The following is a 56,945-nucleotide window of genomic DNA, read 5'->3' as shown; positions in this document are numbered from 1 at the left end:
CCGAGGAACTGCTGCTGCTCGCACTGGACCCGCAGCGGGGCAAGCCGTACTGCCGCAACCGCTTCCTGGAGTACGGGATGGCGGGCGCGGTCCTCGCGGAGCTGGAGTTCCAGGGCCGGATCACCGAGCAGCTCGGCCGGATACGGGTGATCAACCCGCTGACTCCCCAGGACCCGCTTCTCGCACAGGTCCTGGGGAGTCTGCCGGCCCCGGACAACGGCGGGTTCGCGGGCGGCGTCAGCGCGAAGCGATGGATCCGGCGGACCGGTCGGCACATCGAGGAGCTGTGCCTGGACCACCTGGTCGACCGCGCGGTCCTGCGCAGGGAGACCCACCGCTTCCTCGGACTGCTGCCGTACCACCGCCACCCGGCGGCGGCCCCGGACCTGCCGGCCACGGTCCGGGAGCGCTTCACGGCCGCCCGGACGGCCGGCTTCCCGGACCGGCGCAGCCGCACCCTGGCCGCGCTGGTCTCGGCGATCGGTCTGTCGAGCGCAGTGGCGCAGGGCGGCTGGAGGGCCCGTTCGGCGATGCGCGACCTCGTAAGCCAGGAGTGGACCGCGCACGCGGTGCACCGGAACGTCCGTCAGGACAAGGCGAACCGGAGCGGCGGGAGCGCAGGCGGCAGCGGAGGAAGCAGCGACGACGGCGACTGACCAGGGGCGGGGGCTGACCGCGGTGTGAGGCGGTCAGCCCCAGGCGGGGCCCGATCCGGTTTCCGGCGTGCAAGCCCTGGACAGCCGCGAGGCTGTCCGCCACCGCCCGGCCCCGGGCTCACTCGTACTCGGGCGGCTCCTCGTCCCAGCCGAACTCCGGGTCCGCATCCGGGACCGCGGGTGCGACCGGGCGCGGGGCCGCCGGCTGACGGGTGGCCTCCACCGGAGCCGCGTCCGGCTCCCCGTCGCCCGGCTCGGGCGCCGCGGCCTCCCCGAGCGACGCGAGCACCTCCAACACCCCCTCGCCGTACGTCGCCAGCTTCTTCTCGCCGAGGCCGCTGATCGTGCCCAGTTCGGTCAGGGAGCCGGGGCGCACGGACGCGATCTCCCGCAGCGTCGCGTCGTGGAAGATGACGTACGCCGGGACGCCCTGCTCCTTCGCCTGGGCGCCGCGCCAGGCGCGCAGCGCCTCGAAGACCGGTACGGCCTCCGGGGCCAGCTCGGCGACGGCCGCCGCCTTCGGGCTCCGTTCGCCCTTCGAGGAGCGCGACGCGGGCTTCGGCGCCTCCTTGCGCAGCCGTACCTCCCGCTCCCGGCCGAGCACCGCAGCGCTCTGCTCGGTGAGCACCAGCGTGCCGTACTCGCCCTCGACCTCCAGCAGGCCCTGGGCCAGCAACTGCCGCACCACGCCCCGCCATTCCGCCTCGGACAGCTCCTCGCCGATCCCGAACACCGACAGCTGGTCGTGATCGAACTGGATGACCTTCGCGGTCTTGCGGCCCAGCACGATGTCGATGATCTGGCCGGCGCCGAACTTCTGGCCGCGCTCCCGCTTCAGCCGGACCACGGTGGACAGCAGCTTCTGCGCGGCCACCGTGCCGTCCCAGGTCTCGGGCGGGGTGAGGCACGTGTCGCAGTTGCCGCAGGCCGCCTTCTGCGGCTCCTGGCCGAAGTAGGTCAGCAGCCGGGTGCGGCGGCAGTCGGCGGTCTCGCACAGGGCGAGCATCGCGTCGAGGTGGGCGCCCGCGCGGCGGCGGAACGCCTCGTCGCCCTCGCCGCCCTGGATCAGCTTGCGCTGCTGCACGACGTCCTGGAGGCCGTAGGCCATCCAGGCCGTGGACGGCAGCCCGTCGCGGCCCGCGCGGCCGGTCTCCTGGTAGTAGCCCTCGACGGACTTCGGCAGGTCGAGGTGGGCGACGAACCGCACGTCCGGCTTGTCGATGCCCATGCCGAACGCGATCGTCGCCACGACGACCAGGCCGTCCTCGCGCAGGAACCGCGCCTGGTGGTGCGCCCGCGTCCCGGCGTCCAGACCCGCGTGGTACGGGACGGCCTCGATACCGTTGCGGCAGAGGAACTCGGCTGTCTTCTCCGTCGAGTTGCGCGACAGGCAGTAGACGATGCCGACGTCCCCGGCGTGCTCCTCCTTGAGGAAGGACAGCAGCTGCTTCTTCGGGTCGGCCTTCGACACGATCCGGTACTGGATGTTGGGCCGGTCGAAGCTGGCGACGAAGTGCTTCGCGTCGGGCATGCCGAGGCGCTGGGTGATCTCCTGGTGCGTGGCGTTCGTCGCCGTCGCCGTCAGGGCGATCCGCGGTACGTCGGGCCAGCGCTCGCCGAGCACGGACAGGGCCAGATAGTCCGGCCGGAAGTCGTGACCCCACTGGGCGACGCAGTGCGCCTCGTCGATGGCGAAGACGGAGATCTTGCCCCGCGCCAGCAGATTGAGGGTGGAGTCCAGGCGCAGCCGCTCCGGTGCCAGATAGAGCACGTCGAGCTCACCGGCGAGAAATGCGGCCTCCATCACACGGCGCTCGTCGAAGTCCTGCGTCGAGTTGATGAACCCGGCGCGCACACCGAGCGCCCGCAGAGCGTCCACCTGGTCCTGCATGAGGGCGATCAGCGGCGAGACCACAATGCCCGTACCGGGTCTCACCAGGGCCGGGATCTGGTAGCAGAGGGACTTTCCGCCACCGGTCGGCATCAGGACGACGGCGTCACCGCCCGCCACCACATGGTCGACGACCGCTTCCTGCTCACCGCGGAACGCCTCGTAGCCGAACACCCGATGCAGCGTCCGCAAGGCGTCGCTCTCGGTCACATCCATGGTCACGCCCGTCCCGCTCATCGCTCTGTCCCCCGGGGTCTGCCCTGTTCTGTCCGGCACCGTCCCTGCCACGATAAGCGCCGCCTACGACAACGCCGGACGGGCTTGACTTCTGGGGCCCGTCCGGCGTTGTCGTGGTCTCTGCGCGTTACCGCACGAACACTCCCGCCTGGCTCGCCAGGTCCAGGAAGTACTGCGGGGCCAGGCCCAGCACCAGCGTGACCGCGACACCGACCGCGATCGTCGTCATCGTCAGCGGCGACGGGACGGCGACCGTCGGGCCGTCCGCCTTCGGCTCGCTGAAGAACATCAGCACGATGACCCGGATGTAGAAGAACGCGGCGATCGCGGACGAGATCACACCGACCACGACCAGACCGCCGGCCCCGCCCTCCGCCGCCGCCTTGAAGACCGCGAACTTTCCGGCGAAGCCCGAGGTCAGCGGGATACCGGCGAAGGCCAGCAGGTACACCGCGAAGACCGCGGCGACCAACGGCGAGCGCCGGCCGAGGCCGGCCCACTTCGACAGGTGCGTCGCCTCGCCGCCCGCGTCGCGCACCAGGGTGACGACGGCGAACGCGCCGACCGTCACGAAGGAATACGCGCCCAGGTAGAAGAGCACCGAGGAGATGCCGCTGGGGGTCGTCGCGATGACACCGGCGAGGATGAAGCCGGCGTGCGCGATGGACGAGTAGGCCAGCAGCCGCTTGATGTCGGTCTGGGTGATGGCGACGATCGCGCCGCCCAGCATCGTGACGATCGCGACGGCCCACATGACCGGCCGCCAGTCCCAGCTGAGGCCGGGCAGCACCACGTACAGCAGGCGCAGCAGCGCACCGAACGCGGCGACCTTCGTGGCCGCGGCCATGAAGCCGGTGACCGGGGTCGGGGCGCCCTGGTAGACGTCCGGGGTCCACATGTGGAACGGGACGGCACCGACCTTGAAGAGCAGCCCGGTCAGGATCATCGCGCCGCCGATCAGCAGCAGCGCGTCGTTGCCCATGGTGTCGGCGAGCGCCGGGTCGATCTGGGTGACGGAGCCGTCGACCACATCGGCGATGGCCGCGTACGAGACGGAGCCCGCGTACCCGTACAGCAGGGCGATCCCGAAGAGCAGGAACGCCGACGAGAAGGCACCGAGCAGGAAGTACTTCACCGCGGCCTCCTGCGACATCAGCCGCTTGCGGCGGGCGACGGCGCACAGGAGGTAGAGCGGGAGGGAGAAGACCTCCAGGGCCACGAAGAGCGTCAGCAGGTCGTTGGCCGCCGGGAAGACCAGCATGCCTGCCACCGAGAAGAGGAGCAGCGGGAAGACCTCGGTGGTGGTGAAGCCCGCCTTGACCGCGGCCTGCTCGCTGTCGCTGCCGGGGACGGACGCGGCCTGCGCGGCGAACGAGTCGACGTGCTTGCCGTGCGCCACGGGGTCGAGCCGGCGCTCGGCGAACGTGAAGACGGCGACCAGCGACGTCAGCAGGATGGTGCCCTGCAGGAACAGGGCGGGTCCGTCGACGGCGATGGCACCCATCGCCGCGATGTGTGCCTTCGTCGTGCCGTATCCCCCCGCTGCGAGGCCGACGACCGCGGCGAATGCGGCGGCGAGGGCGACGGCAGTCAGGAAGACCTGCGTGTAGTAGCGGGCCCGGCGCGGCACGAAGGCCTCGACGAGTACGCCGACGACGGCGGCACCGATCACGATGAGGACCGGGGTCAGCTGGGCGTACTCGATGACCGGTGCGTTGAACTTCTCTTTCGGGGCGGCCGATGTCACCCCGCCCGCCATTGTCCACAGGCTGTGGACAGCTGTTGCGCTCACTTGGCGGCCTCCACCTCAGGCTGGGGGTCCTTCTTCTGGACGTCCGACATGGTGTGCTGCACCGCGGGGTCGACGATCTCCGTCAGCGGCTTCGGATAGACACCCAGGAAGATCAGCAGCGCGATCAGCGGGAGGACCACCACCAGCTCCCGGGCCTTGAGGTCGGCCATGCCCTGGACCCCGGCCTTCACCGGGCCCGTCATCGTCCGCTGGTAGAGGACGAGGACGTAGAGCGCGGCGAGCACGATGCCGGTGGTGGCGACGATGCCGGCCGCCGGGTAGGCGCTGAACGTGCCGACCAGGACCAGGAATTCACTGACGAACGGCGAGAGTCCGGGCAGCGACAGGGTGGCGAGCCCGCCGATCAGGAAGGTGCCGGCCAGGACCGGCGCCACCTTCTGTACTCCGCCGTAGTCGGCGATGAGCCGCGAACCGCGCCGGGTGATCAGGAAGCCGGCCACCAGCATCAGCGCGGCCGTCGAGATGCCGTGGTTGACCATGTAGAGCGTGGCGCCCGACTGTCCCTGGCTGGTCATCGCGAAGATGCCCAGGATGATGAAGCCGAAGTGCGAGATCGATGCGTAGGCGATCAGCCGCTTGATGTCGCGCTGGCCGACGGCGAGCAGCGCCCCGTACACGATGCTGATCAGCGCCAGGACCAGGATCACCGGTGTCGCCCACTTGCTGGCCTCCGGGAAGAGCTGGAGGCAGAAGCGGAGCATCGCGAACGTGCCGACCTTGTCGACGACCGCGGTGATCAGGACGGCGACCGGGGAGGTCGCCTCCCCCATGGCGTTGGGCAGCCAGGTGTGCAGCGGCCAGAGCGGGGCCTTCACCGCGAAGGCGAAGAAGAACCCGAGGAACAGCCAGCGTTCGGTGCTGGTCGCCATGGAGAGCGAGCCGTTGGCCCTGGCCTCGGCGATCTCGGAGAGCGAGAAGGTGCCCGCGACGACGTACAGGCCGATGACGGCGGCCAGCATGATGAGCCCGCCGACCAGGTTGTAGAGGAGGAACTTCACGGCTGCGTAGGAGCGTTGCGCCGCGGCGTTCTCGTCGCTGCCGGCGTGGGCCCGGTCCCCGAAGCCGCCGATGAGGAAGTACATCGGGATGAGCATGGCTTCGAAGAGGATGTAGAAGAGGAAGACGTCGGTGGCCTCGAAGGAGAGGATCACCATCGCTTCGACCATCAGGATCAGGGCGAAGAAGCCCTGGGTGGGGCGCCAGCGCGAGGACTTCGTCTCCAGGGGGTCGGCGTCGTGCCAGCCGGCCAGGATGACGAACGGGATCAGCAGGGCGGTGAGCGCCATGAGCGCCACCCCGATGCCGTCCACCCCGAGTTCGTACCGGACGCCGAAGTCCTTGATCCAGGCGTGTGATTCGGTGAGCTGATAGCGGGCGCCGCCGGGCTCGAAGCGGGCGAGCGCGACGCCCGCCAGCACGAGCGTGGCCAGCGAGAAGAGCAGCGCCAGCCATTTGGCGGCGGTGCGCCGGGCGGCCGGGACGGCTGCGGTGGCGATCGCGCCGATCGCCGGGAGCGCCGCCGTCGCCGTCAGGAGGGGAAAGGACATGTGATCAGACCGCCCTCATCAGCAGGGTCGCGGCGATGACGATCGCCGTACCGCCGAACATCGAGACCGCGTAGGAGCGGGCATAGCCGTTCTGCAGCTTGCGCAGCCGGCCGGAGAGCCCGCCCATCGACGCGGCCGTGCCGTTGACGACGCCGTCGACCAGGGTGTGGTCGACGTACACCAGGGAGCGGGTGAGGTGCTCACCGCCGCGGACCAGGACCACGTGGTTGAAGTCGTCCTGCAGGAGGTCGCGGCGGGCGGCCCGGGTGAGCAGCGAGCCGCGCGGGGCGACGACCGGTACCGGCCGGCGCCCGTACATCGCCCAGGCGATGGCCACGCCGATGACGAGCACCACCATGGTGGCGGCGGTGACGGTCGCGGCACCGACCGGCGAATCTCCGTGGTTGTGTCCGGTGACCGGCTCCAGCCAATTCAGGAAGCGGTCGCCGATGGAGAAGAAGCCTCCGGCGAAGACCGAACCGAACGCCAGGACGATCATGGGGATCGTCATCGACTTCGGGGACTCGTGCGGATGCGGCTCATGGCCTTCCGCGTCGGGCTGCCACCGCTTCTCGCCGAAGAACGTCAGCAGCATCACGCGCGTCATGTAGAACGCGGTGATCGCGGCGCCCAGCAACGCGACACCGCCGAGGATCCAGCCCTCGGTGCCGCCCTTGGCGAACGCCGCCTCGATGATCTTGTCCTTGGAGAAGAAGCCGGACAGGCCGGGGAAGCCGATGATCGCCAGATAGCCGAGGCCGAAGGTGATGAAGGTGACCGGCATGTAGGTGCGCAGGCCGCCGAACTTCCGCATGTCGACCTCGTCGTTCATGCCGTGCATGACCGAGCCGGCGCCGAGGAAGAGCCCGGCCTTGAAGAAGCCGTGCGTCACCAAATGCATGATCGCGAAGACGTAGCCGATCGGGCCGAGCCCGGCGGCCAGGATCATGTAGCCGATCTGCGACATCGTCGACCCGGCGAGGGCCTTCTTGATGTCGTCCTTCGCGCAACCGACGATCGCACCGAAGAGCAGCGTGACCGCACCGACGACCACGACGACCAGCTGTGCGTCCGGCGCGGCATTGAAGATCGCGCCGGAGCGGACGATCAGGTAGACGCCCGCGGTCACCATGGTGGCGGCGTGGATGAGGGCGGAGACCGGGGTCGGGCCCTCCATCGCGTCACCGAGCCAGGACTGCAGCGGCACCTGGGCCGACTTGCCGCAGGCGGCGAGCAGCAGCATCAGGCCGATCGCCGTCAGCTTTCCCTCGCTCGTCCCCCCGGTCGATGCCAGGACGGGTCCGAAGGCGAACGTGCCGAACGTGGTGAACATCAGCATGATCGCGATCGACAGGCCCATGTCGCCGACCCGGTTGACCAGGAACGCCTTCTTGGCGGCGGTGGCCGCACTGGGCTTGTGCTGCCAGAAGCCGATCAGCAGGTACGACGCCAGACCGACGCCCTCCCACCCGACGTACAGCAACAGGTAGTTGTCGGCGAGGACCAGCAGGAGCATCGCCGCGAGGAACAGGTTCAGATAGCCGAAGAACCGGCGCCGGCGCTCGTCGTGCTCCATGTAGCCGATCGAGTAGATGTGGATCAGGGTGCCCACACCGGTGATCAGCAGTACGAACGTCATCGACAACTGGTCGAGCTGGAAGGCCACATCGGCCTGGAAGCCCTCGACCGGGATCCAGCTGAACAGGTACTGATGCAGCGCCCGGTGCTCGGCGCCCTTCCCCAGCATGTCGACGAAGAGCACCGCACCGATGACGAATGAAACTGCGGCGAGGAGCGTGCCGATCCAGTGTCCGAAGCGGTCCAGCCGACGGCCTCCGCAGAGCAGGACGGCCGCTCCGAGCAGGGGCGCCGCGACAAGCAGCGCAATGAGGTTGTCCACGATTCAGCGTCCCCTTACAACTTCATCAGGCTGGCGTCGTCGACCGAGGCCGAGTGGCGGGAACGGAACAGCGACACGATGATCGCGAGCCCGACCACGACCTCGGCGGCGGCGACGACCATCGTGAAGAAGGCGATGATCTGGCCGTCGAGGTTGCCGTGCATCCGGGAGAAGGTGACGAACGCGAGGTTGCAGGCGTTGAGCATCAGCTCGACACACATGAACACCACGATCGCGTTCCGCCTGATCAGCACCCCGGACGCGCCGATGGTGAACAACAGAGCGGCGAGATAGAGGTAGTTGACCGGATTCACTTGGCGACCCCCTCTTCTTCGTTGTCACGGCCGAGCCGCTCCTCGGAGCGCTGCTCCAGGGCCTTGAGCTGGGCGAGCGACTCGTTCGACACGTCGCGGATCTGGCCGCGCTTGCGCAGCGTCTGCATGACGGTGAGCTCGGACGGGGTGCCGTCCGGGAGCAGACCGGCGATGTCCACCGCGTTGTGCCGGGCGTAGACACCGGGGGCGGGCAGCGGCGGCAGGTGCTTGCCGCGTACGCGCTCCTCGGACATCTCCCGCTGGGTCTTGGCCCGTTCGGTGCGCTCGCGGTGGGTGAGCACCATCGCGCCGACCGTCGCCGTGATCAGCAGGGCGCCGGTGATCTCGAAGGCGAAGACATACTTGGTGAAGATGAGGTTGGCCAGGCCCTCGACGTTCCCGCCGTGCGCGGCGTTGGCGGTGCCGAGCCCGTTGAAACTGTTCAGGGATGCGTGGGCGATGCCCGCGATCAGCAGGACACCGAAGCCGAGTCCGCACCCCGCGGCCAGCCAGCGCTGGCCCTTGAGGGTCTCCTTCAGCGAATCCGCCGCCGTGACACCGACGAGCATGACCACGAAGAGGAACAGCATCATGATCGCGCCCGTGTAGACGACGATCTGGACGACGCCGAGGAAGTACGCGCCGTTGGCGAGGTAGAAGATCGCCAGGACGATCATGGTCCCGGCGAGGCTCAGCGCACTGTGCACGGCCTTCTTCATCAGTACGGTGGACAGCGCACCGATCACGGCGACCGTGCCGAGCAGCCAGAACTGGACCTCCTCCCCCGTCGACGTGAGGGAGGCTGCGGCGAGGCCGGTCATGCGTCCACCTCCTGGGCCGCGCCGTTGTTCTCGTTGTCGCCGTCGGACGGCTTCTCGCCCTTGGAGACCGCGACCTGACGCTCCGTACCGGGCGCGGCCTCCGTCACCAGGCCCCGGTAGTAGTCCTGCTCGTCCATCCCCGGGAAGATCGCGTGCGGGGTGTCGACCATGCCTTCCTCCAGGCCTGCGAGCAGCTCACCCTTGGTGTAGATGAGGCTCTCGCGGGTGGTGTTGGCGAGCTCGAACTCATTGGTCATCGTCAGCGCCCGGGTCGGGCAGGCCTCGATGCACAGTCCGCAGAGAATGCAGCGCGCGTAGTTGATCTGGTAGACGCGGCCGTAGCGCTCACCCGGCGAGTAGCGCTCCTCGTCGGTGTTGTCCGCGCCCTCCACATAGATGGCGTCGGCCGGACAGGCCCAGGCGCACAGCTCGCAGCCGACACACTTCTCCAGACCGTCTGGGTGACGGTTGAGCTGATGCCGGCCGTGGAAGCGCGGCGCCGTCACCTTCTGCTGTTCCGGGTACTGCTCGGTCAGCCGCTTCTTGAACATGGCCTTGAAGGTCACGCCGAAGCCGGCCACAGGGTTCTGGAACTTCTCCCCCGAGGGTTCCGATGACTCAGGCACCGTCAGCCTCCTTTCCGTCACTCGGACTTGCGCCCATCTGACTGCCGTCACTCTGAGTATCCGACCCACCACTGACAACGAGCTCCCGCTCATGCCGTGGCCTGCGGCGCGGTACCGGCGGCAGGGTCTGTCCGGGCAGCGGTGGCACCGGGAATCCGCCCGCCATCGGGTCGAACGCGGGCCCTGGTTCCGGTGCCGGTTCCGCCCCGGCCCCCTTGGCCGAGCGGTCCCGGAAGATGTCGGCGACGAAGGAGATCAGCAGGACTGCGATCACGGCGCCCGCCACGGACAGCAACAGCGTGTTGAAGTCGTAGCCGTCGTTGCGCAGGGCCCGCACGGTCGCGACCAGCATCAGCCAGACCACGGAGACCGGGATCAGGATCTTCCAGCCGAGCTTCATCAGCTGGTCGTAGCGGACGCGGGGCAGGGTGCCGCGCAGCCAGATGAAGAAGAACAGCAGCAGCTGGACCTTGATGACGAACCACAGCATCGGCCACCAGCCGTGGTTCGCCCCCTCCCAGAAGGTGCTGATCGGCCACGGGGCCCGCCAGCCGCCCAGGAACAGGGTCGTGGAGACCGCGGAGACGGTGACCATGTTGACGTACTCGGCGAGCATGAACATCGCGAACTTGATCGACGAGTACTCGGTGTTGAAGCCGCCGACCAGGTCGCCCTCGGACTCCGGCATGTCGAACGGGGCACGGTTGGTCTCGCCGACCATCGTGACGATGTAGATGATGAACGAGACCGGCAGCAGGATGATGAACCAGCGGTCGTGCTGCGCCTCCACGATCTTCGAGGTCGACATCGACCCGGAGTAGAGGAAGACGGAGGCGAACGCCGCGCCCATCGCGATCTCGTACGAGATCATCTGCGCGCACGAGCGCAGGCCGCCGAGGAGCGGGTACGTCGATCCGGAGGACCAGCCGGCCAGCACGATGCCGTAGATCCCGACCGAGGCGACCGCGAGGATGTAGAGCATCGCGATCGGCAGGTCGGTGAGCTGCATCGCCGTACGGTGGCCGAAGATCGAGACCTCGTTGCCGGACGGGCCGAACGGGATCACCGCGATCGCCATGAACGCCGGTACGGCGGCGACGATCGGCGCGAGGACATAGACGACCTTGTCCGCCCGCTTGACGATGACGTCTTCCTTCAGCATCAGCTTGATGCCGTCGGCGAGCGACTGGAGCATGCCCCAGGGGCCGTGCCGGTTGGGGCCGATGCGCAGCTGCATCCAGGCGACGACCTTGCGCTCCCACACGATGGAGAAGAGCACGGTCACCATCAGGAACGCGAAGCAGAACACCGCCTTGATGACGACGAGCCACCAGGGGTCGGTGCCGAACATCGACAGATCCTCGGCGGCGAGTACGGCACGGTCGGGTGCCGCGGCCAGTTGAGCGAGGGCAGTCACGCTCGCACCTCCGGTGTGACGTCGGGAGTACCCGGTGCGGCGGGACCGATCCGGACCAGGCCGCCGGGGTGGGCGCCGGTGTCGGCCGGGACACCCCGCCCGACGGAGTTCAGCGGCACCCAGACCACCCGGTCCGGCATGTCGGTGACCTGCAGCGGGAGTTCGACGCTGCCGGCCGGGCCGGTGACGGCCAGCAGATCGCCGTCCTTCACCCCCGTCTCGGCGGCGGTGACGGCGGAGAGCCGGGCGACCGCGGCGTGCCGGGTGCCGGCCAGCGCGGCGTCGCCCTCCTGGAGCCTGCCCTGGTCGAGCAGGAGCCGGTGGCCCGCGAGGACCGCCTCGCCCTCGCCGGCCCGGGGCAGCGGCTGCGCCGACTCCTGCGGGTCGGAGGCGTGTGTGCCGGTCCAGCCGCCGAGCCGGTCCAGCTCACGGCGTACGGACTTCACATCCGGCAGCGCGAAGTGGACGTCCAGCGTGTCGGCCAGCATGTGCAGGACCCGGGCGTCCGTCGGGGCGGGCGCCCGCGTCAGCTGCTCGGGCTTGAGCGCGGCCTCGAACATCCGGGCCCTGCCCTCCCAGTTGAGGAAGGTGCCGGTCTTCTCCGCCACCGCGGCGACCGGGAACACCACGTCGGCCCGCTCGGTGACCTCGCTGGGCCTCAGCTCCAGCGAGACGAGGAAGCCGACCTGGTCCAGTGCCTCCAGGGCGCGTGCCGGGTCCGGCAGGTCGACGGCCTCGACGCCCGCGACGAGCAGCGCGCCCAGTTCGCCGGTGGCCGCGGCCTCGAGGATCTGACCGGTGTCGCGACCGAACCGGGCGGGGAGTTCGGCGACGCCCCAGACGGCCGCCACCTCGTCCCTGGCCCGCGGGTCGGTGGCCGGGCGGCCGCCGGGCAGCAGCGACGGGAGCGCGCCCGCCTCCACCGCACCGCGCTCGCCGGCCCGGCGCGGGATCCACACCAGCCGGGCCCCGGTCGCGGTCGCGGCCCGTACCGCGGCGGTCAGCCCGCCCGGCACCGCGGCCAGTCGCTCGCCGACCACGATCACGGCGCCCTCGCCGCGCAGCGCCTCGGCGGCCGCGGCCCCGTCACCGTCGAGTCCGACACTGCCCGCGATCGCGTCCAGCCACTCGGTCTCGGTGCCGGGTGCGGCGGGAAGCAGCGTGCCACCCGCCTTCGTCAGTCCGCGGGTGGCGTGCGAGGCGACGGCGAAGGTGCGCTGGCCGTGCTTGCGGTTGGCCTTGCGCAGCCGCAGGAAGACGCCGGGGGCCTCCTCCTCGGACTCGAAGCCGACCAGCAGTACGGTCGACGCCTTCTCCAGCGTGGTGTACGTGAGGCCGCTGCCGTCCAGGTCACGTCCGCGTCCTGCGACGCGGGCGGCCAGGAAGTCGGCCTCCTCGCTGCTGTGCACCCGGGCCCTGAAGTCGATGTCGTTCGTATCGAGGGCGATCCGGGCGAACTTGCTGTACGCGTACGCGTCCTCGACGGTCAGCCGGCCGCCCGTGAGGACACCGGTCCTGCCGCGTGCGGCGGCGAGCCCGGCGGCCGCGGCCTCCAGCGCCTCGGGCCAGCTCGCCGGTGCGAGGACGCCGTCCTCGTTGCGTACCAGCGGAGTGGTGAGCCGGTCCCGCTGCTGTGCGTAACGGAACCCGAAGCGGCCCTTGTCGCAGACCCACTCCTCGTTGACCTCGGGGTCGTTGGCGGCGAGCCGCCGCATGACCTTGCCGCGCCGGTGGTCGGTGCGAGTCGCACAGCCGCCCGCGCAGTGCTCGCAGACCGACGGCGACGACACCAGGTCGAAAGGCCGGGAGCGGAATCGGTAGGCCGCCGAGGTCAGCGCGCCGACCGGGCAGATCTGGATGGTGTTGCCGGAGAAGTACGACTGGAACGGGTCGCCCTCGCCCGTACCGACCTGCTGGAGCGCGCCGCGCTCGATCAGCTCGATCATCGGGTCGCCCGCCACCTGGTTGGAGAACCGGGTGCAGCGCGCGCAGAGCACACACCGCTCACGGTCCAGCAGCACCTGGGTGGAGATCGGGACGGGCTTCTCGTACGTCCGCTTCTTTCCGTCGAACCGGGAGTCCGGGTCGCCGTGCGACATCGCCTGGTTCTGCAGCGGGCACTCGCCGCCCTTGTCGCAGACCGGGCAGTCCAGCGGGTGGTTGATCAGCAGCAGCTCCATCACCCCGCGCTGCGCCTTGTCGGCGACCGGTGAGGTGAGCTGCGACTTGACGACCATGCCGTCGGTGCAGGTGATGGTGCAGGACGCCATCGGCTTGCGCTGGCCCTCGACCTCGACGATGCACTGCCGGCAGGCGCCGGCCGGGTCGAGGAGCGGGTGGTCGCAGAAGCGCGGGATCTCGATCCCGAGGAGTTCGGCGGCCCGGATGACCAGGGTGCCCTTGGGCACGCTGATCTCGATGCCGTCGATCGTCAGCGTGACAAGGTCCTCGGGCGGGACCGCCGCCTCGCCGCCCCCGGAGGGCGCACTTGTGGTGACTGTCATGCGTTCACCCCCTGGTGAGCGTTCTTGTCGTCGGCCCAGGCGGTCGACTTGGCGGGATCGAAGGGGCAGCCCTTGCCGGTGATGTGCTGCTCGTACTCCTCACGGAAGTACTTCAGCGAGGAGAAGATCGGCGAGGCAGCACCGTCGCCGAGGGCGCAGAAGGACTTGCCGTTGATGTTGTCGGCGATGTCGTTCAGCTTGTCGAGGTCGGCCATCTGCCCCTTGCCGGCCTCGATGTCGCGGAGCAACTGGACGAGCCAGTAGGTGCCCTCGCGGCACGGCGTGCACTTTCCGCAGGACTCGTGGGCGTAGAACTCGGTCCAGCGGGTGACGGCCCGCACCACGCACGTCGTCTCGTCGAAGCACTGGAGCGCCTTGGTGCCGAGCATGGAGCCGGCGGCGCCGACGCCCTCGTAGTCGAGGGGCACATCGAGGTGCTCGTCGGTGAACATCGGGGTGGATGAGCCGCCCGGGGTCCAGAACTTCAGCCGGTGACCGGGGCGCATGCCGCCGCTCATGTCGAGCAGCTGGCGCAGCGTGATGCCGAGCGGCGCCTCGTACTGGCCGGGGCTGGCGACATGCCCGCTGAGCGAGTACAGCGTGAAGCCCGGGGACTTCTCGCTGCCCATCGACTTGAACCAGTCCTTGCCCTTGCTCAGGATCGCGGGAACCGACGCGATGGACTCGACGTTGTTCACCACGGTGGGGCAGGCGTACAGACCGGCGACCGCGGGGAAGGGGGGCCGCAGCCTGGGCTGGCCGCGTCGCCCTTCGAGCGAGTCGAGCAGTGCGGTCTCCTCACCACAGATGTACGCGCCCGCGCCGGCGTGCACGGTGAGTTCCAGGTCGAGTCCCGAGCCCAGGATGCTCGTCCCGAGATAGCCCGCCTCGTACGCCTCGCGCACTGCCTCGTGCAACCGCCGCAGTACGGGGACGACTTCACCGCGCAGATAGATGAAGGCGTGCGAGGACCGGATCGCGTAGCAGGCGATCACGATGCCCTCGATGAGGCTGTGCGGGTTGGCGAAGAGGAGCGGGATGTCCTTGCAGGTCCCGGGCTCCGACTCGTCGGCGTTGACCACCAGGTAGTGCGGCTTGCCGTCGCCCTGCGGGATGAACTGCCACTTCATGCCGGTGGGGAAGCCGGCGCCGCCGCGGCCACGCAGTCCGGAGTCCTTGACGTACGCGATGAGGTCGTCCGGCGTCATGGCGAGGGCCTTGCGCAGCCCTTCGTAGCCGCCGTGCCGCCGGTAGGTGTCCAGGGTCCAGGACTCGGGCTCGTCCCAGAAGGCGGAGAGCACGGGCGAGAGCAGCTTCTCGGGACCGGCCCCGCTGCCGTTGCCGCCCCCGTCGTTGATTTCGGCTGCCAATGTCATCACTCCCCCTCCTCAGCTGCGGGACCGGCCGGGTGGTCCGGGTCGGACGCAGAGGTCTGCTGTGGTGCGTCGTGGGAGCTGAGGTGCTCGGCGCCCGGCTGCGGACGGTCCTGCGGAGCTGCCGCGCGGGCTGCCTCGCCGCGCGGAGCGACGACCTTCGGGTGCAGCTCCTCGCCCTTCGCCAGCCGGAGGCCGACGAGCGAGGCGGGGCCGGCGCCGCCGGTGGCCTCGACGGCGCCGGGGCGCTGGTCGGGGAAGCCGGCCAGGATCCGGGCGGTCTCCTTGTACGAGCAGAGCGGGGCGCCGCGGGTGGGTTCGACGGTGTGCCCGGCGATCAGGTCGTCGACGAGCTGGGTCGCGCTCTCCGGCGTCTGGTTGTCGAAGAACTCCCAGTTGACCATCACGACGGGTGCGAAGTCGCAGGCCGCGTTGCACTCGATGTGTTCGAGGGTGACCTTGCCGTCCTCGGTCGTCTCGTTGTTGCCGACGCCTAGGTGCTGCTTGAGCCGGTCGAAGATGGCGTCGCCGCCCATCACCGCGCACAGCGTGTTGGTGCAGACGCCGACCTGGTAGTCGCCGCTCGGCCTGCGCCGGTACATCGAGTAGAAGGTGGCGACCGCGGTGACCTCGGCGGTGGTGAGGTCGAGCAGCTCGGCGCAGAGCGCCATGCCCGTACGGGAGACGTACCCCTCCTCGGACTGCACCAGGTGCAGCAGCGGCAGCAGCGCGGAGCGGCTGTCGGGGTAGCGGGCGATCACCTCCTTCGCGTCCGCTTCGAGCCTGGCGCGCACCTCGGCCGGGTAGGCGGGGGCGGGGAGCTGCGGCATCCCCAGACTGACTTCCTGACGTACTTCGGTCACCGGTCGACGCCTCCCATCACGGGGTCGATGGACGCGACGGCGACGATGACGTCGGCGACCTGGCCGCCCTCGCACATCGCCGCCATGGCCTGAAGATTGGTGAAGGACGGGTCGCGGAAGTGGACCCGGTAGGGGCGGGTTCCGCCGTCCGAGACGACATGCACGCCGAGCTCGCCCTTGGGCGACTCGACGGCGGTGTACGTCTGGCCGGCCGGGACCCGGAAGCCCTCGGTCACCAGCTTGAAGTGGTGGATCAGGGCCTCCATGGAGGTGCCCATGATCTTCTTGATGTGATCGAGCGAGTTGCCGAGCCCGTCGGGTCCGAGCGCGAGCTGCGCGGGCCAGGCGATCTTCTTGTCGGCGACCATCACCGGTCCCGGAGCGAGCCGGTCGATGCACTGCTCGATGATCCGCAGCGACTGGCGCATCTCCTCGAGACGGATGAGGAAGCGGCCGTAGGCGTCGCAGCTGTCGGCAGTGGGGACGTCGAACTCGTAGTTCTCGTACCCGCAGTAGGGGTCCGTCTTGCGCAGGTCGTGCGGGAGTCCGGCGGAGCGCAGGATCGGACCGGTGGCGCCCAGCGCCATGCAGCCGGTCAGGTCGAGGTAGCCGACGTCCTGCATGCGGGCCTTGAAGATGGGGTTGCCGGTGGCGAGCTTGTCGTACTCCGGCAGGTTGTTCTTCATGGTCTTCACGAACTCGCGGAGCTGGTCGACCGCGCCCGGCGGCAGGTCCTGGGCGAGCCCGCCGGGCCGGACGAACGCGTGGTTCATCCGGAGCCCGGTGATCAGCTCGAAGAGATCGAGAACCAGTTCACGATCACGGAACCCGTAGATCATGATCGTGGTGGCGCCGAGCTCCATGCCGCCGGTGGCGATGCACACCAGGTGCGAGGAGATCCGGTTGAGCTCCATCAACAGGACGCGCAGGACGCTCGCCCGGTCGGGGATCTGGTCCTCGATGCCGAGCAGTTTCTCGACGCCCAGGCAGTACGCCGTCTCGTTGAAGAACGGCGTCAGGTAATCCATGCGCGTGACGAACGTGGTGCCCTGGGTCCAGTTCCGGTATTCGAGGTTCTTCTCGATGCCGGTGTGGAGGTAGCCGATGCCGCAGCGGGCCTCGGTGACGGTCTCGCCGTCGATCTCCAGGATCAGCCGCAGCACGCCGTGCGTGGACGGGTGCTGGGGGCCCATGTTGACGATGATGCGCTCGTCGTCGGACCTGACCGCCGACTCGACGACCTCGTCCCAGTCGCCGCCGGTGACTGTATATACAGTCCCCTCGGTCGTGGCTCGCGGCGTTGCGTGTGGAGTAGACATCAGGAGTACGACCTCCGCTGGTCCGGAGCCGGGATCTGGGCGCCCTTGTACTCGACGGCGATGCCACCGAGCGGGTAGTCCTTGCGCTGAGGGAAGCCCTGCCAGTCGTCCGGCATCATGATCCGGGTGAGGGCCGGGTGCCCGTCGAAGATGAGCCCGAAGAAGTCGTAGGTCTCACGCTCGTGCCAGTCGTTGGTCGGATAGACCGCGACGAGCGACGGGATGTGCGGGTCGCTGTCCGGGGCCGAGACCTCCAGCCGGATCAGCCGGCCGTGAGTGATCGACCGCAGGTGGTAGACGGCGTGCAGCTCACGGCCCTTGTCGCCCAGGAAGTGGACACCGCTCACCCCCGTACAGAGCTCGAATCTCAGGGCCGGGTCGTCACGCAGGGTTCGAGCCACGGTGGGCAAGTGCTCGCGGGCGATGTGGAAGGTGAGTTCGCCGCGGTCGACGACGGTCTTCTCGATGGCGTTCTCGGGAAGCAGGTCCTGTTCCTCCAGGGCCCCTTCGAGTTCGTCGGCCACCTCGTCGAACCAGCCGCCGTACGGCCGGGGCGTGGCGCCCGGCAGCGTCACCGTGCGGACGAGGCCGCCGTAGCCGGAGGTGTCACCGCCGTTGTTGGCGCCGAACATGCCCTTCCGTACGCCGATGACCTCGCCGGTCTCGTCGCGCGGCGCGGGTACGCCGTTGCTGTTCTGCTCGTCGCTCACCGCAGCAGCCCCTTCATCTCGATCAGGGGAAGCGCCTTGAGTGCCGCGTCCTCCGCCTCGCGGGCGGCCTCCTCCGCGTTGACCCCGAGCTTGGAGCTCTGGATCTTCTGGTGGAGCTTGAGAATGGCGTCCATCAGCATCTCGGGACGCGGCGGGCAGCCCGGCAAATAGATATCGACCGGGACAATGTGATCAACACCCTGCACAATGGCATAATTGTTGAACATTCCACCCGATGATGCGCAAACCCCCATGGAGATGACCCACTTGGGATTCGGCATCTGGTCATAGACCTGCCTCAGGACGGGCGCCATTTTCTGGCTGACCCGCCCTGCCACGATCATCAGATCCGCCTGCCGCGGTGATCCGCGGAAGACCTCCATCCCGAAACGGGCCAGGTCGTATCGCCCGGCTCCGGTCGTCATCATCTCGATGGCGCAGCAGGCGAGGCCGAAGGTGGCCGGGAATACGGAGGACTTCCGCACCCAGCCGGCGGCCTGCTCGACAGTGGTCAACACGAAGCCGCTGGGCAGCTTCTCTTCGAGTCCCATGGTGTGCCCCTCAGCCCCTCAGTCCCATTCCAGGCCGCCGCGACGCCATACATATGCATAGGCGACGAAGACGGTGAGCACGAAGAGCAGCATCTCGACGAGCCCGAAGATCCCCAGGGCGTCGAAGGTGACCGCCCAGGGATAGAGGAAGACGATCTCGATGTCGAAGACGATGAAGAGCATCGCCGTCAGGTAGTACTTGATGGGGAAGCGGCCGCCTCCGGCTGGAGTGGGGGTGGGTTCAATACCGCACTCGTACGCTTCGAGCTTTGCTCGGTTGTATCGCTTCGGGCCGATAAGCGTGGCCATGACCACGGAGAAGATCGCAAACCCTGCCCCGAGGGCGCCGAGCACGAGGATTGGCGCGTAGGCATTCACGCTCCTCGCTCCTTCCAGTCGTCCTTGACCGTTGGACCGCATCGGGCGACCGGCTCGCCACCTCACCAAGATCGTGCACATGTGAGGCAGTTCACAAGCCCGACTGCCCCGCATCCTATGCCTGCCGTCCTGTGATCTGCGACACGGGGTGCTACACCGGCTTTGTGATCTCCACCACCAGGCGAAGGATCATGAAGCCGGATGAGAGGTGATCTTCGTACGCAAAGCGGCCGGGCGATCACGAGACGTGACATCTGATGTTGTTACCGCTGGTCAAAGCGATGTTCCACTAACAATCAGACGCCTCGACATGCAAATTGGCAATGGGCGACGGGGAGTGATATGAGGATCCGTCCCGGTCTGAACTCACCCGCGCGAGGGGCTCACAGGGAGCGAAGTGGACGCGTGCGCACATTCGCGATCTTCCCGGCGAAAGGCCACCCGCCCGACGCCGCCGCCGACGCCGGGCGTGCCGGCCGCTCGTATGCCCACCACGTAACAGTCATGCTGTGACCTGCGTCACTCCACTCGACCTTCAACAAAAGCGGGCTTGGCCATTGGTGTGAACGGATGGTAAGTGGCGGGCAATTCGGGCGAATTCCCGAAAGGCCGTGATCACAGCAGTGATCACCTCTGCCCGTTTTGCCCGTTACGGCGTCAATAAGGGCCGCCAGAAAGCGGATTCAAAGATTCCGTACGTAACTGTGTCGCAACACACGTTTCTTGAAGGGACCCCTGAGGCCCTGATAGCGCTAGTACTCATGTCCCACACCGCTCACATACCCAGCCACCGGAAGCCCCGCCGAAACGCCTCGAAGACGGCGTTGCGAGCCGGAGTTGCCGGTGGCGTCCTCAGCACCATCGCGGTCGCCGCGGCGGCCGGTCCGGCCCAGGCCGAGCCGGTGACCCAGACCATCGAGATGCCCACCCTCACCACCGGGCTCTCCACCGCCGTCGCCGCATCCGCCCAAGCCACGCAGCAGGTCGCCCTGGACCTGGAGACGCAGGCCCACGAGGACGCCGCCGCCACCACCGCCGCCAAGGCCGCCAAGACGGCCAAGGCCGAGGCCGTGCGCAAGGCGGAGGCCAAGAAGAAGGCGGAGGCGGCCGCCAAGGCCAAGGCCGAGGCCGCCCTGCGCGCCTCCCGCTCCGAGGCCCGTACGACGCTCAGCGCCACCTCCGGCTCCGCCTCCGTCGCCTCCTCGTCGAGCGCCACCGGCTCCGCCGCGTCCGTGATCTCGTTCGTCAAGGCGCAGGTCGGCGACGCGTACGTGTCCGGCGGAACCGGCCCCAACTCCTGGGACTGCTCCGGCCTGGTCCAGGCCGCGTTCCGTTCGGTGGGCGTCGACCTGCCGCGCGTCTCGCAGGCCCAGTCGACCGCCGGCACCCAGGTCTCCCTGAGCAACCTCCAGCCGGGCGACATCCTGTACTGGGGCGGCGCGGGCTCCGCGTACCACGTCGGTGTCTATGTGGGCGGCGGCCAGTTCGTCGGCGCGCAGAACCCGAGCACCGGTGTGGTGCTCCGCTCCCTGGACTACGACCCGCCGTCGGGCGCGGTCCGCGTTCTCTGAGTTCCTCGCGTTCTCCGAGTTCCTCGAGTTCCCGGATTCACAAGCGCATGTGATCCGGCTGAGGGCCGTCACTCCCCGCTCGGGAGTGACGGCCCTCAGCCGTACGGACCGCCCCTGTCGACCCCGTACTCACCCCAGGTCGAAGGTGTTCGGAAGCCCCAGCCCGAAGCGCACCTCGTCGATGCGCTTGAGGGGCTCCAGCTCGGGTGGCCGGTAATGCCCCGAGGTCGTGCAGCGCGCAGCGGTCGAGTCGTCGGCGTCGAGCAGAGCGTTGACCGCGTGCCGGGCCGCCTCGTCGGCCCCCTCCATGGACGCCAGGTTCATTCCGGCGAGCGGCGGTGCGCCGTCGGCGACGAGATCGTCGCGGCCCACGCCCTGGAGGACGTGGGCCGTCATCCCGGCTTCAGGAGCGCGGGGCCACCTTCGCCAGGCCGTTGATGATGCGGTCCATCGCGTCGCCGCCCGTCGGGTCGGTGAGGTTGGCCAGCATCTTCAGAGTGAACTTCATCAGCAGCGGGTGCGTCAGACCGCGCTGCGTGGCGATCTTCATGACCTTCGGGTTGCCGATCAGCTTCACGAAGGCCCGGCCCATCGTGTAGTAGCCGCCGTAGGTCTCCTTGAGAACCTTCGGGTAGTTGTGCAGCGCCAGTTCGCGCTGGGCCGGGGTCGCGCGGGCGTGCGCCTGGACGATGACGTCCGCGGCGATCTGACCCGACTCCATGGCGTATGCGATGCCTTCGCCGTTGAACGGGTTGACCATGCCGCCCGCGTCACCGACGAGCAGCAGCCCCTTGGTGTAGTGCGGCTGGCGGTTGAAGGCCATCGGGAGCGCGGCGCCGCGGATCGGGCCCGTCATGTTCTCCTCGGTGTAGCCCCAGTCGGCGGGCATCGAGGCGCACCACGCCTTGAGGACCTCGCGCCAGTCCAGCTCCTTGAACGCAGACGACGAGTTGAGGATGCCGAGGCCGACGTTGGACGTGCCGTCGCCCATGCCGAAGATCCAGCCGTAGCCGGGCAGCAGCCGGTCCTGGGGGCCGCGCCGGTCCCACAGTTCCAGCCAGGACTCCAGGTAGTCGTCGTCGTGCCGGGGCGAGGTGAAGTACGTACGCACCGCCACGCCCATCGGGCGGTCCTCGCGGCGGTGCAGGCCCATCGCGAGCGACAGCCGGGTGGAGTTGCCGTCGGCGGCGACGACGAGCGGAGCGTGAAAGGTGACCGGGGTCTTCTCCTCGCCGAGCTTCGCGTTCACCCCGGTGATGTGGCCGGTGCGTCCGTCGACGATCGGGGCGCCGACGTTGCAGCGCTCGTACAGCCGCGCGCCCGCCTTCTGTGCCTGGCGGGCCAGCTGCTCGTCGAAGTCGTCGCGCTTGCGGACCAGGCCGTAGTCCGGGTACGAGGCGAGGTCCGGCCAGTCCAGCTGGAGGCGGACGCCGCCGCCGATGATGCGCAGCCCCTTGTTGCGCAGCCAGCCGGCCTCTTCGGAGATGTCGATGCCCATGGAGACGAGCTGCTTGGTGGCTCGCGGGGTGAGGCCGTCGCCGCACACCTTCTCGCGCGGGAAGGCGGTCTTCTCCAGCAGGAGAACGTCGAGTCCGGCCTTGGCGAGGTAGTACGCGGTCGTGGAGCCGGCTGGGCCTGCCCCGACGACGATCACATCCGCGCTGTGTTCGGAGAGGGGCTCGGTCACGGTCGGATCTCCCGAAGACTCGAAATCGCGTGCCGCGCGGCACATGTCCCGTGCAGTCTATGGGGGCCCGCTGATCAACCTTCCGAAGGGCTCCCCGATGCCCCCCTGCCGCCCCCTCCGTACAGCTGCGGTGCGGTGCCTCCGGCCGGCGCTGAAAGCGTGACGAGCCGGATCAGTCGAGATCGTTGAGCATCCAGGTGGACAGGGCGGTGTCGAAGATCTGCCGGGCGTCCGACCAGTAGCGGTCGCGCTCGGTGGTGTAGATCGCGTACTCGGTGCCGTCCTCGGCGATGTAGCTCTGGTCGATCGCGTGGATCGTCTCGCCGCTCTGCCTGTCCTCGTACGTGTACTCCCAGATCGCGCCCTGGAGTCCCTGGAAGGTGTTGGCACCGAGCTGCAGCCGCCGGTAGTTCCTCTGGTTGGCGTCGGCGGTCCGCTCCAGGTTCTGGAAGTTCTCGTACGAGGTGTACGGGGCGTTGCGGATGACGCCGACCTTCAGCTCGGCCCGGCCGGTGGAACCCGCGTACGTGATCTGGTGGTTCTTCTCGCTCTCCCGGTCCCACCGGACCGGAACGGCGAAGGAGAAGCCGGCGCTGTCGGAGACCATGCGGTAGCCGCCGGGGACGGTCGGCGCGGCGGGGGGTGTGGTCGCGGATGTGGCGGGGGACGCGGTCGGGGACGGCGTCGGGCCGGCTTCGGGGGGCGCGCTGTCACTGCTCCCGGACGTCGCGGGCTTGTTGTCCTCGGCGGCCGCCGCGGGCGGCTGCCGGTTGTCGCTCTCGTCGTTCCTCAGGAACAGGACTCCGGCGGTGAGCCCACCGCCCAGCACGACGGCCGCGACGAGGGTCACGCTCCAGACGACGACGGAGCGCCTACGGGCGGTGGTGGCCGCTGCGGTGGCTGCCGCCGTGGGGCCGAGGTGCACGGTCTGCGGATCGTACGGGGGGTACGGCGTGGGCTGGGGAGTGGCCGTGGGAACGGTCGAGGGCGGCGTCTGGGGCGCGGGGTTCCAGGCGGGAGGCTGAGGCCGCGTTCCGGGGCCCCACGCCGGCGCCGGTGCCACCGGGCGGGCCGGCCGCCGCACCAGCCGCAGCAGATGCGGCGCCACCAGCACCGCTCCCCCCACCCACAGCAGCCCGAAGAGCAGCGCGTCCGGGATGCTCGGGGCGATCTCCGCCATGCCCTGACCGCCCACACCGGCGACATCGCCCGAGAGCTCCGCGGACACCCCGCTCAACCCGGTGAGCAGCAGATACAGCACGAGGAACAGCCCACCGGCGATGACCTGTTCGCGCCGGTCCACCGAGCGGCGGGCGGCCGACACACCGGCGTACAGCGCGCAGACGACGCCGGTCAGCACCGCACCGGTCACCGCCCACCCGTTCACCGCGTCGCCCAACTCGGTGAGCCCGAAGCCGCCGTGCTCCATCCCGGAGCCGAACCAGCCGAACTCGCCGCGCACGTCGTACTCGACCGGGGCGCCCCAGCTCACCCCGAGCACCGCCAGACCGATGTTGGGCAGCACCGGCAGTGCGAGCAGCATGGCCGTGCCGTCCACCCCGTCGACGTCGGCGTACGCGATGAACCCGATCAGCGCGCAGAGCGCGATGACCGCTCCGAGCGCCCGGACCGCCGTGCCCGTCGCACGGACCACGGCATGCGCGACAGGGTGCTGCGCCAGCCACTGGGCCGCGGCGTCCTGTTGCAGGACGCCGCCGGTGACGAGCAGCGAGAGCACGAGCGCACCGAGCGCCGCGAGCAGCGGGGTGGACGAGACCGAGACCCCGGCGATGTCCGGCTGGGCGAACAGCCCGAGGACCAGGATCGCGCCGGTGACGAGGGCACTGATCCGCACCGCCGCCTCCATGCCGCCGCCCTGCCTGCGGGCCGCCCGGGAGGCGAGCAGCAGCGCACCGACCCAGAGCACGGTGACGGTGAGCGGTACGAGGGAGAGCGTGGCGCCGGCCTGTCCGGCGGTCCCGTAACCGGCGCCGAACGCGTCGGAACCTCCGGATCCGTCGGAACCGGAGCCGTACGGCGAGCCCGGCCCCGCCGCCCGGAGCTCGAAGCCGCCGCCGAACGCCTGGAGCAGCATGGCGAGTGCGATCCGCAGCCGGTCGCTCCAGCCGACGACGATCTCGTCGCCCTGACCGTACGAGGGGATGGCCAGCGCCACCGCGAGCGCCAGGATCAGCCCGGTCGGCCAGGCGGCCGCCTTCAGCGACCCCGCCCAGTCGCCGCGCATCGCCCGGCCGAGGAACTCCCCCGCGGGCGACGGCCGGACGGGTGCGTGACCGGGCGGGGGTGCGTAACCGGGCGGCGCCGGTCGGGGTGCGTGGCCGGGCTGCGGGGCCATGGGCGGCAGCGCGGGAGGAACCGGGTCCGCCGCTCCTGCCGCGGTCGGCTGTTCTCGCCCGCATTTCATGCAGAAACGCGCCCCTTCCGGCGCGGCGGTTCCGCAGTGCGGGCAGTGGGACGGCGGCATGGGCGGACTCCGGCGCAGCGACGGGAACACAGAGAACCGGTGACACACGGGAACGGAGAAAACGCGTGCCGTATCAACGGACACATCTTCCCGCCCACCGGTTCCCGCATTCACCCAACCGGCAACTTCCGTCCGGTGAAGGGGATCATCCCGGTTCATCGCGGCCGCGCCGCCTCCGGACCGCCTCGCCACCGCCGCGTCCGGCCGCCGCAGGCGTCAGGGGCGTACGCCCCGGTGCAGTGCCACCACACCGCCGGTGAGATTGCGCCAGGCCACCTTCGACCAGCCGGCCTTCTGCAGCAGCTGGGCGAGCCCGGACTGGTCGGGCCAGGCGCGGATGGACTCGGCGAGATAGACGTACGCGTCGGGGTTGGACGACACGGCACGCGCGACCGGCGGCAGTGCCCGCATCAGGTACTCGGTGTAGACCGTGCGGAACGGCGCCCAGGTCGGCTGCGAGAACTCACAGATCACCACCCGGCCGCCCGGCTTCGTCACCCGGTACAGCTCGCGCAGCGCCGTATCCGTGTCCTGGACGTTGCGCAGCCCGAAGGAGATCGTCACCGCGTCGAACGTCTCGTCGCGGAACGGCAGCTTCGTGGCGTCGCCCGCGGTGAACGGCAGCCAGGAGTGCCGCTTCTTGCCCACCTGGAGCATCCCGACGGAGAAGTCGCACGGCACGACGTACGCACCGGTCGCGGCGAACGGCAGCGAGGACGTCGCCGTGCCCGCGGCCAGGTCGAGGACCTTCTCCGCCGGGCGGGCGTGCACCGCCTTCGCGACCTCCTTGCGCCACAGCCGGGCCTGGCCGAGCGACAGCACATCGTTGGTGAGGTCGTAGTTCGCCGCCACGTCGTCGAACATCGAGGCGACTTCGTGCGGCTGCTTGTCCAGGGATGCTCGGGTCACCCACCCATTCAAGCAGCCCGGCCGACGGCGCCTCGCGCCGGTCGGCACCCGGGCCCGCCGGAAGTCGGCTTCGACCGCCATCGGTCGGCACACCGCCCCGCTCACCGCCGCCGGTACACCAACCGGCCGCCCAGCACGGTGGCCACACACGTCCCCGCGCCCGCCGCGCACAGCGCCGCCTCGTCCGGTACGTCGAAGACCGCGAGGTCGGCGCGGCCGCCGACGGTGAGCGGGCCGTGCGCCGAGCCGGGCAGGTCGTGCCCCTCCGCGAACGGGTCCAGGCCGGGTTCACCGACGAGGATGCCGGGGGCTCCGACGGCCGGGACCTCCGTCAGACCCGAGCGGGCGACGGCGGTGCGGACCGCCGGGTCGTGGAACCGGCCCGCGAGGTGCGTCGTCCCGTACCGCAGCATCTGCTGCAGCCCGCGCCGTACGCTGCCCGCCCGCCGCGTCGCGTCCATACCGGCGGCCAGCCGCTCGAACTCCTCGCCCCACAACGGCCGGTCGCCCAGCTCGTCCGCCTCGCGCGGGTCGGGGTGGTAGCAGCGGGTGAGCAGCCAGAGGCCGTGCCACTGCCGCAGACCGGGGGTGATGACGCCGGGCCACCGGCGGACGCGGGCCGTCGGGTGGGCGGCCACGACGTCGTCGTACGGGCCGAGGGCGACGATCCGGTCGCCGTCCACGGCCACCGCGCCCTGCCGGACGGCAGCCGCGCCGATCGGAAGAACCAGCGGCGCGGCATGAACGGTCAGCAATGCGGCCTCAGTTGGCGCTCAGGAGCTTCAGCTCCGGATGCGCGGTGCCGCCCTCGATCGCGGTGGAGGAGATGTGCGAGACGACGCGCTCGTCGACCGGGTCGTTCGCCGGGTCGTCGTGGACGACGAGGTGCTCGTACGTCGTGGCGCGCTGCGCCGGGACGCGGCCCGCCTTGCGGATCAGGTCGATGATCTCCAGCCGGTTGGAGCGGTGCTTGGCACCCGCCGAGGAGACGACGTTCTCCTCCAGCATGATCGATCCGAGGTCGTCGGCGCCGTAGTGCAGCGACAGTTGACCGACCTCCTTGCCGGTGGTCAGCCAGGAGCCCTGGATGTGCGCGACGTTGTCGAGGAAGAGCCGGGCGATGGCGATCATCCGCAGGTACTCGAAGAGCGTGGCCTGCGTCCGGCCCTTCAAGTGGTTGTTCTCCGGCTGGTACGTGTACGGGATGAACGCGCGGAAGCCACCCGTCCGGTCCTGTACGTCGCGGATCATCCGCAGGTGCTCGATGCGCTCGGCGTTGGTCTCGCCGGTGCCCATCAGCATGGTGGAGGTGGACTCGACACCGAGTCGGTGCGCCGCCTCCATGATCTCCAGCCAGCGCTCGCCGGACTCCTTGAGCGGGGCGATCGCCTTGCGCGGCCGGGCCGGCAGCAGCTCGGCGCCGGCTCCCGCGAAGGAGTCGAGACCGGCGGTGTGGATCCGCTGGATGGCCTCCTCGACGGAGACCTTGGAGATCCGCGCCATGTGCTCGACCTCGGAGGCGCCCAGCGAGTGGATCACCAGCTGCGGGAACGCCTTCTTGATCGCGGAGAAGTGCTCCTCGTAGTACTCGACTCCGTAGTCCGGGTGGTGTCCGCCCTGGAACATGATCTGCGTGCCGCCGAGTTCGACGGTCTCCGCGCAGCGGCGCAGGATGTCGTCGAGATCGCGGGACCAGCCCTTGGCGGTGTCCTTCGGCGCGGCGTAGAAGGCGCAGAACTTGCAGGCCGTGACGCACACGTTGGTGTAGTTGATGTTGCGCTCGATGATGTACGTCGCGATGTGCTCCGTACCGGCGTAACGGCGGCGGCGCACGGCGTCCGCGGCCGCACCCAGTGCGTGCAGCGGCGCCGACCGGTAGAGGTCGAGTGCCTCCTCCGGAGTGATCCGCCCGCCCTCGGCGGCTCGGTCGAGGATGGGCTGGAGGTCGGCCTTCTCGGTCACCGGGCTGTCACCTTTCGGCGGTTTTTCAACGGATCTACGGACCGGTTCAGCCTACGCCAGCCCCTGCCGGGGTCAGCGGCCGGACCGGCTGAGCGTGCCGTACGGCAGGCCCGCGCCCCTCTCCTCGGACCTGAAGCGCAGTGTGCCGTCGCCGGCCATGGTGAACACGACATCGGTGGTGGTGCTCGTGCACAGCCCTGCGGTGTTGGGGCGGTCCGGATCGGTGCGCTCCCGGAGTGTCAGTTCCTTGGCGGTGCCCGAGGAGAGCCGGGCGATGCTGTTGCAGCTGACGGTCACTCCGAGGGTGGAGACCGTGGTGTTCATGCGGACGACGTCCGTGCCCTTCTTCCCCTCGGTGAACACGGCGGTGAGGGTGCCGTGCGGTTGTCCGGTGGTCTTCTCGGTCAGCGGCCCCTTCCAGGTGCCGACGAACGCCTTCGGCAGTGCGGCGACCTGGTGGGCGCCGCCCTCGTCCGTCGGGGTCGACGGACGGGTGGCGGACGTGCTGGGCGGGGGCTTGGCCACACCGTCGTTCTCCCCGGCGCCGCCACCGCTGCCCGGCAGCAGATCGAAGAGGAAGGCACTGCCCACGGTCACGGCGGCGAGCGCGCCCGCCACCGCGAGGGCGACGGTGCAACTGAGCCTGCGGCCGCGGTTCCGGCCGGGGCGGGCGGGCCCGGAGTCGGCGCCGACGGTGAGGGAGAAGCGGGGATCGGGGGTACGGGGGCCGGGCAGCCCGGTCGAGTTGTCCCCGACGGCCCCGGCCGGCTGATGCGTCCGAGGAGGGAAGGCCGGTTCGATCGGCGGCCCGAACACCCCGAGCGCACCGCCGGCCCGGCCCACGGCCTGCGCCTCGTTGCCACCCGGTGTCCCGTCGACCTGGCCGTCGAGGAACGCATTGCTGAACGGCACCGGCCCCGACTGCACGGGCGCGTCCTGCGGCTCCAGGTCCAGCAGCGCCACCGCGGCCCGGCTGAGGTCACGCACCAGGGTGCCGGGCAGCCAGCCCGCCGCCACCCGCGCGGCCGCCCCGTCCGGAGCCAGCCGCCGGGCCAGCTCCGAAGGGGTGGGCCGGAGCGCCGGGTCCTTCGCCAGACACGCGGCGATCACCTCCCGCAGCTCACCCTCGATCTCGCCCAGTTCCGGTTCCTCGTGCACCACCTTGTAGAGGAGCACCGCCGAGGAGTCGCCGAGGAACGGGGCGAGGCCCGTCGCCGCGTACGCGAGCACCGCGCCGAGCGAGAACATGTCGGCCGCGCCCGAGATGTCCAGGCCCCGGATCTGCTCCGGTGCCATGTAGCCGGGCGAGCCGACCGAGACGCCGGTGGAGGTGAGCGAGGCGGTGGCGTCGATGGCGCGGGCGATACCGAAGTCGATCAGGCGGGGGCCGTCCAGGGCGAGCAGCACGTTGGACGGCTTCACATCACGGTGGATGAGTCCCTGCCCGTGCACGGCTGCCAGCGCCTCCGCGAGTCCGGCGCCCAGGGTCCGTACCGACTGTTCGGGCAGCGGCCCGTGCTCGGTGACCGCCCCCGACAGCGGCGGCCCGGCGACATAGCCGGTGGCCACCCACGGCACGGGCGCGTCCGGATCGGCGTCCAGGACGGGCGCCGTCCACTGCGCCCCGACCCGCCGCGCCGCGTCCACCTCGAGGCGGAACCGGGCCCGGAACTGCTCGTCGAGCGCGAAGTGCGGATGGACGACCTTGACCGCGACGGTGCGTCCCCCCGCGCTGCGCCCCAGATAGACCCGGCCCATGCCGCCCGCACCGAGCCTGCCGAGCAAACGGTAGGCGCCGATGGTGAGCGGCTCGCCGGCTTCCAGCGGCTGCATATGGACTCCCCCTGTGGACCGGCCGGACCTCCGACCGAAGCCTAGGGGGCGAAGGTCATGCGGTCACAGAGAAACCATCCGCCGATTTCGCCCCTATGGGAACGAACAGCGGTTTTCGACACAGCAAAAGGCGCGAATGTGTCGTTCACCCGAACGATTCCTGCACTCAACCGGGACTCACCCCGGACGCCATTCGCTTTTCGGATACGGCGTGCGGGGTGGCCGGTCGCGGCATTCGCGGCATTCGCCGGAAGGGAATCCCCGGGAGGGAATCCCCCGGACCGGGCAATAAATACCGGGCTATAAATAACGCCGGCGCGGCTGGGCGGGCGGGAAGGGCCGAAGAAGGTTCAGGATTCACCCATTGCCCGGCCCTTTCCCGTGCGCACGGATCAGTGGTCGAGCAGCTCGACGTCCACATCCGCCGGGAAGCCGGTCGTCGGTCCCGTCCGGCGCGCGAACTCCCGTACACCCTCCAGCTGGGCCGCACCGAAGCGGAAGTCCAGCGTCGTGAAGTACCGCTCCAGCAGTTCCGCGTCGAAGACCTCCCACCGCGCCGCGGTCTCCGAGACCTTGGTGACCTCTTCCAGGGACAGGTCACGCGAGGCGAGGAACGCCCGGTGGACCTCGTTCACCATGGCCGGGTGGGCGGCCAGGTAGTCCTTGCGGGCCGCCCAGACAGCGAAGACGAACGGCAGCCCCGTCCACTCCTTCCACATCTGCCCGAGGTCGTGGACCTGCAGGCCGAGCCGCGGCGCGTCGTGCAGCGAGGCGCGCAGCGCGGCGTCGCCGATGAGCACGGCGGCGTCCGCATCCTGCATCATCAGGCCGAGGTCGGGCGGGCAGGTGTAGTAGTCCGGCGACACCTCGTAACGCTCGGCGAGCAGCAGCTGAGCGAGGCGTACCGAGGTGCGCGAGGTGGAGCCGAGCGCCACCCGGGCACCGTCGAGCTCCTCCAGCGGCCGCTGGGAGACGATCACGCATGACATGACGGGCCCGTCGCAGCCGACCGCGATGTCGGGGAAGGCCACGAGCTGATCGGCGTTGCGCAGGTACTCGACCAGGGTGATGGGGCCGATGTCGAGATCACCGCGGACCAGCTGCTCGCTGAGCTTCTCCGGGGTGTCCTTCGACAGCTCCAGGTCGAGCAGGGTTCCGGTCCGTGCCAGGCCCCAGTAGAGGGGGAGACAGTTCAGGAACTGGATGTGGCCGACGCGCGGCCTGCTGCGACGGTCGTCGCCTGCTGCGGGAGAGACGGTTGAATTGTCCACATCGCGAGGCTAGACCCGCGCGGGGAGCCCGGTGCCACCGGGGCTCGGAGGCTCACCCGATCCCGCTCTCCTTACCGCCTCGGACCGCTCCGCGACCACCTCCGGAGCACCCCCGGCCCCCTATCTTCGTCAGCTCATCGGCACGGCTATCAAACGTCCGAGTGAAGTGATCTTTCCCTCTACCCCTCCGCACATGCTGCGTGCTAGGCTCATCGCCAAGTTGCAGTTTGGTTTCCCTTGCAGTACAGAGCCTGCGGAGCATGTAACCCGCAGGCTTTTGTAGTTTTCAGACTTCTTTGCAGGTTCTGGAGCAGGGCAACCCTTTGGCCCAAGGAGGGCTTATGGCTACCGGAACCGTCAAGTGGTTCAACGCTGAAAAGGGCTTCGGCTTCATCGCCCAGGACGGCGGCGGCCCGGATGTCTTCGTTCACTACTCCGCGATCAACGCGTCCGGGTTCCGCTCCCTCGAGGAGAACCAGGTCGTGAACTTCGACGTCACTCAGGGGCCGAAGGGCCCGCAGGCTGAGAACGTCACCCCGGCCTAGTTGCCCGGGTCGGCCGATCGCGGCCGGCATTGCAGTACCCAAGGAGCCCCGCTCCTCCGCTTCGGCGGGGAACGGGGCTCCTGCCTTTTGCCGCCCCGCCCCGTCGCGGTGCCGGCGCCACGGACGAGGGCCTTGACCTTGACACCGTGTGAGGCCGTGCACTGGGAGACATCATGTTCACCATCGGAGACTTCGCCAGGTACGGACGGGTGTCGGCCCGGATGCTGCGTCACTACGACGCCATCGGGCTCCTGCCTCCCGACCGTACCGACCCTGCCACCGGCTACCGCTTCTACGGTGCCGCCCAGCTCGCCCGCCTCAACCGCATCATCGCGCTGAAGGATCTCGGCTTCACGCTCCAGCAGGTGCAGGCCGTCCTCGACGACCAGGTCGGCCCTGAGGAGTTGCGCGGAATGCTGCGGCTGCGGCAGGTGGAGCTGGAGGCTGCCATGGCGGCAGCGGCGGCGCGGCTGGCGCAGGTCGAGGCGAGGCTCCGGTCGATCGAGAGCGAGGGGCACATGCCCGCTGACGAGGTTGTGGTCAAGAACGTTCCGGCCGTACGCGTGGCGGAACTGACCGGAACGGCGGCGAGCTATCAGCCGCAGGACATCACACCGGTGATCGGGCCGCTGTACGACCGGTTGTTCCCGCTGCTGGAGGCGGCCGGGATCAGGCCCACCGGTCCCGGTATCGCACGGTACGAGGACGCACCGGGCGACAGCGGCACGATCGTCGTGCACGCCGGCGTGACGGTTTCGGTACCGGTCGGCCCGGTCGGTGACACCGGTGTCACGGTGCTGGAGCTGCCCACGTTCGAGGCGGCGACCATCGTCCACCGCGGTTCGATGGACGGGGTCCTGATCACCGAACAGACGCTGGCCCGCTGGCTGGACGCCAACGGATACCGGTCGCTCGGCTACACCCGGGAGATCAATCTGGAGTGCCCCGAGGACAAGGACAAGTGGGTGACCGAGCTCCAGGAGCCGGTGGCCAGGGCCTGACACGGCACGCAGGGCCCGCCGGAGACGGTGGGCCCCGTGCCGTACCACCCGCCGGCGGAGTCTCTGTGCGCTACGCCCCGGGCCCCGCCCACAGCCCGTCGGCCGTGAGTCCCAGAAGGTCGATCGCGTTGCGGCGCACGATCCGGTCCACCACGTCCGGGTCGAGGTGACCCATCTGCGCCTCGCCGACCTCGCGGGACTTCGGCCAGGTCGAGTCCGAGTGCGGGTAGTCCGTCTCGTACAGCACGTTCCCGACGCCGATCGCGTCCAGGTTCTTCAGCCCGAAGGCGTCGTCGAAGAAGCACCCGTACACATGCTCGCTGAACAGTTCCGACGGCGGCCGGTGCACCTTGTCCGCGACCCCGCCCCAGGCCCTGTTCTCCTCCCAGACCACGTCGGCGCGTTCCAGGATGTACGGGATCCAGCCGATCTGGCCCTCCGCGTACATGATCCGGAGGTTCGGGAAACGTTCGAACTTGCCGCTCATCAGCCAGTCGACCATCGAGAAGCAGCAATTGGCGAAGGTGATCGTGGAACCGACCGCGGGCGGGGCATCGGCCGAGGTGGACGGCATCTTCGAGGAGGAGCCGATGTGCATCGCGATCACGGTGCCTGTCTCGTCGCAGGCCCGCAGGAACGGATCCCACTCGTCCGTATGTATCGACGGAAGGCCGAGATGTGGGGGTATCTCGGAGAACGCGACGGCGCGCACCCCGCGCGCGGCATTCCGCCGGACCTCGTCGGCGGCAAGCTGCGCGTCCCACAGCGGGACGAGGGTGAGCGGGATCAGCCGGCCCCGCGCCTCGGGGCCGCACCACTCCTCGACCATCCAGTCGTTGTACGCGCGCACCCCGAGCAGTCCGAGTTCGCGGTCCTTCGCCTCGGTGAACGTCTGGCCGCAGAACCGCGGGAAGGTCGGGAAGCAGAGCGCGGACTGGACATGGTTGATGTCCATGTCGGCGAGCCGGTCCGGCACCGAGAACGAGCCTGGACGCATCTGCTCGTACGTGATGATTTCGAGCTTGATCTCGTCCCTGTCGTAGCCGACCGAGGTGTCGAGCCGGGTGAGTGGCCGGTGCAGATCCTCGTACACCCACCAGTCACCGATCGGGCCGTCGTCGCCCTTTGCACCCATGACCGGTGCGAACTTGCCGCCCATGAAGGTCATTTCCTTCAGCGGGGCACGGACGATGCGCGGGCCGCGGTCGAGGTACTTGGACGGGAGCCGGTCCCGCCAGACATGAGCGGGCTCCACCGTGTGGTCGTCCACCGAGATGATCTTCGGGAAGGTCTCCATGCATACCACGGTAGCGCTGATCTGACGAACCGTCAGCCACCTTGACCGGCGCCCCGTTCCGGATCGTTGTCGAGGGCTTGTGCAGAGAGTCACCCGCTGCTGACGTGTCCGCCCATGACAAGGCAGACTGTTGAGCGCGATAGCAACGGTAGGGCGTAATCCGGATCCACCCGGCGCACATGGGTGCACCAGCGGGCATTCCGAGCAGAAGCGCCGGCGGGACCAGCGTGACCGGCAGTACTGGCGGGGCGAGCAGGACAGGGGGCATCAATGGACCGTGACCACGGGCCACGCGTGCGTGTTCCGGAGCAGCGGGCTCCGCAGCAGCAGACGGCCGGCACCGACCTCCGCTTCGCCGTACTCGGCCCCGTACGCGCCTGGCGGGGCGGCGAACCGCTGCCCTCCGGCTCACCGCAGCAGCGAGCCCTGTTGACCGCCCTGCTCCTGCGCGACGGCCGCACGGCCACCGCCGCCGAACTCATCGACGCCATCTGGGGTGAGGAGCCGCCGTCCCAGGCGCTCGCCGCCGTACGGACATACGCTTCCCGGCTGCGCAAGATCCTCGACCCGGACACGCTGATCAGCAATGCCGGCGGCTACGCGATACGGACCCGGCCCGACGCGCTCGACTTCACGGCGGCGCAGGAGCTGGCCGCGGACGCGGAGAAGGCGCGGGCCGGCGGCGACCGGGCCCGGGCCCGCGCCCTGATCAACGAGGCGCTGGCGCTGTGGGACGGCGAAACGCTGGCCTCCGTCCCGGGGCCGTACGCCGAGAACCAGCGCACCCGGCTGGAGGAGTGGCGGCTCCAGCTCACCGAGACCCGGCTCGACCTCGACCTGGAACTCGGCTGCCACGCGGAGGCCGTCTCCGAACTGACCGCGCTCACCGCGGCGCACCCGCTGCGGGAGCGGCTGCGCGAACTGCTGATGATCGCCCTGTACCGCAGCGGCCGTCAGGCGGAAGCGCTCGCCGTGTACGCCGACACGCGCCGGCTGCTCGCCGACGAACTCGGCGTGGACCCGCGCCCGGAGCTTTCGCAGCTCCAGCAGCGGATCCTGCAGGCCGACGAGGAACTGGCCCACCCGGCCGACGAGACGGCGCCCGCACCCGCAGCCGTCCGCCCGGCCCAGCTCCCGGCCACGGTCCCGGACTTCACCGGCCGCGCCTCCTTCGTACGCGAACTGGGCAACCGGCTGGCGACGGCCGAGGGCTCGGTCATGGCGGTCTCGGCGCTGGCGGGCATCGGCGGCGTGGGCAAGACGACGCTGGCCGTGCACGTCGCGCACCAGGCCCGCCCGCACTTCCCGGACGGCCAGCTGTACGTGGACCTGCAGGGCGCGGGCGCACGGGCGGCGGAGCCCGAAACGGTGTTGGGGTCCTTCCTGCGTGCTCTGGGCACCGCCGACTCGGCGATCCCCGACTCCCTCGACGAACGGGCGGCACTGTACCGCTCCACGCTCGACGGCCGCCGCATCCTGGTCCTCCTGGACAACGCCCACGACGCGGCCCAGATCCGTCCGTTGCTCCCCGGCACGGCAGGCTGTGCGGCCCTGGTCACGAGCCGCGTCCGCATGGTCGACCTGGCGGGCGCGCACCTGGTGGACCTCGACGTGATGTCCCCCGAGGAGGCACTCCAGCTCTTCACCCGGATCGTCGGCGAGGAACGGGTCAACTCGGAGCGCGAAGCAGCCCTGGACGTGGTCGCCGCGTGCGGCTTCCTCCCCCTCGCCATCCGCATCGCCGCCTCCCGCCTGGCCGCCCGCCGCACCTGGACGGTCTCGGTCCTGGCGGTGAAGCTCGCCGACGAGCGCCGCCGCCTGGACGAACTCCAGGCGGGCGACCTGGCGGTGAAGGCCACGTTCGAACTCGGCTACGGCCAGCTGGAGCCGGCCCAGGCCCGCGCGTTCCGCCTGCTGGGCCTGGCGGACGGCCCGGACATCTCCCTGGCGGCAGCGGCGGCGCTGCTGAACCTGGAGGTGCATGCGGCGGAGGACCTGCTGGAGTCCTTGGTCGACACGAGCCTGCTGGAGTCGGCGGCGCCGGGGCGGTACCGGTACCACGACCTGGTACGGCTCTACGCGCGTGCATGCGCGGAACGGGACGAACAGCCCCCAGTGGAACGGGAGTTGGCGCTGTCGCGACTGCTGGACTTCTACCTGGCCACGGCGGCGGGGGTGTATGCGCTGGAGCGGCCTGGGGATCGGGCGGTCGTCCATCTGGTGGTTCCTGACCGCCCGGGCCTCGAATTCACCGACGGGCACGCAGCCGTGGACTGGCTCCACAACGAGGCCGATGCACTGCTTGCGTGCGCCCATCAGAGCGCCTCGAACGGCATGCTACGGCGTGCCGTAGACCTGCTTTGCGCGGCAAAGGACCTGGCTGAGTCAGGCGCGAACTCACGGCAGTACGAGACAACCGGCACAGCTCTGCGCGACGCAGCACGCGCGGCAGATGACGCCCGCTCCGAAGCGCGAGCCCGAGCCTCGTTGTCGACGGTCCATCTCGTCTCTGGCCGGTTCGCCCTGGCCGACGAGGAAGCCATGCATGCGATGGCGCTCGCCCGGGACTCCGGCGACCCGATCCCCGCCTGTTGGGCCCCGAACGACCGCGGCATCATCGCCTTCTACCAGGGTCGACACACGGACGGTGAGAAGTTCCTGCAAGAGGCGATCGACAACTACCGCGCAGACGAAAACCTGGTGGGCGAGGCATCTGCGTTGTGCAACCTCTCCCGGATTCACGTCGACATGGGCCGCACGACAAGCGCCGTTGAGCTCGCCCAACAGGGCACAGCAATTTTTGACGGCATGGGACTGAGCCTCCGCACCGCCAACGGCCGTTTCGCGCTGGGAATCGCGCTCACCCGAGCCGGACGATCCGCCGAAGCACTTGAGCAACTGGGGGAGGCATTGCGCGTGTTCCGAGGCAACCGCCAACGCCTCTGGGAAGGTTCCACCCATTTCCGCATCGCCGAGGCACACCTGGCGGCCCAGCGCCCGGCACCAGCAGCGCAGCACGCGGAGCAGGCCCTTGCTCTCCGTGTCATCGGGGGAGAATGGATGCGTGGCAACGTCCTGACCACGCTGGGCCGGGCCCTCCAACACCTCGGCCAAATCGATCGGGCGCGTGCATGCTGGCACGAGGCGCTGTCCATCTACGAGCAAACCGGTGCTGTGGAGGCAGACGAAGTCCGCGAGCTCCTCACTCCCGTAGCCGCCGCTTGAAGCATCATCGCCTGCCGAACGTTGACGGCGTTCATCGATTGTTTATCGCCACTCGTCAGTCTTATGTCTATCGATCCGTCGCGTCGGGGGGCAGGCGGGTTGTACGGGGAACCACACCGCTAGGGTGAACGGCCCTGACACGCCCGTCCGGCGACCCACGGGGGAGTCGCCGGACGGGCATTGCCGACCGAGCACGCTATACCTCTGGGAGTTGACAGGCATGAGCGACGCACTTGAGCCCAAGACCGGTGACGCCACCACGCAGGAGAACCACGCCGGGAGCCCGAGCGCAGGTGACAGCACAGTCACCCCGCTGGAGAACCACGCGGGCAGCGTGGCCGAGGACGTCGCCACCCTGGAGAACCACGCTGGTGGTACTCCGAAGGACCTTCTCAAGCCGCAGGAGAACCACGCGGGCTCCGAGAAGGCCTAGAGACCTTGCCCGACGGGGACGGGGGACGGCCGCGGCGGCGCGGAGGGGGAGCCGTCGCGGCCGCTGCATGTCCGCGCACAGCCCACCGCCCCGGGACATCCGACTGCTCGCCGTCGGCCACCCCCGGGCAGTGGCCGAGAACGTCTGACCGGCCGGGCGCCCCTACCCCCGCCCCCGCAGTTCCCCCTTCACCACCTTGCCGCTCGCGTTGCGCGGCAGTTCGTCCACGAACTCCACCGTCCTGGGGACCTTGTAGTTCGCCATCTCCCGCCTCGACCAGGCGATCAGGTCGTCGGCCGTGAGTGTCGCGCCCGGGCGGCGGACCGCGTATGCCTTGCCGACCTCGCCCAGCCTGGGGTCCGGGATGCCGATCACCGCCACGTCGGCCACATCCGGGTGCAGGCCCAGGAGTTGTTCGATCTCCGCGGGGTACGCGTTGAAGCCGCCGACGATGAACATGTCCTTGATCCGGTCCGTGATGCGCAGGTTGCCCGCCTCGTCGAGGATGCCGATGTCGCCCGTGTGGAGCCAGCCGTCGGGGGTGATGGTGGTGGCTGTGGTGCCGGGGTCCTCGAAGTAGCCCTGCATCACGTTGAAGCCCCGGACCAGGACCTCGCCGGGAGTACCGGGGGCCGCCAGGACGCGGACCTCCGTGCCGGGGATCGCGCGGCCGGAGGTGGAGGAGATCACGTCGGGACGGTCGCCGCGGCGGCACATCGTGACGATGCCGCTCGCCTCGGAGAGGCCGTATGCCGTGAGGACCGTCGCGATGCCCAGCTCCGTGCGCAGGCGTTCCACCAGTTGGAGGGGGACGACCGCCGCACCCGTCACCACCAGGCGCAGGGCCGAGAGGTCGTGCGTCGCCCGCGCCGGGTGGTCCAGCAGGGACTGGTGGAGGGTGGGCGGGCCCGGGAGGACCGAGATGCGTTCGGCGGCGATGTTCGCGAGGACCGTGTCCACGTTGAACACCGGCTGCGGGACCATCGTCGCGCCCCGCATCAGGCACGCGATGATGCCGGCCTTGTAGCCGAAGGTGTGGAAGAACGGGTTCACGATCAGATAGCGGTCGCCCTGGCGCAGGCCCGCCAGCTCGCTCCAGATCGCGTAGCAGCGCAGGGTCTGGGCGTGGGTGATCACGGCGCCCTTGGGGCGGCCCGTGGTGCCCGAGGTGTAGATGATGTCGGAGGGGGAGGAGGGGGCGATCGCGTCCGCTCGCGTCCACACCTCCGCCGGAGAGATCCGCTCGCCCGTCGCCAGGAAGTCCTTCCAGGTGACGTAGGACTCGGGGGCCGCGTCCGCCAGCACCACCACCCGCTCCAGGTGCGGGAGTTCCACCTCCGCCCGGCGCAACGACGCCACGTAGGACGTGCCGAGGAACGTGCCGGTGATGAAGAGCAGCTTCACCCGGCTGCGCTGCAGGATGTAAGCCGCCTCCGTGCCCTTGAAGCGCGTGTTGAGCGGGACCAGGACCGCACCGGCCGTGACCGCCCCGAGGGCCGAGACGATCCAGTCAAGGGTGTTCGGCGCCCAGACCGCGACCCGGTCCCCCGGCTCCACACCCGACGCCATGCACGCGGCGGCGGCTCGCTCGACGCGGTCGCCCAGTTCGGCGTACGAGATGCGGGTGCGGCCCTCGATGACCGCCTCCCGGTCCCCGTACCGCCGCGCTGCCGTCCGTACCAGCCCCGGGATGCTGCCCCGCTCCTCGTCGCCGCGCATCGCATGCCCTCCCGCCGAACCGCATTAGCTGACTATCCGTCAGATTAGCTGTAGCCTCTGCGGCTGTCAGCAGTCATGACGATCGCGGAGGTGGCGGATGGCGACGCTCAAGGACGTGACGGCGATAGCCGGTATCGGACAGACGGCCTTCGCGAAACAACTTCCCGAGTCCGAGAAGACCTTGGCCTGCCGGGCGATCGTCGCGGCTCTGGACGACGCGGGCATCGCCGCGTCGGAGGTCGACGCGTTCGCCTCGTACACGATGGAGGAGACCGACGAGGTCGAGGTCGCCAAGGCGATCGGGGCCGGCGAGGTCACCTTCTTCTCCAAGGTCGGCTACGGAGGCGGGGGTTCGTGCGCGACGGTCGCGCATCTCGCCGCCGCCGTCGCCACCGGACAGGCGAGCGTCGGGGTCGCGTGGCGGTCACGGAAGCGCGGCTCCGGGCCCCGGCCCTGGAAGAACACCGCCGTTCAGCTGCCGACCCCCGCCCAGTGGACCCGCCCGTACGGCCTGCTGCGTCCGGCCGACGAGATCGGGATGCTCGCACGGCGGTACATGCACGAGTACGGGGCCACCCGCGACCACCTCTTCAACGTCGCGCTCGCCTGCCGCAACCGCGCCAACCAGAACCCCGACGCGGTGATGTACGAACGCCCGCTGACCCGCGACATGTATATGACCTCGCGCTGGATCAGCGAGCCGCTCTGCCTCTTCGACAACTGTCTGGAGACGGACGGGGCGCTGGCCTGCGTCATCGTCTCCGCCGAGCGGGCCCGCGACTGCCGGCAGCAGCCCGTCTACATCCACTCCGTCGCCCAGGGCCTGCCCGCCCAGCACCACGGGATGGTCAACTACTGGAACGACGACCCGCTCACCGGACCCGCCTGGACGGCTGCCCGGCAGCTGTGGAAGCAGGCCGACTTCGGTCCGGACGATGTCGATGTCGCGCAGATCTACGACGCGTTCACCCCGCTCATCCCGCTCTCCCTGGAGGGCTACGGCTTCTGCGGTCGCGGCGAGGGCGCCGCGTTCACCGAGGGCGGGGCGCTGGAGAGCGGTGGCCGGCTGCCCATCAACACGGGCGGCGGCGGACTCAGCGAGGGGTACGTGCACGGTTTCAACCTCATCAACGAGGGCGTGAAACAACTGCGCGGCACCTCCACCGCCCAGGTGCCGTCCGCCGCCACCTGCCTGGTCACCGCCGGTGAGGGCGTGCCCACCTCCGCCGTACTGCTCAGGAGCTGACATGGAATCGCTGTTGCTGCCCGTCGTCGACGAGGACGGCGCGCCCTTCTGGGAGTACGCCGCCCGGGGTGAACTCCGCGTCCAGGCGTGCGCCGCCCCCGACTGCGGCAGGCTCCGCTTCCCGCCCCGGCCCTGCTGCCCGCACTGCCGGTCGTTCGAGAGCGAGTGGCGGGCGATGAGCGGGCGCGGGCGCATCTGGTCGTACGTGGTCCCGCATCCGCCGCTGCTGCCCGCGTACGCCGCACAGGCCCCGTACAACGCCGTTGTCGTCGAACTGGCCGACGCCCCGCACATCCGGCTGGTCGGCAATGTGGTCAGCGGGCCCGAAGCGCCGCTGAACTCGGTCGATCCGGCGAGGTTGCGGATCGGGGCATCGGTGAAGGCGGTCTTCGCTCCGGTGAGTCCGGAGCTGACCGTGGTCCGCTGGCAGTTGGAGCGGTGAGGGGCAAGAGGCATGCGATGAGGGGACGACGATGACACTGCGGACGGAGACCGACAAGGAGACCGGGGTCGCGGTCGTCACCCTCGACCGGCCCGAGAAATTGAACGCGATCGATCTGGCGACAGCCGATGAACTGGCCGGTGTCTGGCAGGCGTTCCGCTTCGATGACGAGGTACGGGCCGTCGTGGTGACCGGCGCGGGCGGGCGCGCCTTCTGTACGGGGCTCGACCGGGACGTGGAGGTGCCTCAGCCCTCGTCCCCGTACACGATCGACGATCCGCTGATCGCGATCGGGCCGAAGGCGAACGACCTGTGGAAGCCGGTGATCGCCGCCGTGGAGGGGATGGCGTGCGGCGGGGCGTTCTATCTGCTGGGCGAGGCGGAGTTCGTCGTCGCATCCGAGGAGGCGACCTTCTTCGACCCGCATACGACGTACGGCATGGTCAGCGCGTACGAGGCCATCCACATGGCGCAGCGGATGCCGTTCGGGGAGGTGGCCCGGATGTCCCTGATGGGTACGGCCGAACGGGTGACGGCCCACCGTGCGTACGAGACCGGGCTGGTCAGCGAGGTGACGGCGCCCGGCGGCGCGGTGGAGGCGGCGGTGCGGGCGGCAGGCGTGATCGCGTCGTATCCGACGGAGGCGGTGCAGGGGACGGTACGGGCGGTGTGGTCCGCGAAGGAGGCCGCGAGGACACAGGCGCTGGCCCATGCCCCGCAGCTGATCGCGCTCGGGAACCTGCCGGTGGAGCGGCAGGGGGAGCTGTTCAAGGGGCGGGGCAGCGGGGAGTTCCGGCTGCGGTGAGGCGAGGCCGGAACTCCCCGCTGCGGTGAGCCGGAGCCCCCGTCCGCTGCGGTCAGTAGCTGAGTTCGGCCTCGGCCCGGCACTTCTTCACCCGGGACACCTTGCCCGGGCTGTCCATCCGCACGGAGACGGTCGCGCTGTCGGCGCCCGTCAGCTCCACGTTCGCCTCGCCGGTGTCGACGGTGTTGCCGCGCGCGTCGAGGAAGGCGACATCGACCTTGTACGTGTGCGTGCCGAGCTCGCTCGAGCTGACCCGGACGGTGGAGGAGGTCACAGCCCGCCGCTTGCCCCTGCGGGGCTGGGCGCAGCGGACCACGGTCGTCGTGGGCGCGTCCGTGGCCGTGGCGCCGGGGGTCTCGGTCTCATAGCTCGAGCTGCCGGACGAGCTGCTCGACGAGTCGTCGTAGATGTCGTCGTCGTCGTAGTCGTTGTGGTGGTAGCTGCCGTTGCTCTTCTTGGAGTTGGAGCAGCCGCCTCCGCTGCTGCCCGAACCGTGGCTCCTGCTGCCCCGGCTCTTGCCGCCGTGGCTCGACGTCGAGAATCCGGTGAGTGCGAGCACCACCACGACCAGAACCGCCGAAAGTTTCAGATGCTGCCGCATCATCGATGCAGCCCCCCTTGATTTGTTGTCATGTCGCTGTCCATCGACCGCGCGTCACCGTAACGCATGGCCCATGCAGGAACAGGTGCCAGCCCGGTCCGTCCCTGGTGGCGAGGGCCAACGGCCGGGCGTAGCGTCGACGCCGAGAGCGGTGCAGGTCCGCGACGCCGATCCGCACACCCGCAGGAGGCCGAAGATGATCCGCAACATCCTCGGCTCGATCGTCGCTCTCGCAGGAGCGGCGGCCGTCGTGCTGAGCCCCTTCCGTGACTGGTACGACGGCCGTCTCGGGCGTCATTTCCGGGTCGCGGACCTCTTCAACGGCATCAGTGGCGCGCAGCCGGGCCCGTTGGCGTCGATCTGGCTGCCGTTTCTGTTCGCGGCCGCCGTGGCGCTGGTGGGCGTGGTACTGCGATCGCGGCTGGTGGTCGCCTGCGCGGGCGTGATCGTGCTCGGCTTCACCGTGCTGTGGATGGTGCGGCAGGGGCAGGTGCGCGGGAGCCTGACGGTGGCGTCGGACGGGTCCGGGCTGCAGCTGGGAGTGGCGTACGCGGCGGGCGGCGGGGTGCTGCTCCTGCTGGGCGCGCTGCTGATGTCGGGACGGCACGGCAGTGGCAGCCGCCTCGGCCGCAGGGCCCGCAACCAGCCGTATGCGGCGCCGGGGTCGGAGGATCCGGACACGTGGCCGCCGACGCAGGAGCCGGGGCCGTCGGTGCAGACAAGTCCATGGCCGGAGCCGGAGGTGGACCCGTACACGGGTCCGGACACGCACCCGAGGGACCAGGACACGGCGCCGTACCCCGTGCAGGACGAGGGCCCTGACACGCGGCGCCCTCCCCAGCCGTGACGCGTCCCCGATGCAGGGTTCCGTCCCTCGAACGGGCGGGAAGCGGCCGTCGAGTGGCCGCCCCTACGCCCGTGCCCTGTTTCCCGTACCCGTGCCCTTCAGCGCGTCCAGCGCGTACACGCAGCGGTCCTTGCTGCACGCGTACACCACGCCTCCCTGCGCCACCGGTGAACCCGTGATCTCACCGCCCGTCGCCAGCTTCCATCTCAGCTGACCGCCCGCCGCGTCCAGCGTGTACAGCACATGGTCGGCGGAGCCGAAGTGGACCCGGCCGTCGGCCACGACCGGTGCGCCGACGACCTCGCCGCCCGCGGCGAAGCGCCACTTCGGGGTGCCCGTCACCGCGTCCAGCGTGTAGAGCGCGTTGCCGCTGCCGACGTGGACGTTGCCCGCCGCCACCAGCACCGGTTCGATCGACTGGCGGGCCTCCGTCGCAATGCGCCAGCGGTCCTTGCCGGTCGACGCGTCGAGCGCGTACACCGTGCCGAGGTAGTCGGCCAGGTACACCCCGCCGCCCGTGACCGCGGGGCCCGGTGCGAAGGCCGGCGGGGAGAGGAAGACCGCGGGCGACTCGAAGTGCCAGCGCACCCGCCCCGCCGCGATGTCGGCGGCGAGGACCCGGGTGCCTGCGGCGATGTACACATGTCCGTCCGGCGCCGGGGTCACCCGGACGGGCACCCCGCCGCAGGAGGCCGCGTCGCCGATCGGGTACGACCAGCGCTCGATGCCCGTGCGGGCGTCGACGGCGCGCAGCCGGGCGTCCTGCCAGAGGTACACGGTGCCGTCGTGGATCGCGGGCCCGGCCTCCGCCGTCTCGAAGTCGGTCTGTACGCCGCTCGTCTCCCACAGCTTCTCGCCGGTGGACGCCTCCCACGCCTGGACGCCGCCGCCACGCGTGCCGGTGACGACCGTGCCCCGGTCGGCCTTGAGGGAGTACACCCAGGCGTCCGTCTGCAGCCGCCACCGCTCGGCGCCGGTCAGCGCGTCCAGGGCGTACAGCGAAGGGCCGTCGGAGCCGTGGATGCGGCCGCCGTCGAGCGCCATCGACCAGGCCACGTCGCGGGTCTTGAACTGGCGCCGGCCGTTGCCGACGTCCAGCGCGTGCACCTCGAAGGACGTCACGTACAGCAGGTCCCCGGCAACAACCGGGGTGCCCCACACGTCGTTCGACATCCGGAACCGCCAGGGCCGCCAGCGGTCCGGCCCGGCGGGGGCCGCCTCAGGGGCGTGTGCCGGCGCGGGTACGGGAGGGGCGGCGGCCGGGGCCGTACCGTTCAGTCCGGCGGGCGGGCGCACCCAGCCGGTCGCGGGACCGGCCTCGGCGCCGGCCATGGCACGTACGTCGCCGGCGCGCGGCCCGGGTCCGATCGGCACCTTCGCACCGCTCAGCCGCACCGGACCGCCCCCGTCCGGAGCCTGGACGGGCGACCGGGAGAGGGAGGGTGCGGGGGACGGGGATCTCAGGTCCGCGCCGCTGCGCCACGCCGGCTCCCAGTCCGCGCCCGGCGGGCGATGGGACGGCGGGGGCGGCGGAGCAGGCGCGGGTGCGGACGCCACGGGCGCCGCCGTACGCCCTCCCCCGCGCCGCTGCTCGATCATCGCCGTGGCCGATGTCGGCAGCCAGGCCGACGCCGTACCGCTGTCGTCGCTGCCGGAGGCGAAGAGGTGCGGGGCCAGCTGGGCCTGCAGATCGGCGGGGCTGGGCCGCCGCGCCGCGTCCATCTGCATACAGGACTCGATCAAGGGCCGCAGATCGTCGGGCAGGCCCTCCACATCGGGGCCCTCCCGCAGCAGCATGAAGACCGTCTCGACCGGATTGGCCCCATGGAACGGCGCATGGCCGGTGGCGGCGAACACCAGCGTCGAGCCGAGCGAGAACACATCGCTGGCGCCCGTCACACTGCGCGAGTCCCGCGCCTGCTCGGGCGACATGTAGGCGGGGGTGCCGACCGCCACGTTGGTCATCGTCAGCCGGGTGTTGGAGACGCCGGACGCGATCCCGAAGTCGATCACCCGCGGGCCGTCCTCGACCACCAGCACGTTCGACGGCTTGAGGTCGCGGTGGACGAGGCCCGCGCCATGGATGGACTGCAGGGCCTCGGCGATCCCGGCGGCCAGCCAGCGCACCGCCTGGGTCGGCATCGGACCGCACTCATTCACTATTTCCTCGAGCGAGGGAGCGGGCACGTACGCGGTGGCCAGCCACGGTACGGCGGCGCGCGGATCGGCGTCCACCACGGCCGCCGTGTAGAACCCGCTGACCGCCCGGGCGGCCTCGACCTCACGCGTGAAGCGGACCCGGAACAGCTGATCCTCGGCAAGTTCCGTACGTACGGTCTTGATCGCCACCCGTCGGCCCGACGCCGAGCGGGCGAGATAGACCAGCCCCATGCCGCCGGCCCCGAGCCGTCCCAGTACCTCGAACGGGCCGATCCGCCTCGGGTCGTGCTGCGTCAGCTGCTCCACCACTTACCTGCCACCTCCCCGTACGGACCTCAGCAACAGAAGCCCGCGAAAAACCGCCCCGTGCAGGGTCTCACCACTGGGCACCACCCGGCGGTGCGCACCCCGATTGTTCCTGGCCGAAGCGATGGTTGCGAACCCGGGGGCGGATCGGGGTGTCACATGTCACTCTGCCCTCTATCGGGACACCGGGGGCTGAAGTACGGCGAACTCGGCACCCTGATTGTCGTGCAGGACCGCCATCCTCCCGTACGGGATGTCGAAGGGCGGCACGGAGACCCGGCCGCCGAGGTGGGCGCCGGTCTCGGCCGTGGCGTCGCAGTCCGCGACGGCGAAGTAATTGAGGAAATAGCTGGGCATCTCGGCCGGGAACACGTCGGTGATGACGCTGCGCCCGCCGATCGCGGTGTCGGGGCCCGGCTCGGTGCCTGCCGGGGACCACATCCGGAAGTCGACCCCGGGCACGTCTGCGTCCGATCCGCTCATGCCGGACGCAACCGGGCCGGACTCGGAGGTCCCGGACTCGGAGGTCCCGGACTCACCCGTGCCGGACTCACCGGTCGCGGACCTGGCGGGGCCCGGCGCGTCCGCGCCGGCCTCGGGCGTGCCCGACCTGCCGGTTCCGGGCTCCCCAGTTCCGGACTCGCCCCTGCCCGACTCGCCTGTGCCGGCCGCGCCGAGATCCGTCCCACGGAAGCCGAAGACCTGCTCGTAGAAGGCGTCCACGCGGTCCTTCTGCCGGGTGTACACCTCGGTCCAGCAGAACGATCCCGGCTCGTTCTGCTTCTGGAACCCGCTGCGGTCCCCCGCCTGCCAGAGCCCGAAGACCGCGCCTCCGGGGTCGGCGGCCTGTGCGAGCACCCCGGCGCCGCCCACCCGGACGGGCTCGGTGATCATCTGACCGCCCGCCTGCCGGATCCTGGTGACGGTCGCGGTGATGTCGTCGGTGGCGAAGTAGATGCCCCAGGCGGTCGGCATCCGGCCGTCCTGCTTGCCGGCCAGTGCGGCGACCAGCTTGCCGCCGCTGAGGGCATCGGCACAGGGGCCGCCCCTGTCCACCTCTTCGCCGGCCCGGAAGGTCCATCCGAAGAGCTCACCGTAGAAGCGCTTGCCCGCTTCGAGGTCGGGGAGCTGCACATCCACCCAGCACGGAGCGGAGTGCGCGAATGCGGCCATGGGCCCGGATCCTTCCGCAGTAGTGACGCTCGTCACACCCAAAGTAGCCGCGCGCCGCCCCCGCCGCGCCGCGACGAACCGTCGAACACGGTCTCGATATCGGAGTTCCTTGCCCATCGCGTCACGGAAAGTTATCCACGGAAGTTGTCCACAGGCTGTTGATAACACAATTCAAGCTGTGGATCGCATCCGCCGAAATCCGGCCACTTCCCCCACACCACCCCACCGCACCTGCGGACCTCCCCATTTGCAGTCGGCCGAATCGCGCTCCGATCACCCCTCGGTAAGCTGACGGCATGACAGGACAAGTGCGCACCGTCGACGGCCGCGTGGCCGGTCGACGCGGACAGGCGACGCGGCAGAAGCTGCTCGACTGCCTCAGCGAGATGCTCAGCTCCTCGCCGTACCGGGACGTCAAAGTCATCGACGTCGCCCGGAAGGCAGGGACTTCACCCGCGACCTTCTACCAATACTTCCCCGACGTCGAGGGCGCCGTCCTCGAGATCGCGGATGAAATGGCCAAGGAGGGCGCAGGGTTGACGGAACTCGTCGCAGGCCGCTCCTGGGTCGGCAAGTCCGGCTGGCAGACCGCCGAAGAACTCGTCGAGGGATTCCTCGACTTCTGGCGGCGCCACGACGCGATCCTGCGTGTGGTCGACCTCGGCGCGGCCGAGGGCGACAAGCGGTTCTACAAGATCCGCATGAAGATCCTTAACTCGGTCACCAACTCCCTTACGGATTCGGTGAAGGATCTCCAGGCCAAGGGCAAGGTCGACAAGGACATCAGCCCCGCGGCGATGGCGGGCTCGCTGGTCGCGATGCTGGCCGCGGTCGCCTCGCACCAGAAGGGCTTCCAGACCTGGGGCGTCAAGCAGACCGAACTCAAGCCGAACCTGGCGCTGTTGGTGCACCTGGGCATCACCGGCAAGAAGCCGACGAAGTAGCGCCGGCTCCCGGCTCCCCCTTCCGCTCCGGGCACCGCACGGCCATCCGGGCTGCCCACGTCCTGTCGCGCCGACGGCGGACCACGCAATGTGGTCCGCCGTCGGCGTATCACCGCGCCTTACGGAGTCGCGCGCCGCTCCAGCCGGAAGAGCCGGATCTCCCGCTCCACCCGCGCCTGGTACGTGGCGTACGGCGGCCAGAACGTCAGCGCCGCCTGCCACACCTCCTCCCGTTCCACGCCCTCCAGCAGCCGGGCGCGTACCGCGACGTCGTGGCCCTTCCAGTTGATGACGGCGTCGTCCGGATGGACCAACAGGTTCGCAGTCCAGGCAGGATGACCCGTACGGCCGAAGTTGCTGCCGATGAGAACCCACGTCCCGTCACCGTGCTCCGGGGTGGGCATACAGGCCAGTGGGGTGGTCCGCAGCTGCCCGCTCCTCGCGCCGCGCACCGTCAGGATCAACCCCGGCAGCATCTGCGCACTGAGCAGTACCTTGCCGCGGGTGAGCCGGTGGACGGTGCGGTCCATGGCGGGTATGACGTGCGGGGCGATCCTCGCGAAGGCGCGGGTCGAGGACACCTTCTGGATCAGCCGGACTCCGGGTGCCATCAGACCGCCACCTCCATGCGCGGCCCGTGCCCGTGGCCCTGCGCCTGCCTGTGTCCCTGTACCTGGGCGTCCTGCGTGAAGAGCCCGGCCTGCTCGGCCGCGTGGTCGCGCAGCCGGTGGACCGGCCCGAAGAGCAGTTCGTCGGCGGCGGCCCGCTTGAAGTAGAGATGCGCCTCGTGTTCCCAGGTGAAGCCGATCCCGCCGTGCAGCTGGACGGCCTCGGCGGTGGTGATCCGCAGGGTTTCCAGCGCCTGGGCGAGGGCGAGCCCTCCGGCCGCCGGGTCCCAGGCCGCGTAGTACGCCGCAGACCTGGCTGACTGCACCCGCACGTACAGATCGGCCAGCCTGTGCTTCACGGCCTGGAAGGAGCCGATGGCGCGGCCGAACTGCTCGCGCGCCTTGACGTATTCGACCGTCCGGTCGAGTGCGTTCGCCGCGGCTCCGACCGCCTCCGCCGCCAGTACGGCGGCGGCGGTGCGCCCGACGGCGGCCAGGGCGCCCGCCGGGCCGGCCACATCGACCGTGTCGTCGGCGCCGAGCAGTTCCGCGGCGGTGTCGCGCAGTTCGATGCGAGCCAGCGGCCGGGTCTCGTCCAGCGAGGTCTGCCGGGTGCGGGCGAGCCCGGTCGCCGCCTCCGCGCGGACGAGGAAGAGAAGCGTACGGCTGCGTGGGAAGCCGCCCGCATGGGCCGCGACCAGCAGCAGTCCGGCGCTGTGCCCGTCGAGGACCCGCGCGGCCTCCCCGTACAGCCGCCACCCCTCCGGGCCGGGCCGGGCCTGTACGCCACCGGCCCGCCCGCCGCCCGCCCAGGAGCCGCCGGTGGTGTCGCCGGTGAGGCCCAGGGCGGTGGAGAGCGAGCCTCCGGGGACGGCGAGGGTCGCGGTCAGTTCACCCGAGGCGATGCTCGGCAGCAGGGCGGTGCGCTGGGCCTCGGTGCCGAGTGCGGTGATCAGAGGCGCGGCGAGCGCGGCGGTGGCGAGCAGCGGGGACGGCAGCAGGGCGCGGCCGGTCTCCTCGCAGGCGACGGCGAGTTCGACGGGCCCGCAGCCGACTCCTCCGTACTCCTGCGCGAGCGCGAGCCCCGGCAGCCCGAGGTCCTGGGCGAGTTGCCGCCACAGGGCCTCGTCATATCCGTGCGCGGTCCGCACGGCGCTCCTGACCTCGCCGGGTCCGCAGCGTTTGACCAGCAGTTCGCGCAGGGTGCGGCGGACCTCGTCCTGCTCCGCGGTGAAGGCGGCGTCCATCGTCGGGCTCCTTCCCCTCAGGGGCCGTAGGCCCCGATCTGACGGGTCGTCATGCTAGGCGTGATGTTGCGAGAAACCCAGAGCCGCGCACGCGCTCGCCCACCCCCTCCCGCCATATCTGATGTACCGTCAGATTTATGCCTTCCTCACCCTCCTCCCGCCCGCGCAAGGTCGCTGTCGTCGGCATATCCCTCGCGGACTGCGGACGCGTCGACGGCCCCACCCCGTACGCCCTGCACGCCCAGGCCGCCCGCCGGGCGCTCGCCGATTCGGGTCTGGACCGCTCGGTCGTCGACGGCTTCGCCTCCGCCGGACTCGGCACGCTCGCCCCGGTCGAGGTCGCGGAGTATCTGGGCCTCAAGCCCACCTGGGTGGACTCCACCGCGGTCGGCGGTGCGACCTGGGAGGTGATGGCCGCCCATGCCGCCGACGCCATCGCGGCCGGCCGCGCCGACGCCGTACTGCTGGTGTACGGGTCCACCGCGCGCGCGGACATCCGGGCCGGACGCCGCACGTCGAATCTCTCGTTCGGCTCGCGCGGCCCGCTCCAGTTCGAAGTGCCGTACGGGCACTCACTGATCGCCAAGTACGCGATGGCCGCCCGCCGCCATATGCACGAGTACGGGACGACGCTGGAGCAGCTCGCCGAGGTAGCCGTGCAAGCCCGCGCGAATGCGGCGGCCAACCCGGACGCGATGTTCCGGGACCCGATCACGGTGGACGACGTCCTGTCGGGCCCGATGATCGCGGACCCGTTCACCAAGCTGCACTGCTGCATCCGCAGCGACGGCGGGTGCGCGGTACTGCTGGCGGCCGAGGAGTACGTACCGGACACGGCGAAGGACCCGGTGTGGATCCTCGGCACGGGCGAGTACGTCTCGCACTCCACGATGTCCGAGTGGGACGACTTCACGGTCTCCCCCGCCGCGGTCTCGGGCCGGCTGGCCTTCGAGCGTGCCGGGGTGCGGGCCGCCGACATCGATCTGGCCGAGATCTATGACGCCTTCACCTATATGACGCTGGTGACGCTGGAGGATCTGGGGTTCTGCGCGAAGGGCGAGGGTGGCGCGTTCATCGAGAAGGGCCGGATCGGTCGGTCCGGCGAACTTCCGGTGAACACCGACGGGGGTGGGCTTTCGGCCTGCCATCCTGGGATGCGCGGGCTCTTCCTCCTGGTGGAATCGGTCCGTCAACTCCGCGGTGAGGCGGGGAAACGCCAGGTCAGAAGGGTGGACGGTAGTCTTCCCGAGCTGGCTGTGGCCTCAGGGACGGGTGGCTGGTTCTGTTCCTCGGGCACGGTCGTGCTGGGACGGGGCTGAGCAGCCCGAATCCTTGGCAGGCATTGCCTGAAAGCGCTCTCTCTATAACTTTTTGACCCGGGCACCTCAAACCTCTAGGTTCTGGCGTCCAGGCTCGGTCCAGCGAGGACGAGCCACCATCGTCCTTGGGGGGACAACATGCACTGGTATCTCGATGTTCTGAAGAAGTACGTGGTGTTCAGCGGCCGTGCGCGCCGCCAGGAGTACTGGATGTACGTGCTGTTCAACGCCATCGCCGCCATCATCCTGGCGGTGCTCGACGCAGTGATCGGCACGCAGCCGGTCCTCATCGGGATCTACTACCTCGCCGTCCTTCTGCCCAGCCTCGGTGTCTTCGTGCGCCGCCTGCACGACACCGGCCGCTCCGGCTGGTGGATTCTGTTCGGGATCGTCCCGCTGGTGGGCGGGATCACGCTGCTCGTCTTCGCGTGCCTCGAGGGTGAGCGCAGCCAGAACGCGTACGGCCCGGACCCGAAGTCCGGCTACGCCGCGGCCTAGTGGGTCCCGCTGTCGGCCCGCCGTCCGGCCGTCCGACCGCACGCATGACCGCATGACCGTGCGCTCACCGCTCTGAGCGCACACCACACAGGGCGTCGCCCGGCAACCCACTGCCGGCCGACGCCCTGTGGGCGTTCGGCCACGGCCGCCGCGCTCCCAGGGATCGTCGTCCCCCAAGCGGTCCTCGACGCCGAGGAACTCGTCCGCCTCACGCCACCGCGGACCGACCCGGCGGCCCCACGCCCCGGCGGGCATGATGGGGCCGCATGACCGATGTGACGCCTGATCCGCACTCCGCCCAGCAGGCCTTCCGGGACCTCCTGCACGCCCAGCGCGTATGGGACGTCGAGCTGCCCTCGTTCGATCCCGCCGCCGCGCCCCGCACCCCGCTTCCTCTCTTCCACGCCTGGTTCGCCGAGGCGGTGGCCGCCGGGCAGGCCGAGCCGCACACCATGACGCTCGCCACCGTCGACGCCGAGGGACACCCGGACCTGCGGACGCTGATGCTGCACGACGCGGACGACCGTGGCTGGCACTTCGCCACGCACGCCACCAGCGCGAAGGGCCACCAGCTCGCCGCGCACCCGCACGCGGCGCTCGGCTTCTACTGGCCCGCGCAGGGGCGGCAGGTGCGGGTACGAGGTCCGGTCGCCGCCTGCACCCCCGCCGAGAGCCGGGCCGATCTGCAGGTCCGCTCGACCGGGGCGCTGGCGTCGGCGCTGGTGGGACGGCAGAGCGAGGTGCTCGGCTCGTACGAGGAACTGAACCGCGCCTCGGACGCCGCCTGGGAGCAGGCACAGGCGGAACCGGAAGCGGACGTGGCGAGCTGGACGCGGTACGTGGTCGAGCCGCGCGAGGTCGAGTTCTTCCAGGGTGACGCGGGGCGGCGCCACATCCGGCTGCGCTACCGCCGCGACGGCGGGGTGTGGGAGCGGGAGCTGCTCTGGCCGTGACCGGCCCTCCGGCCCGTCCGGCTCACTCGTTCCATCCGGTGTCGTTCGGCTTATCGGGTTCCAACAGAAAAGGAGCACTATGGGAGACAGGTGAGTTGCTGGAGGCATTCCATGACACGAACCCGTTCCCGCTACGCCCCCGACCACGGTCTGACCACGCGCATGGTCACCACCATGTTCCTGATCGGACTGCTGTACGTGGTCCTGGTGGGCGTGCTCCTCGCGGTGCTGCGGGGCGCCTGGCCGATCATCCTGATCTTCGCCGGCGGTCTGTTCATCGCCCAGTTCTGGTTCAGCGACCGCATCGCCGCATTCAGCATGGGTGCCCGCGAGGTCACCCCGGAGGAAGCACCCGAGCTGCACGGCACCATCGACCGGATCTGCGCCCTGGCGGACATGCCGAAACCCCGGGTGGCCATCGCCCGGAGCGACGTACCTAACGCCTTCGCCACCGGCCGCGGCGAGAAGAGCGCCCTCGTCTGCGCCACCACCGGGCTCCTGCGCAGACTCGAACCCGAGGAGCTGGAGGGCGTCCTCGCGCACGAGATGTCGCACGTCGCCCACCGGGACGTCGCCGTCATGACGATCGCCTCGTTCCTCGGCGTCCTGGCCGGCATCGTCACCCGCGTCGCCCTCTGGGGCGGCCTCTCCCGCAACCGCAGCAGCGACCCCGTCGGCATCGCGATCATGCTGATCCCGTTGATCAGCGCCGTCGTGTACTGCCTGAGCTTCCTGCTCACCCGGCTGCTCTCGCGCTACCGCGAACTCTCCGCCGACCGCGCCGCCGCCCTACTCACCGGCCGCCCCTCCGCACTCGCCTCGGCGCTCACCAAGGTCAGCGGTCAGATGGCCAGGATCCCGACGGAGGACCTACGGAAGGCGGAGCCGTACAACGCCTTCTACTTCGTCCCGGCGTTCTCCTCGAAGGAGAGCCTCAGCCGGCTGCTCTCCTCCCACCCGACCCTCGAACAGCGCCTCGACCAGCTGGCCCGCATCACCGCCGAACTCGCCCGCCCGTAAGGAACCAGGGAGTCCGCAGTGGGTCTTCTCGACACCATCCTCGGCCGCAGCAAACCGGTCCGCCCCGACCTCGACCAGCTCTTCGCCGTACCCTCCGCCGCCCTCACCCTCCAGGCGGGCGCCGGCTTCACCCCCACCGGTCTCGGCTCGGTCTGCTTCGCGGGAGTGGAGGGCGGCACCTTCGCCCGCATCCGGCAGGACGTACAGGAACTGCTCGACGCGGACACGGACCGGGGCGGCATCCCGGTGGAGTTCGGCCAGGACACGTACGGCTACACCTGGCTGCTCTCCCGCCGCTCCCCCGACGATGTGGCCGCCCTGGTCAACGACCTGCACGCGGTCAACACCCTGCTCCAGGACGGCGGCTTCGGCCCGCAGTTGCTCTGCTCACTGATCGGCTTCCGGGACGCCGCGGAGCGGTCTCTGGCGCTGGTCTACCTGTACAAGCGCGGCACGTTCTATCCGTTCGCCCCGGTGCTGGGCGGCGCCGAAAAGCGCGACAACCAGCTGGAGTTGCAGATCAGGGCGACACTCGGGGACGACCTGCGGGTCGAGAAGGATCTCTCCCGGTGGTTCCCGGTCTGGGGAGCGCCCGGACTGTGAGCCGCGTGCCGAGCCGTTCCGTATCATCAGGTTCATGACTGCTGAGCGCCCGAACTCCGTCAGTCGGCTGCGCGCTTCCGACGCCGACCGTGAAGCGGTGGTGGACCAGTTGAGGGAGGCCGCGGCCGAGGGCCGTATCGACCTCGACGAGCTGGACACCCGGCTGGGCCAGGCGCTGGTCGCCAAGACCTACGCCGAGCTGACGCCCCTCACCGCCGATCTGGGGCCCGCGCCGCAGGACGCGGGGAAGCCGCTGGTCCTCAAGGGCGGCATCCAAGGCGCGGTGCGCACCGGGCGCTGGAAGGTGCCCGCGCACATCGATGTGGACGGCGGCATGGGCGGCGCCGAACTCGACTTCACCCTGACCGACTGCCGGCTGCGCGAGATCGAGCTGGAGGTCAACGGGCAGATGGGCGGGGTCAGGATCATCATCCCCGCGGGCTGGGCCGCGGAGACCGACGAGGTCGATCCCGGCCTGGGCGGCTTCAAGGACCGGACCAGGGACGAAAGGCTCCCGGGAACCCCGCTGATCCGCGTCACCGGCACGGCCGGCATGGGCGGCGTGGTCATCCGCCACCCCAACGTCTGGGAGCGGTGGAAGCTGCGGCGCGCACTGCGGCGCAGCAAGTCGTTCTGAGTCGTGCCGGCGGAGCGGCAGATCCGGAGCCGTCTCACGGCCGGAAGACCGGGACCGCCTCGCCGCCCTCCTCCTGCCTGAAGGTGACACGCAGTCCCATGCCGATGGCGAGGTCGGACTCCGCGCAGTCGACGATCTCCGTCATCATGCGCGGCCCCTCGGCGAGATCGACGACGGCCGCCATGTACGGGACGCGGGCGCCGAACGGCGGCAGGTCGTTCCGATGGACGACGGACCAGGTGTAGAGCGTGGCGCGGCCGCTCGCCCGCTCCCAGGTGACGTCCTCGCTCCAGCAGCGCGGGCAGAACTCGCGCGGGTAGTGGTGGGCCTTGCCGCAGGCGTGGCAGCGGCGCAACAGCAGGTGCCCCTCGGCGGCCGCGTCCCAGTAGGGCCGGGTGAAGTCGTCCGGTTCGGGCAGGTCGAAGCGAGGGGCGGCCGTGGTCATCCGAAGAGTCCGATCGCGTGGTCGAGGGACCAGACCTGCCAGGACATGGCGAAGAGGGCGACGAGGGAGATCAGCGCCATCATCGCGTTCTGGCCCTGCTCGGCCCAGTCGTGGATCATCAGCACCAGGTAGAGGAGGTTGAGGACCAGTCCGCCGAGGAGTGCGACGGGCGTCAGGAAGCCGGTGATCAGGCCGAGACCCAGGGCGAGTTCGGCGTGGACGACGAGGTGGGCCATGGCCTTGGGGCGGGGTGCGACGACCCGCTGGAAGCCGGTCCGTACCGCCGCCCATCGGTGCTTGGCCGCGACGTCCGCCGCCCAGGCGATGCCCGTACCGCGCTCGAACCAGCCCTTCTTGTCCTTGTGCCGCCAGCTCTCCAGCCACCACAGGCCGAGCCCTATTCGTAGGACGGCGAGCCACTCGGCTCCGCCGAGCCAGATCGTCTGCATCGGGGCCCCTCCCACTCACCAGATCTGACGGTACGTCAGTTCACCTGATCCGGCGCCGCTACGCAAGAGGTGCGCAGAACACGGGCCGGACGCACACACTCGTGATCAATTCGCAATCGATTCCGGTCTTGACCGAGACCCATCAAGTAATCGGGCGATTACGCTCCGATCCATGCCCAACAGCACCTCCACCTCCGGCAGTAGTCCCATGCCCGCGCCCGCCCCCGCGCCCACCGACATCACGGAACACCGGCCCGTCTACGTCGTGGGCGGCGGACCCGGCGGCCTCGCCGCGGCGGCAGCCCTGCGCGAGCAAGGGGTACGGGCCGTCGTGCTGGAGAAGTCCGGAAGCGTCGGCGCGTCCTGGCGTGGCCATTACGACCGGCTGCACCTGCACACCACCCGACGCTGGTCCGCGCTGCCGGGGCTCGCGATGCCCCGCCGGTTCGGACGCTGGGTGTCCCGCGACCACGTGCTGCGCTACCTGGAGAAGTACGTCGAACACCACGAGCTGGAGGTGGTGACGGGCGTCGAGGTGACCCGTATCGACCGGGCGACCGACGGCACCGGGTGGCAGCTGACCGCGACCGGCGGCCGGGTGCTGACCGGGCGGGCCGTCGTCGTGGCCACCGGCTTCAACCACACCCCGCGGATCCCGGACTGGGCCGGCCGCGACACCTTCGCGGGCGAGCTGGTGCACGCCCGCGACTACCGCAACCCCGCCCCGTACGCGGGCAAGGACGTCCTCGTCGTCGGGATCGGCAACACCGGCGCGGAGATCGCCGTGGACCTGGTGGAGGGCGGCGCTTCCCGGGTACGGATCGCGGTACGCACCGTTCCGCACATCGTGCGCCGCTCGACGGCGGGCTGGCCCGCGCAGGCGACCGGCATCCTGGTCCGCAGACTGCCGGTGCGGCTGGTCGACCGGGCCGGCCGGCTGATGGCCAGGGTCGCCGTGCCCGACCTCGCCGAACAGGGTCTGCCGCGCCCGGACACCGGGCTCTACTCACGGGTCAGGGATGGCGCCATCCCGGTCCAGGACGTGGGGCTGATCGACGCGGTGCGGGGCGGCCGCGTGGTGCCGGTGGCAACGGTCGACTCGTTCGACAAGGACGCGGTCGTGCTGGCCGACGGGACCCGGATCACCCCGGACGTGGTGATCGCGGCGACCGGCTACCGGCGGGCCCTGGAACCGCTGGTCGGACACCTCGACGTGCTGGACGCACGCGGCCGGCCGGTGGTGCACGGCGGCCGCACGCCGAAGCATGCACCCGGGCTCTACTTCACGGGGTTCACCAATCCGATCAGCGGCATGTTCCGCGAAATGGCCCTGGACGCACGGAAGATCGCCAGGAAGCTGGCGAAGGACTCCGGCCGCCTCCGCCCCTGACCCGGATCTTTTCCCGGCCCTCCGCCCGTCCTCGCGACGCGCTCCGTGATCCCCTCCGGCACCGCATGAAGAAGGGCCTCCACAGCTGTGGAGGCCCTTCTCGCACCTGCCGGGCGCTACTTGGTGAAGATGAAGTACTTCCAGGCGCCGTGGGTGGTGGAGTTCACGGTGTCACCGGAGGAGCTGTTGACGTACGAGGAGCGCAGGCGCATCCGGTAGCCGGTCGGGTGCGAGCCAGTGAGAGTCACGGTGGACTTGCCGTTGGCGCCGAGCGCGAAGTGGCCCGAGCCCGCGTCGTTCCACTTGCCCTGGTAGTAGATCTCCAGGTTCAGCCTGTGCGAGCGGTTCTTGTAGTACGTCATGGTCGTGGTGAAGACCGGGTTGGTCTTCTTGT

General features: G+C 70.1%; 50 protein-coding genes and 1 pseudogene (1 of these 51 running past the window's edge). 18 read left to right on the top strand and 33 right to left on the bottom strand.

The genetic code is table 11. The features are described 5' to 3' along the window. Positions 1–656, top strand: the 3' portion of a protein-coding gene (locus tag ACIA8E_RS15520; RefSeq protein ID WP_399298248.1) for a GPP34 family phosphoprotein. Its footprint begins 31 nt before the window's first position; only the last 656 of its 687 coding nucleotides appear in the window; the start codon falls outside the window, past its left edge; the stop codon is at positions 654–656. 118 nt (positions 657–774) lie between these two features. On the opposite strand, the gene recQ is transcribed toward ACIA8E_RS15520, so the two are convergent. From recQ to ACIA8E_RS15445, 15 genes are all read right to left on the bottom strand, one after another. Next, entirely contained in the window at positions 775–2,784 is a 2,010-nt protein-coding gene (gene recQ / locus ACIA8E_RS15515; RefSeq protein WP_399298246.1) for a DNA helicase RecQ, read from the bottom strand. Between the two features lie 127 nt (positions 2,785–2,911). Next, on the bottom strand, positions 2,912–4,576 hold the full coding sequence (nuoN, locus tag ACIA8E_RS15510; protein WP_399298244.1) for an NADH-quinone oxidoreductase subunit NuoN: 1,665 nt from the start codon (positions 4,574–4,576) through the stop codon (positions 2,912–2,914). Continuing rightward, a complete protein-coding gene (locus ACIA8E_RS15505) occupies positions 4,573–6,144 on the bottom strand; it encodes an NADH-quinone oxidoreductase subunit M (RefSeq protein WP_399298242.1) in 1,572 nt (523 codons plus the stop codon). Before ACIA8E_RS15505 ends, nuoN begins: the two co-directional genes overlap by 4 nt. 4 nt (positions 6,145–6,148) lie before the next feature. Continuing rightward, positions 6,149–8,044 (bottom strand): NADH-quinone oxidoreductase subunit L, encoded by a 1,896-nt coding sequence (nuoL, locus tag ACIA8E_RS15500; RefSeq protein ID WP_399298241.1) that lies wholly within the window; start codon positions 8,042–8,044, stop codon positions 6,149–6,151. 14 nt (positions 8,045–8,058) lie between these two features. Further along, the gene (gene nuoK, locus ACIA8E_RS15495; protein ID WP_024493678.1) at positions 8,059–8,358 is read right to left on the bottom strand and encodes an NADH-quinone oxidoreductase subunit NuoK; all 300 of its coding nucleotides are present in this window, start codon (positions 8,356–8,358) and stop codon (positions 8,059–8,061) included. After that, a complete protein-coding gene (locus tag ACIA8E_RS15490) occupies positions 8,355–9,179 on the bottom strand; it encodes an NADH-quinone oxidoreductase subunit J (RefSeq protein WP_399298239.1) in 825 nt (274 codons plus the stop codon). The genes nuoK and ACIA8E_RS15490 overlap by 4 nt, the downstream gene beginning before the upstream one ends. Further along, on the bottom strand, positions 9,176–9,805 hold the full coding sequence (gene nuoI, locus ACIA8E_RS15485) for an NADH-quinone oxidoreductase subunit NuoI (RefSeq protein WP_399298237.1): 630 nt from the start codon (positions 9,803–9,805) through the stop codon (positions 9,176–9,178). The genes ACIA8E_RS15490 and nuoI overlap by 4 nt, the downstream gene beginning before the upstream one ends. After that, entirely contained in the window at positions 9,798–11,222 is a 1,425-nt protein-coding gene (gene nuoH / locus ACIA8E_RS15480) for an NADH-quinone oxidoreductase subunit NuoH (protein ID WP_399298235.1), read from the bottom strand. The genes nuoI and nuoH overlap by 8 nt, the downstream gene beginning before the upstream one ends. Beyond that, positions 11,219–13,726, bottom strand: a complete 2,508-nt coding sequence (locus ACIA8E_RS15475) for an NADH-quinone oxidoreductase subunit G (RefSeq protein WP_399298233.1) — start codon at positions 13,724–13,726, stop codon at positions 11,219–11,221. Before ACIA8E_RS15475 ends, nuoH begins: the two co-directional genes overlap by 4 nt. Then, on the bottom strand, positions 13,723–15,105 hold the full coding sequence (gene nuoF / locus ACIA8E_RS15470; protein WP_399298231.1) for an NADH-quinone oxidoreductase subunit NuoF: 1,383 nt from the start codon (positions 15,103–15,105) through the stop codon (positions 13,723–13,725). The genes ACIA8E_RS15475 and nuoF overlap by 4 nt, the downstream gene beginning before the upstream one ends. Continuing rightward, positions 15,102–15,929, bottom strand: a complete 828-nt coding sequence (nuoE, locus tag ACIA8E_RS15465) for an NADH-quinone oxidoreductase subunit NuoE (protein WP_399298695.1) — start codon at positions 15,927–15,929, stop codon at positions 15,102–15,104. The genes nuoF and nuoE overlap by 4 nt, the downstream gene beginning before the upstream one ends. A gap of 29 nt (positions 15,930–15,958) precedes the next feature. Then, entirely contained in the window at positions 15,959–17,281 is a 1,323-nt protein-coding gene (locus ACIA8E_RS15460; protein WP_399298229.1) for an NADH-quinone oxidoreductase subunit D, read from the bottom strand. Beyond that, positions 17,281–17,991 carry an NADH-quinone oxidoreductase subunit C gene (locus ACIA8E_RS15455; protein ID WP_376253965.1) on the bottom strand — a complete coding sequence of 237 codons (711 nt, stop codon included), beginning with the start codon at positions 17,989–17,991 and terminating at the stop codon, positions 17,281–17,283. Before ACIA8E_RS15455 ends, ACIA8E_RS15460 begins: the two co-directional genes overlap by 1 nt. Next, positions 17,988–18,542 (bottom strand): NADH-quinone oxidoreductase subunit B family protein, encoded by a 555-nt coding sequence (locus ACIA8E_RS15450; protein WP_030975705.1) that lies wholly within the window; start codon positions 18,540–18,542, stop codon positions 17,988–17,990. The genes ACIA8E_RS15455 and ACIA8E_RS15450 overlap by 4 nt, the downstream gene beginning before the upstream one ends. A gap of 18 nt (positions 18,543–18,560) precedes the next feature. Further along, positions 18,561–18,920, bottom strand: coding sequence for an NADH-quinone oxidoreductase subunit A (locus ACIA8E_RS15445; RefSeq protein ID WP_003992243.1), 360 nt, complete (start codon positions 18,918–18,920; stop codon positions 18,561–18,563). A 761-nt stretch (positions 18,921–19,681) separates the two neighbouring features. Between ACIA8E_RS15445 and ACIA8E_RS15440 the strand changes: the two genes are divergently transcribed. After that, entirely contained in the window at positions 19,682–20,491 is an 810-nt protein-coding gene (locus ACIA8E_RS15440; protein ID WP_399298226.1) for a C40 family peptidase, read from the top strand. Positions 20,492–20,620: 129 nt separating this feature from the next. Here ACIA8E_RS15440 and ACIA8E_RS15435 read toward each other — a convergent pair whose 3' ends face one another. The 8 genes from ACIA8E_RS15435 to ACIA8E_RS15400 all read right to left on the bottom strand — a co-directional run bounded on the left by ACIA8E_RS15435 (position 20,621) and on the right by ACIA8E_RS15400 (position 30,638). Beyond that, positions 20,621–20,887, bottom strand: a complete 267-nt coding sequence (locus ACIA8E_RS15435) for a hypothetical protein (RefSeq protein ID WP_399298224.1) — start codon at positions 20,885–20,887, stop codon at positions 20,621–20,623. 7 nt (positions 20,888–20,894) lie between these two features. Next, positions 20,895–22,178: a geranylgeranyl reductase family protein gene (locus ACIA8E_RS15430; RefSeq protein WP_399298222.1), complete on the bottom strand. Its 1,284-nt coding sequence runs from the start codon at positions 22,176–22,178 to the stop codon at positions 20,895–20,897. A gap of 172 nt (positions 22,179–22,350) precedes the next feature. Continuing rightward, entirely contained in the window at positions 22,351–24,663 is a 2,313-nt protein-coding gene (locus tag ACIA8E_RS15425) for a zinc-ribbon domain-containing protein (RefSeq protein ID WP_399298220.1), read from the bottom strand. 216 nt (positions 24,664–24,879) lie between these two features. Beyond that, the gene (locus tag ACIA8E_RS15420) at positions 24,880–25,572 is read right to left on the bottom strand and encodes a demethylmenaquinone methyltransferase (protein WP_030926348.1); all 693 of its coding nucleotides are present in this window, start codon (positions 25,570–25,572) and stop codon (positions 24,880–24,882) included. Positions 25,573–25,673: 101 nt separating this feature from the next. Continuing rightward, a complete protein-coding gene (locus ACIA8E_RS15415; RefSeq protein ID WP_399298218.1) occupies positions 25,674–26,327 on the bottom strand; it encodes an imidazolonepropionase-like domain-containing protein in 654 nt (217 codons plus the stop codon). A 7-nt stretch (positions 26,328–26,334) separates the two neighbouring features. Further along, the gene (gene mqnC / locus ACIA8E_RS15410; protein WP_326605206.1) at positions 26,335–27,534 is read right to left on the bottom strand and encodes a cyclic dehypoxanthinyl futalosine synthase; all 1,200 of its coding nucleotides are present in this window, start codon (positions 27,532–27,534) and stop codon (positions 26,335–26,337) included. 72 nt (positions 27,535–27,606) lie between these two features. Next, positions 27,607–29,367, bottom strand: a complete 1,761-nt coding sequence (locus ACIA8E_RS15405; protein WP_399298215.1) for a protein kinase — start codon at positions 29,365–29,367, stop codon at positions 27,607–27,609. Positions 29,368–29,759: 392 nt separating this feature from the next. Further along, entirely contained in the window at positions 29,760–30,638 is an 879-nt protein-coding gene (locus ACIA8E_RS15400) for a menaquinone biosynthetic enzyme MqnA/MqnD family protein (protein ID WP_399298213.1), read from the bottom strand. A gap of 341 nt (positions 30,639–30,979) precedes the next feature. Between ACIA8E_RS15400 and ACIA8E_RS15395 the strand changes: the two genes are divergently transcribed. Further along, entirely contained in the window at positions 30,980–31,183 is a 204-nt protein-coding gene (locus ACIA8E_RS15395) for a cold-shock protein (RefSeq protein ID WP_003967102.1), read from the top strand. 173 nt (positions 31,184–31,356) lie between these two features. Continuing rightward, complete coding sequence (locus ACIA8E_RS15390; RefSeq protein WP_399298211.1) at positions 31,357–32,184, top strand: MerR family transcriptional regulator; 828 nt, start codon at positions 31,357–31,359, stop codon at positions 32,182–32,184. A gap of 70 nt (positions 32,185–32,254) precedes the next feature. Here ACIA8E_RS15390 and ACIA8E_RS15385 read toward each other — a convergent pair whose 3' ends face one another. Beyond that, positions 32,255–33,481 (bottom strand): amidohydrolase family protein, encoded by a 1,227-nt coding sequence (locus ACIA8E_RS15385; protein WP_399298209.1) that lies wholly within the window; start codon positions 33,479–33,481, stop codon positions 32,255–32,257. A gap of 270 nt (positions 33,482–33,751) precedes the next feature. Here ACIA8E_RS15385 and ACIA8E_RS15380 point away from each other — a divergent pair, with 270 nt between their 5' ends. Further along, a complete protein-coding gene (locus ACIA8E_RS15380) occupies positions 33,752–36,706 on the top strand; it encodes a BTAD domain-containing putative transcriptional regulator (protein ID WP_399298207.1) in 2,955 nt (984 codons plus the stop codon). A 220-nt stretch (positions 36,707–36,926) separates the two neighbouring features. Beyond that, positions 36,927–37,139 carry a hypothetical protein gene (locus tag ACIA8E_RS15375; protein ID WP_399298206.1) on the top strand — a complete coding sequence of 71 codons (213 nt, stop codon included), beginning with the start codon at positions 36,927–36,929 and terminating at the stop codon, positions 37,137–37,139. Positions 37,140–37,301: 162 nt separating this feature from the next. Here the strand turns inward: ACIA8E_RS15375 and ACIA8E_RS15370 are convergent, their stop codons facing one another. Beyond that, a complete protein-coding gene (locus ACIA8E_RS15370) occupies positions 37,302–38,858 on the bottom strand; it encodes a FadD3 family acyl-CoA ligase (protein WP_399298204.1) in 1,557 nt (518 codons plus the stop codon). A gap of 97 nt (positions 38,859–38,955) precedes the next feature. Here ACIA8E_RS15370 and ACIA8E_RS15365 point away from each other — a divergent pair, with 97 nt between their 5' ends. The 3 genes from ACIA8E_RS15365 to ACIA8E_RS15355 are packed head-to-tail and all read left to right on the top strand — an operon-like array spanning position 38,956 to position 41,351. After that, positions 38,956–40,104: a lipid-transfer protein gene (locus ACIA8E_RS15365; RefSeq protein ID WP_399298202.1), complete on the top strand. Its 1,149-nt coding sequence runs from the start codon at positions 38,956–38,958 to the stop codon at positions 40,102–40,104. 1 nt (position 40,105) lies between these two features. Next, the gene (locus tag ACIA8E_RS15360; RefSeq protein WP_399298200.1) at positions 40,106–40,546 is read left to right on the top strand and encodes a Zn-ribbon domain-containing OB-fold protein; all 441 of its coding nucleotides are present in this window, start codon (positions 40,106–40,108) and stop codon (positions 40,544–40,546) included. A gap of 31 nt (positions 40,547–40,577) precedes the next feature. Continuing rightward, positions 40,578–41,351: an enoyl-CoA hydratase/isomerase family protein gene (locus ACIA8E_RS15355; RefSeq protein WP_399298199.1), complete on the top strand. Its 774-nt coding sequence runs from the start codon at positions 40,578–40,580 to the stop codon at positions 41,349–41,351. Between the two features lie 52 nt (positions 41,352–41,403). Here ACIA8E_RS15355 and ACIA8E_RS15350 read toward each other — a convergent pair whose 3' ends face one another. Next, on the bottom strand, positions 41,404–41,955 hold the full coding sequence (locus ACIA8E_RS15350) for a hypothetical protein (RefSeq protein WP_399298197.1): 552 nt from the start codon (positions 41,953–41,955) through the stop codon (positions 41,404–41,406). A gap of 193 nt (positions 41,956–42,148) precedes the next feature. On the opposite strand from ACIA8E_RS15350, the gene ACIA8E_RS15345 reads away from it, so the two are divergent. Continuing rightward, entirely contained in the window at positions 42,149–42,799 is a 651-nt protein-coding gene (locus ACIA8E_RS15345; protein WP_399298195.1) for a hypothetical protein, read from the top strand. A gap of 63 nt (positions 42,800–42,862) precedes the next feature. Here the strand turns inward: ACIA8E_RS15345 and ACIA8E_RS15340 are convergent, their stop codons facing one another. Together ACIA8E_RS15340 and ACIA8E_RS15335 are read right to left on the bottom strand one after the other, a co-directional pair. Continuing rightward, the gene (locus tag ACIA8E_RS15340) at positions 42,863–45,268 is read right to left on the bottom strand and encodes a PQQ-binding-like beta-propeller repeat protein (RefSeq protein WP_399298193.1); all 2,406 of its coding nucleotides are present in this window, start codon (positions 45,266–45,268) and stop codon (positions 42,863–42,865) included. Positions 45,269–45,439: 171 nt separating this feature from the next. Further along, positions 45,440–46,438, bottom strand: coding sequence for a VOC family protein (locus ACIA8E_RS15335; protein WP_399298191.1), 999 nt, complete (start codon positions 46,436–46,438; stop codon positions 45,440–45,442). 296 nt (positions 46,439–46,734) lie between these two features. Here ACIA8E_RS15335 and ACIA8E_RS15330 point away from each other — a divergent pair, with 296 nt between their 5' ends. Further along, positions 46,735–47,382: a TetR family transcriptional regulator gene (locus ACIA8E_RS15330; RefSeq protein WP_093931124.1), complete on the top strand. Its 648-nt coding sequence runs from the start codon at positions 46,735–46,737 to the stop codon at positions 47,380–47,382. Between the two features lie 119 nt (positions 47,383–47,501). On the opposite strand, the gene ACIA8E_RS15325 is transcribed toward ACIA8E_RS15330, so the two are convergent. Both ACIA8E_RS15325 and ACIA8E_RS15320 read right to left on the bottom strand, forming a co-directional pair. Further along, positions 47,502–47,993 (bottom strand): nitroreductase family deazaflavin-dependent oxidoreductase, encoded by a 492-nt coding sequence (locus tag ACIA8E_RS15325; RefSeq protein WP_399298189.1) that lies wholly within the window; start codon positions 47,991–47,993, stop codon positions 47,502–47,504. Continuing rightward, positions 47,993–49,237: an acyl-CoA dehydrogenase family protein gene (locus ACIA8E_RS15320; protein ID WP_399298187.1), complete on the bottom strand. Its 1,245-nt coding sequence runs from the start codon at positions 49,235–49,237 to the stop codon at positions 47,993–47,995. The genes ACIA8E_RS15325 and ACIA8E_RS15320 overlap by 1 nt, the downstream gene beginning before the upstream one ends. 137 nt (positions 49,238–49,374) lie before the next feature. On the opposite strand from ACIA8E_RS15320, the gene ACIA8E_RS15315 reads away from it, so the two are divergent. The 6 genes from ACIA8E_RS15315 (at position 49,375) to ACIA8E_RS15290 (ending at position 54,267) form a co-directional block, all read left to right on the top strand. Next, on the top strand, positions 49,375–50,556 hold the full coding sequence (locus ACIA8E_RS15315; RefSeq protein ID WP_399298185.1) for a thiolase C-terminal domain-containing protein: 1,182 nt from the start codon (positions 49,375–49,377) through the stop codon (positions 50,554–50,556). Between the two features lie 138 nt (positions 50,557–50,694). Then, complete coding sequence (locus tag ACIA8E_RS15310; protein WP_399298183.1) at positions 50,695–51,054, top strand: DUF805 domain-containing protein; 360 nt, start codon at positions 50,695–50,697, stop codon at positions 51,052–51,054. Between the two features lie 266 nt (positions 51,055–51,320). Beyond that, positions 51,321–52,007: a pyridoxal 5'-phosphate synthase gene (locus tag ACIA8E_RS15305; RefSeq protein WP_399298181.1), complete on the top strand. Its 687-nt coding sequence runs from the start codon at positions 51,321–51,323 to the stop codon at positions 52,005–52,007. A 111-nt stretch (positions 52,008–52,118) separates the two neighbouring features. Next, positions 52,119–53,027 (top strand): zinc metalloprotease HtpX, encoded by a 909-nt coding sequence (htpX, locus tag ACIA8E_RS15300; protein ID WP_399298179.1) that lies wholly within the window; start codon positions 52,119–52,121, stop codon positions 53,025–53,027. Between the two features lie 18 nt (positions 53,028–53,045). After that, positions 53,046–53,630 carry a hypothetical protein gene (locus ACIA8E_RS15295; protein WP_399298178.1) on the top strand — a complete coding sequence of 195 codons (585 nt, stop codon included), beginning with the start codon at positions 53,046–53,048 and terminating at the stop codon, positions 53,628–53,630. A 34-nt stretch (positions 53,631–53,664) separates the two neighbouring features. Beyond that, entirely contained in the window at positions 53,665–54,267 is a 603-nt protein-coding gene (locus tag ACIA8E_RS15290) for a DUF1707 domain-containing protein (RefSeq protein WP_399298176.1), read from the top strand. A 34-nt stretch (positions 54,268–54,301) separates the two neighbouring features. On the opposite strand, the gene ACIA8E_RS15285 is transcribed toward ACIA8E_RS15290, so the two are convergent. Further along, the gene (locus ACIA8E_RS15285; protein WP_399298174.1) at positions 54,302–54,712 is read right to left on the bottom strand and encodes a Zn-ribbon domain-containing OB-fold protein; all 411 of its coding nucleotides are present in this window, start codon (positions 54,710–54,712) and stop codon (positions 54,302–54,304) included. Next, positions 54,709–55,161, bottom strand: a complete 453-nt coding sequence (locus ACIA8E_RS15280) for a DoxX family protein (protein ID WP_399298172.1) — start codon at positions 55,159–55,161, stop codon at positions 54,709–54,711. The genes ACIA8E_RS15285 and ACIA8E_RS15280 overlap by 4 nt, the downstream gene beginning before the upstream one ends. A gap of 172 nt (positions 55,162–55,333) precedes the next feature. Here ACIA8E_RS15280 and ACIA8E_RS15275 point away from each other — a divergent pair, with 172 nt between their 5' ends. Further along, a complete protein-coding gene (locus ACIA8E_RS15275) occupies positions 55,334–56,551 on the top strand; it encodes a flavin-containing monooxygenase (protein ID WP_399298170.1) in 1,218 nt (405 codons plus the stop codon). Between the two features lie 116 nt (positions 56,552–56,667). Here ACIA8E_RS15275 and ACIA8E_RS15270 read toward each other — a convergent pair. Beyond that, positions 56,668–56,945 (bottom strand): annotated as a pseudogene (locus tag ACIA8E_RS15270) (Ig-like domain repeat protein); the annotation flags it as partial.

Origin of the sequence: Streptomyces sp. NPDC051664, from assembly GCF_044453545.1 — a bacterium.
GTDB lineage: Bacteria > Actinomycetota > Actinomycetes > Streptomycetales > Streptomycetaceae > Streptomyces.
This window is presented reverse-complemented; position numbering and strand designations above follow the sequence as displayed.

Coding starts and splice junctions, on each gene's coding strand:
- recQ (WP_399298246.1), bottom strand. CDS start 2,784: ATGAGCGGGACGGGCGTGACCATGGATGTGACCGAGAGCGACGCCTTG.
- ACIA8E_RS15505 (WP_399298242.1), bottom strand. CDS start 6,144: ATGTCCTTTCCCCTCCTGACGGCGACGGCGGCGCTCCCGGCGATCGGC.
- ACIA8E_RS15490 (WP_399298239.1), bottom strand. CDS start 9,179: ATGACCGGCCTCGCCGCAGCCTCCCTCACGTCGACGGGGGAGGAGGTC.
- ACIA8E_RS15475 (WP_399298233.1), bottom strand. CDS start 13,726: ATGACAGTCACCACAAGTGCGCCCTCCGGGGGCGGCGAGGCGGCGGTC.
- nuoE (WP_399298695.1), bottom strand. CDS start 15,929: ATGCCGCAGCTCCCCGCCCCCGCCTACCCGGCCGAGGTGCGCGCCAGG.
- ACIA8E_RS15460 (WP_399298229.1), bottom strand. CDS start 17,281: ATGTCTACTCCACACGCAACGCCGCGAGCCACGACCGAGGGGACTGTA.
- ACIA8E_RS15450 (WP_030975705.1), bottom strand. CDS start 18,542: ATGGGACTCGAAGAGAAGCTGCCCAGCGGCTTCGTGTTGACCACTGTC.
- ACIA8E_RS15440 (WP_399298226.1), top strand. CDS start 19,682: ATGTCCCACACCGCTCACATACCCAGCCACCGGAAGCCCCGCCGAAAC.
- ACIA8E_RS15435 (WP_399298224.1), bottom strand. CDS start 20,887: ATGACGGCCCACGTCCTCCAGGGCGTGGGCCGCGACGATCTCGTCGCC.
- ACIA8E_RS15425 (WP_399298220.1), bottom strand. CDS start 24,663: ATGCCGCCGTCCCACTGCCCGCACTGCGGAACCGCCGCGCCGGAAGGG.
- ACIA8E_RS15405 (WP_399298215.1), bottom strand. CDS start 29,367: ATGCAGCCGCTGGAAGCCGGCGAGCCGCTCACCATCGGCGCCTACCGT.
- ACIA8E_RS15395 (WP_003967102.1), top strand. CDS start 30,980: ATGGCTACCGGAACCGTCAAGTGGTTCAACGCTGAAAAGGGCTTCGGC.
- ACIA8E_RS15390 (WP_399298211.1), top strand. CDS start 31,357: ATGTTCACCATCGGAGACTTCGCCAGGTACGGACGGGTGTCGGCCCGG.
- ACIA8E_RS15385 (WP_399298209.1), bottom strand. CDS start 33,481: ATGGAGACCTTCCCGAAGATCATCTCGGTGGACGACCACACGGTGGAG.
- ACIA8E_RS15380 (WP_399298207.1), top strand. CDS start 33,752: ATGGACCGTGACCACGGGCCACGCGTGCGTGTTCCGGAGCAGCGGGCT.
- ACIA8E_RS15375 (WP_399298206.1), top strand. CDS start 36,927: ATGAGCGACGCACTTGAGCCCAAGACCGGTGACGCCACCACGCAGGAG.
- ACIA8E_RS15370 (WP_399298204.1), bottom strand. CDS start 38,858: ATGCGCGGCGACGAGGAGCGGGGCAGCATCCCGGGGCTGGTACGGACG.
- ACIA8E_RS15365 (WP_399298202.1), top strand. CDS start 38,956: ATGGCGACGCTCAAGGACGTGACGGCGATAGCCGGTATCGGACAGACG.
- ACIA8E_RS15360 (WP_399298200.1), top strand. CDS start 40,106: ATGGAATCGCTGTTGCTGCCCGTCGTCGACGAGGACGGCGCGCCCTTC.
- ACIA8E_RS15355 (WP_399298199.1), top strand. CDS start 40,578: ATGACACTGCGGACGGAGACCGACAAGGAGACCGGGGTCGCGGTCGTC.
- ACIA8E_RS15350 (WP_399298197.1), bottom strand. CDS start 41,955: ATGATGCGGCAGCATCTGAAACTTTCGGCGGTTCTGGTCGTGGTGGTG.
- ACIA8E_RS15345 (WP_399298195.1), top strand. CDS start 42,149: ATGATCCGCAACATCCTCGGCTCGATCGTCGCTCTCGCAGGAGCGGCG.
- ACIA8E_RS15335 (WP_399298191.1), bottom strand. CDS start 46,438: ATGGCCGCATTCGCGCACTCCGCTCCGTGCTGGGTGGATGTGCAGCTC.
- ACIA8E_RS15330 (WP_093931124.1), top strand. CDS start 46,735: ATGACAGGACAAGTGCGCACCGTCGACGGCCGCGTGGCCGGTCGACGC.
- ACIA8E_RS15325 (WP_399298189.1), bottom strand. CDS start 47,993: ATGGCACCCGGAGTCCGGCTGATCCAGAAGGTGTCCTCGACCCGCGCC.
- ACIA8E_RS15320 (WP_399298187.1), bottom strand. CDS start 49,237: ATGGACGCCGCCTTCACCGCGGAGCAGGACGAGGTCCGCCGCACCCTG.
- ACIA8E_RS15315 (WP_399298185.1), top strand. CDS start 49,375: ATGCCTTCCTCACCCTCCTCCCGCCCGCGCAAGGTCGCTGTCGTCGGC.
- ACIA8E_RS15310 (WP_399298183.1), top strand. CDS start 50,695: ATGCACTGGTATCTCGATGTTCTGAAGAAGTACGTGGTGTTCAGCGGC.
- ACIA8E_RS15305 (WP_399298181.1), top strand. CDS start 51,321: ATGACCGATGTGACGCCTGATCCGCACTCCGCCCAGCAGGCCTTCCGG.
- htpX (WP_399298179.1), top strand. CDS start 52,119: ATGACACGAACCCGTTCCCGCTACGCCCCCGACCACGGTCTGACCACG.
- ACIA8E_RS15290 (WP_399298176.1), top strand. CDS start 53,665: ATGACTGCTGAGCGCCCGAACTCCGTCAGTCGGCTGCGCGCTTCCGAC.
- ACIA8E_RS15285 (WP_399298174.1), bottom strand. CDS start 54,712: ATGACCACGGCCGCCCCTCGCTTCGACCTGCCCGAACCGGACGACTTC.
- ACIA8E_RS15280 (WP_399298172.1), bottom strand. CDS start 55,161: ATGCAGACGATCTGGCTCGGCGGAGCCGAGTGGCTCGCCGTCCTACGA.
- ACIA8E_RS15275 (WP_399298170.1), top strand. CDS start 55,334: ATGCCCAACAGCACCTCCACCTCCGGCAGTAGTCCCATGCCCGCGCCC.